This window comes from Vibrio eleionomae (genome assembly GCF_009874545.1).
Classification (GTDB): Bacteria; Pseudomonadota; Gammaproteobacteria; order Enterobacterales; family Vibrionaceae; genus Vibrio; species Vibrio nitrifigilis.
In genome coordinates, this window is sequence record NZ_WEKT01000016.1 from 1 (window position 1) to 57,671 (window position 57,671).

The 57,671-nt window shown below is 43.0% G+C and carries 55 protein-coding genes, 3 tRNA genes and 1 other annotated feature (1 of these 59 running past the window's edge); of the genes, 25 read left to right on the forward strand and 33 right to left on the reverse strand.

Going from position 1 to position 57,671, the window contains the following annotated elements; all coding sequences use genetic code 11:
* Window positions 1–74 precede the first annotated feature (74 nt).
* The gene (locus F9817_RS10630; RefSeq protein ID WP_161155321.1) at window positions 75–2,828 is read right to left on the reverse strand and encodes a M16 family metallopeptidase; all 2,754 of its coding nucleotides are present in this window, start codon (window positions 2,826–2,828) and stop codon (window positions 75–77) included.
* A 430-nt stretch (window positions 2,829–3,258) separates the two neighbouring features.
* Between F9817_RS10630 and F9817_RS10635 the strand changes: the two genes are divergently transcribed.
* Together F9817_RS10635 and F9817_RS10640 are read left to right on the forward strand one after the other, a co-directional pair.
* A complete protein-coding gene (locus tag F9817_RS10635) occupies window positions 3,259–3,942 on the forward strand; it encodes a hypothetical protein (RefSeq protein ID WP_161155323.1) in 684 nt (227 codons plus the stop codon).
* Window positions 3,943–4,116: 174 nt separating this feature from the next.
* A complete protein-coding gene (locus tag F9817_RS10640; RefSeq protein ID WP_161155325.1) occupies window positions 4,117–4,305 on the forward strand; it encodes a DUF4250 domain-containing protein in 189 nt (62 codons plus the stop codon).
* 8 nt (window positions 4,306–4,313) lie between these two features.
* Here the strand turns inward: F9817_RS10640 and metR are convergent, their stop codons facing one another.
* Window positions 4,314–5,225, reverse strand: a complete 912-nt coding sequence (gene metR, locus F9817_RS10645) for an HTH-type transcriptional regulator MetR (protein WP_161155327.1) — start codon at window positions 5,223–5,225, stop codon at window positions 4,314–4,316.
* A gap of 275 nt (window positions 5,226–5,500) precedes the next feature.
* Between metR and metE the strand changes: the two genes are divergently transcribed.
* Entirely contained in the window at window positions 5,501–7,789 is a 2,289-nt protein-coding gene (metE, locus tag F9817_RS10650; RefSeq protein ID WP_161155329.1) for a 5-methyltetrahydropteroyltriglutamate--homocysteine S-methyltransferase, read from the forward strand.
* A 125-nt stretch (window positions 7,790–7,914) separates the two neighbouring features.
* Here metE and F9817_RS10655 read toward each other — a convergent pair whose 3' ends face one another.
* The 12 genes from F9817_RS10655 to trpL2 form a co-directional block, all read right to left on the reverse strand.
* Window positions 7,915–8,331 (reverse strand): GspS/AspS pilotin family protein, encoded by a 417-nt coding sequence (locus F9817_RS10655; RefSeq protein ID WP_161155331.1) that lies wholly within the window; start codon window positions 8,329–8,331, stop codon window positions 7,915–7,917.
* Window position 8,332: 1 nt separating this feature from the next.
* Window positions 8,333–8,629, reverse strand: coding sequence for a YciI family protein (locus tag F9817_RS10660; RefSeq protein WP_161155333.1), 297 nt, complete (start codon window positions 8,627–8,629; stop codon window positions 8,333–8,335).
* A 141-nt stretch (window positions 8,630–8,770) separates the two neighbouring features.
* Window positions 8,771–9,169: an acyl-CoA thioester hydrolase YciA gene (yciA, locus tag F9817_RS10665; protein WP_161155335.1), complete on the reverse strand. Its 399-nt coding sequence runs from the start codon at window positions 9,167–9,169 to the stop codon at window positions 8,771–8,773.
* A gap of 124 nt (window positions 9,170–9,293) precedes the next feature.
* On the reverse strand, window positions 9,294–9,827 hold the full coding sequence (locus F9817_RS10670; RefSeq protein WP_161155337.1) for a septation protein A: 534 nt from the start codon (window positions 9,825–9,827) through the stop codon (window positions 9,294–9,296).
* A 236-nt stretch (window positions 9,828–10,063) separates the two neighbouring features.
* Window positions 10,064–11,308, reverse strand: a complete 1,245-nt coding sequence (locus F9817_RS10675) for a dicarboxylate/amino acid:cation symporter (RefSeq protein WP_161155449.1) — start codon at window positions 11,306–11,308, stop codon at window positions 10,064–10,066.
* A gap of 733 nt (window positions 11,309–12,041) precedes the next feature.
* A complete protein-coding gene (gene trpA / locus F9817_RS10680) occupies window positions 12,042–12,848 on the reverse strand; it encodes a tryptophan synthase subunit alpha (RefSeq protein ID WP_161155339.1) in 807 nt (268 codons plus the stop codon).
* Window positions 12,848–14,038: a tryptophan synthase subunit beta gene (gene trpB, locus F9817_RS10685; RefSeq protein WP_161155341.1), complete on the reverse strand. Its 1,191-nt coding sequence runs from the start codon at window positions 14,036–14,038 to the stop codon at window positions 12,848–12,850. Before trpB ends, trpA begins: the two co-directional genes overlap by 1 nt.
* A gap of 137 nt (window positions 14,039–14,175) precedes the next feature.
* Entirely contained in the window at window positions 14,176–15,585 is a 1,410-nt protein-coding gene (trpCF, locus tag F9817_RS10690) for a bifunctional indole-3-glycerol-phosphate synthase TrpC/phosphoribosylanthranilate isomerase TrpF (protein ID WP_161155343.1), read from the reverse strand.
* Window positions 15,586–15,587: 2 nt separating this feature from the next.
* A complete protein-coding gene (gene trpD / locus F9817_RS10695; protein ID WP_161155345.1) occupies window positions 15,588–16,586 on the reverse strand; it encodes an anthranilate phosphoribosyltransferase in 999 nt (332 codons plus the stop codon).
* A 41-nt stretch (window positions 16,587–16,627) separates the two neighbouring features.
* Window positions 16,628–17,206 carry an aminodeoxychorismate/anthranilate synthase component II gene (locus F9817_RS10700; RefSeq protein WP_161155347.1) on the reverse strand — a complete coding sequence of 193 codons (579 nt, stop codon included), beginning with the start codon at window positions 17,204–17,206 and terminating at the stop codon, window positions 16,628–16,630.
* A gap of 11 nt (window positions 17,207–17,217) precedes the next feature.
* A complete protein-coding gene (locus F9817_RS10705) occupies window positions 17,218–18,783 on the reverse strand; it encodes an anthranilate synthase component 1 (protein ID WP_161155349.1) in 1,566 nt (521 codons plus the stop codon).
* A gap of 143 nt (window positions 18,784–18,926) precedes the next feature.
* Window positions 18,927–19,030 (reverse strand) — a sequence feature (Trp leader region).
* The gene (gene trpL2 / locus F9817_RS10710; RefSeq protein WP_161155351.1) at window positions 18,977–19,087 is read right to left on the reverse strand and encodes a tryptophan operon leader peptide; all 111 of its coding nucleotides are present in this window, start codon (window positions 19,085–19,087) and stop codon (window positions 18,977–18,979) included. Its footprint overlaps the feature before it by 54 nt.
* A gap of 95 nt (window positions 19,088–19,182) precedes the next feature.
* On the opposite strand from trpL2, the gene rnm reads away from it, so the two are divergent.
* From rnm to rluB, 3 genes are all read left to right on the forward strand, one after another.
* Complete coding sequence (gene rnm, locus F9817_RS10715; protein ID WP_161155451.1) at window positions 19,183–20,028, forward strand: RNase RNM; 846 nt, start codon at window positions 19,183–19,185, stop codon at window positions 20,026–20,028.
* Window positions 20,029–20,056: 28 nt separating this feature from the next.
* On the forward strand, window positions 20,057–20,680 hold the full coding sequence (locus tag F9817_RS10720) for an L-threonylcarbamoyladenylate synthase (RefSeq protein ID WP_161155353.1): 624 nt from the start codon (window positions 20,057–20,059) through the stop codon (window positions 20,678–20,680).
* A 220-nt stretch (window positions 20,681–20,900) separates the two neighbouring features.
* A complete protein-coding gene (gene rluB, locus F9817_RS10725; RefSeq protein ID WP_161155355.1) occupies window positions 20,901–21,890 on the forward strand; it encodes a 23S rRNA pseudouridine(2605) synthase RluB in 990 nt (329 codons plus the stop codon).
* Between the two features lie 149 nt (window positions 21,891–22,039).
* On the opposite strand, the gene F9817_RS10730 is transcribed toward rluB, so the two are convergent.
* On the reverse strand, window positions 22,040–22,624 hold the full coding sequence (locus tag F9817_RS10730; protein ID WP_161155357.1) for a CDP-alcohol phosphatidyltransferase family protein: 585 nt from the start codon (window positions 22,622–22,624) through the stop codon (window positions 22,040–22,042).
* 518 nt (window positions 22,625–23,142) lie between these two features.
* Here F9817_RS10730 and F9817_RS10735 point away from each other — a divergent pair.
* The 9 genes from F9817_RS10735 (at window position 23,143) to F9817_RS10775 (ending at window position 27,960) form a co-directional block, all read left to right on the forward strand.
* A complete protein-coding gene (locus F9817_RS10735; RefSeq protein ID WP_161155359.1) occupies window positions 23,143–23,886 on the forward strand; it encodes an energy-coupling factor ABC transporter ATP-binding protein in 744 nt (247 codons plus the stop codon).
* On the forward strand, window positions 23,861–24,469 hold the full coding sequence (locus F9817_RS10740) for an energy-coupling factor transporter transmembrane component T family protein (RefSeq protein ID WP_161155360.1): 609 nt from the start codon (window positions 23,861–23,863) through the stop codon (window positions 24,467–24,469). The genes F9817_RS10735 and F9817_RS10740 overlap by 26 nt, the downstream gene beginning before the upstream one ends.
* Window positions 24,470–24,483: 14 nt before the next feature.
* The gene (locus tag F9817_RS10745; RefSeq protein WP_161155362.1) at window positions 24,484–25,044 is read left to right on the forward strand and encodes a biotin transporter BioY; all 561 of its coding nucleotides are present in this window, start codon (window positions 24,484–24,486) and stop codon (window positions 25,042–25,044) included.
* A gap of 32 nt (window positions 25,045–25,076) precedes the next feature.
* Window positions 25,077–25,811 carry a BPL-N domain-containing protein gene (locus F9817_RS10750; RefSeq protein ID WP_161155364.1) on the forward strand — a complete coding sequence of 245 codons (735 nt, stop codon included), beginning with the start codon at window positions 25,077–25,079 and terminating at the stop codon, window positions 25,809–25,811.
* A gap of 191 nt (window positions 25,812–26,002) precedes the next feature.
* On the forward strand, window positions 26,003–26,944 hold the full coding sequence (locus F9817_RS10755; RefSeq protein ID WP_161155366.1) for a sensor domain-containing diguanylate cyclase: 942 nt from the start codon (window positions 26,003–26,005) through the stop codon (window positions 26,942–26,944).
* A gap of 161 nt (window positions 26,945–27,105) precedes the next feature.
* A tRNA-Gly gene (locus F9817_RS10760) sits at window positions 27,106–27,181 on the forward strand.
* 80 nt (window positions 27,182–27,261) lie between these two features.
* Window positions 27,262–27,348 (forward strand) — tRNA-Leu (locus tag F9817_RS10765).
* 19 nt (window positions 27,349–27,367) lie between these two features.
* Window positions 27,368–27,441: transfer RNA gene (locus F9817_RS10770), tRNA-Cys, on the forward strand.
* 246 nt (window positions 27,442–27,687) lie between these two features.
* Entirely contained in the window at window positions 27,688–27,960 is a 273-nt protein-coding gene (locus F9817_RS10775) for a hypothetical protein (RefSeq protein WP_161155368.1), read from the forward strand.
* A 113-nt stretch (window positions 27,961–28,073) separates the two neighbouring features.
* Here F9817_RS10775 and cydC read toward each other — a convergent pair whose 3' ends face one another.
* The 3 genes from cydC to trxB form a co-directional block, all read right to left on the reverse strand.
* Window positions 28,074–29,795 (reverse strand): heme ABC transporter ATP-binding protein/permease CydC, encoded by a 1,722-nt coding sequence (cydC, locus tag F9817_RS10780; RefSeq protein WP_161155369.1) that lies wholly within the window; start codon window positions 29,793–29,795, stop codon window positions 28,074–28,076.
* A complete protein-coding gene (gene cydD / locus F9817_RS10785; protein WP_161155371.1) occupies window positions 29,788–31,575 on the reverse strand; it encodes a heme ABC transporter permease/ATP-binding protein CydD in 1,788 nt (595 codons plus the stop codon). The genes cydC and cydD overlap by 8 nt, the downstream gene beginning before the upstream one ends.
* 138 nt (window positions 31,576–31,713) lie before the next feature.
* Complete coding sequence (trxB, locus tag F9817_RS10790) at window positions 31,714–32,673, reverse strand: thioredoxin-disulfide reductase (RefSeq protein ID WP_161155373.1); 960 nt, start codon at window positions 32,671–32,673, stop codon at window positions 31,714–31,716.
* 417 nt (window positions 32,674–33,090) lie between these two features.
* On the opposite strand from trxB, the gene F9817_RS10795 reads away from it, so the two are divergent.
* A complete protein-coding gene (locus F9817_RS10795; RefSeq protein ID WP_161155375.1) occupies window positions 33,091–33,729 on the forward strand; it encodes a 2OG-Fe dioxygenase family protein in 639 nt (212 codons plus the stop codon).
* Window positions 33,729–34,961 carry a cysteine desulfurase-like protein gene (locus F9817_RS10800; protein ID WP_161155377.1) on the forward strand — a complete coding sequence of 411 codons (1,233 nt, stop codon included), beginning with the start codon at window positions 33,729–33,731 and terminating at the stop codon, window positions 34,959–34,961. Before F9817_RS10795 ends, F9817_RS10800 begins: the two co-directional genes overlap by 1 nt.
* Before the next feature lie 43 nt (window positions 34,962–35,004).
* Here the strand turns inward: F9817_RS10800 and F9817_RS10805 are convergent, their stop codons facing one another.
* The 4 genes from F9817_RS10805 to F9817_RS10820 form a co-directional block, all read right to left on the reverse strand.
* Window positions 35,005–35,832, reverse strand: a complete 828-nt coding sequence (locus F9817_RS10805) for a DUF2797 domain-containing protein (RefSeq protein ID WP_161155379.1) — start codon at window positions 35,830–35,832, stop codon at window positions 35,005–35,007.
* A gap of 102 nt (window positions 35,833–35,934) precedes the next feature.
* Window positions 35,935–36,618: a SanA/YdcF family protein gene (locus F9817_RS10810; protein ID WP_427916707.1), complete on the reverse strand. Its 684-nt coding sequence runs from the start codon at window positions 36,616–36,618 to the stop codon at window positions 35,935–35,937.
* Between the two features lie 62 nt (window positions 36,619–36,680).
* The gene (locus F9817_RS10815) at window positions 36,681–37,010 is read right to left on the reverse strand and encodes a DUF3392 domain-containing protein (protein WP_161155383.1); all 330 of its coding nucleotides are present in this window, start codon (window positions 37,008–37,010) and stop codon (window positions 36,681–36,683) included.
* Window positions 37,011–37,056: 46 nt separating this feature from the next.
* Entirely contained in the window at window positions 37,057–38,745 is a 1,689-nt protein-coding gene (locus tag F9817_RS10820; protein WP_161155385.1) for an NAD-dependent malic enzyme, read from the reverse strand.
* 412 nt (window positions 38,746–39,157) lie between these two features.
* Here F9817_RS10820 and galE point away from each other — a divergent pair, with 412 nt between their 5' ends.
* The 3 genes from galE (at window position 39,158) to galK (ending at window position 42,521) form a co-directional block, all read left to right on the forward strand.
* Window positions 39,158–40,171: a UDP-glucose 4-epimerase GalE gene (gene galE / locus F9817_RS10825; protein ID WP_161155387.1), complete on the forward strand. Its 1,014-nt coding sequence runs from the start codon at window positions 39,158–39,160 to the stop codon at window positions 40,169–40,171.
* Between the two features lie 51 nt (window positions 40,172–40,222).
* Complete coding sequence (locus F9817_RS10830; protein WP_161155388.1) at window positions 40,223–41,275, forward strand: UDP-glucose--hexose-1-phosphate uridylyltransferase; 1,053 nt, start codon at window positions 40,223–40,225, stop codon at window positions 41,273–41,275.
* 91 nt (window positions 41,276–41,366) lie between these two features.
* Window positions 41,367–42,521 carry a galactokinase gene (gene galK / locus F9817_RS10835; protein WP_161155390.1) on the forward strand — a complete coding sequence of 385 codons (1,155 nt, stop codon included), beginning with the start codon at window positions 41,367–41,369 and terminating at the stop codon, window positions 42,519–42,521.
* A 66-nt stretch (window positions 42,522–42,587) separates the two neighbouring features.
* Here the strand turns inward: galK and F9817_RS10840 are convergent, their stop codons facing one another.
* Both F9817_RS10840 and F9817_RS10845 read right to left on the reverse strand, forming a co-directional pair.
* Window positions 42,588–43,952 (reverse strand): cellulase family glycosylhydrolase, encoded by a 1,365-nt coding sequence (locus F9817_RS10840; protein ID WP_161155392.1) that lies wholly within the window; start codon window positions 43,950–43,952, stop codon window positions 42,588–42,590.
* 237 nt (window positions 43,953–44,189) lie between these two features.
* The gene (locus F9817_RS10845) at window positions 44,190–44,831 is read right to left on the reverse strand and encodes an epoxyqueuosine reductase QueH (protein WP_161155394.1); all 642 of its coding nucleotides are present in this window, start codon (window positions 44,829–44,831) and stop codon (window positions 44,190–44,192) included.
* A 191-nt stretch (window positions 44,832–45,022) separates the two neighbouring features.
* On the opposite strand from F9817_RS10845, the gene F9817_RS10850 reads away from it, so the two are divergent.
* Together F9817_RS10850 and F9817_RS10855 are read left to right on the forward strand one after the other, a co-directional pair.
* Window positions 45,023–45,403, forward strand: coding sequence for a VOC family protein (locus tag F9817_RS10850; RefSeq protein ID WP_161155396.1), 381 nt, complete (start codon window positions 45,023–45,025; stop codon window positions 45,401–45,403).
* Between the two features lie 218 nt (window positions 45,404–45,621).
* Complete coding sequence (locus tag F9817_RS10855) at window positions 45,622–46,608, forward strand: DMT family transporter (protein WP_161155398.1); 987 nt, start codon at window positions 45,622–45,624, stop codon at window positions 46,606–46,608.
* Here the strand turns inward: F9817_RS10855 and F9817_RS10860 are convergent.
* Complete coding sequence (locus F9817_RS10860; protein WP_161155400.1) at window positions 46,605–46,991, reverse strand: hypothetical protein; 387 nt, start codon at window positions 46,989–46,991, stop codon at window positions 46,605–46,607. The genes F9817_RS10855 and F9817_RS10860 overlap by 4 nt on opposite strands.
* A 149-nt stretch (window positions 46,992–47,140) precedes the next feature.
* Window positions 47,141–48,451: an L-cysteine desulfidase family protein gene (locus F9817_RS10865; RefSeq protein ID WP_161155402.1), complete on the reverse strand. Its 1,311-nt coding sequence runs from the start codon at window positions 48,449–48,451 to the stop codon at window positions 47,141–47,143.
* 393 nt (window positions 48,452–48,844) lie between these two features.
* On the opposite strand from F9817_RS10865, the gene F9817_RS10870 reads away from it, so the two are divergent.
* Window positions 48,845–49,144: a PAAR domain-containing protein gene (locus F9817_RS10870; protein ID WP_161155404.1), complete on the forward strand. Its 300-nt coding sequence runs from the start codon at window positions 48,845–48,847 to the stop codon at window positions 49,142–49,144.
* Window positions 49,145–49,222: 78 nt separating this feature from the next.
* Here F9817_RS10870 and F9817_RS10875 read toward each other — a convergent pair whose 3' ends face one another.
* The gene (locus F9817_RS10875; RefSeq protein WP_161155407.1) at window positions 49,223–50,227 is read right to left on the reverse strand and encodes a substrate-binding domain-containing protein; all 1,005 of its coding nucleotides are present in this window, start codon (window positions 50,225–50,227) and stop codon (window positions 49,223–49,225) included.
* A gap of 400 nt (window positions 50,228–50,627) precedes the next feature.
* Between F9817_RS10875 and F9817_RS10880 the strand changes: the two genes are divergently transcribed.
* Window positions 50,628–51,029, forward strand: coding sequence for a transporter (locus F9817_RS10880; protein WP_161155409.1), 402 nt, complete (start codon window positions 50,628–50,630; stop codon window positions 51,027–51,029).
* 159 nt (window positions 51,030–51,188) lie between these two features.
* On the opposite strand, the gene F9817_RS10885 is transcribed toward F9817_RS10880, so the two are convergent.
* From F9817_RS10885 to F9817_RS10910, 6 genes are all read right to left on the reverse strand, one after another.
* Window positions 51,189–52,295, reverse strand: coding sequence for a phosphoribosylaminoimidazolesuccinocarboxamide synthase (locus tag F9817_RS10885; protein ID WP_161155411.1), 1,107 nt, complete (start codon window positions 52,293–52,295; stop codon window positions 51,189–51,191).
* 223 nt (window positions 52,296–52,518) lie between these two features.
* The gene (locus tag F9817_RS10890; RefSeq protein ID WP_161155413.1) at window positions 52,519–52,914 is read right to left on the reverse strand and encodes a hypothetical protein; all 396 of its coding nucleotides are present in this window, start codon (window positions 52,912–52,914) and stop codon (window positions 52,519–52,521) included.
* Window positions 52,915–53,218: 304 nt separating this feature from the next.
* Window positions 53,219–53,416: a hypothetical protein gene (locus F9817_RS10895; RefSeq protein ID WP_161155415.1), complete on the reverse strand. Its 198-nt coding sequence runs from the start codon at window positions 53,414–53,416 to the stop codon at window positions 53,219–53,221.
* Between the two features lie 101 nt (window positions 53,417–53,517).
* Window positions 53,518–54,600 (reverse strand): J domain-containing protein, encoded by a 1,083-nt coding sequence (locus F9817_RS10900; protein WP_161155417.1) that lies wholly within the window; start codon window positions 54,598–54,600, stop codon window positions 53,518–53,520.
* 205 nt (window positions 54,601–54,805) lie between these two features.
* Window positions 54,806–55,489 carry a DUF2786 domain-containing protein gene (locus F9817_RS10905; protein WP_161155419.1) on the reverse strand — a complete coding sequence of 228 codons (684 nt, stop codon included), beginning with the start codon at window positions 55,487–55,489 and terminating at the stop codon, window positions 54,806–54,808.
* Between the two features lie 129 nt (window positions 55,490–55,618).
* Complete coding sequence (locus tag F9817_RS10910; protein ID WP_161155422.1) at window positions 55,619–56,305, reverse strand: DUF3334 family protein; 687 nt, start codon at window positions 56,303–56,305, stop codon at window positions 55,619–55,621.
* A 210-nt stretch (window positions 56,306–56,515) separates the two neighbouring features.
* Here F9817_RS10910 and ydiJ point away from each other — a divergent pair, with 210 nt between their 5' ends.
* A protein-coding gene (gene ydiJ, locus F9817_RS10915; RefSeq protein WP_161155424.1) for a D-2-hydroxyglutarate dehydrogenase YdiJ crosses the window boundary here: on the forward strand, window positions 56,516–57,671 show its beginning. Its footprint extends 1,880 nt past the window's final position; the window shows 1,156 of its 3,036 coding nt (coding positions 1–1,156); the start codon lies at window positions 56,516–56,518; the stop codon falls past the right edge of the window.

Consider the following 57,671-nt stretch of genomic DNA (forward strand, 5'->3'; position numbering starts at 1 on the left):
ATTTTATTCATTGATTTTTATTCTAAACTTAGTGCATGTCATACACTAAGTTTAGATTTAGTTTTCTTGGGAAATTAATGACTAGAATAAAATTGATATTGGTTAGATTGTTTTTTATAGCGTAAAGAAGCGAGTTGAATTAGGTCATCTTTCGAAATTGAGTCAATTATTGAGTTGATATCTTTGAGTCGTTCGATTGATTGTCGATTGACTAATGTATCGGCAATGTAACCACAATAGACTGAATTTTCATCATTCTTTTTAATGATGGACTCATTTCTAGTTTGAGCACGAGATGTTTCTAGCTCTTCATCAGTAATGTTATTTAAACTAACAATCACATCTTGCATGGCTGTTTTAATAGCTTGGGTGTTTTCTGCTTCAATTGTCGCACTATACATACTGACTAGATAAGGCGCTCCAGGATAATGTGCTTCATCCAAATATGGAGAATAATCTAACCCAAGCTCTTCGCGAATATGATTGTTCATTCGGTCGACAATAATATCATGCAGCATGGAATCAATAATTTGGTCTTTTATGGTCCAACTCAATTGGGGAGCAATGTTGACATGAAGCGATTGAGTCGATTTTTGATGAGCGATGTGCCAGATGTTTATATGTGGCGCATTAGGTTTGATGTGCATTTTATAATCCCCTTGCGGTGAATGATTCAAAGGAATATTGGCTAGGTATTTCTCTAATAAAGGTTTTAATGATGCACTTGGCTGGTTCGCTACGATGACAAGATTGTTGGCTTTATTCGTCCCATAAAGCTGATTGAACACAGTTTTAACCAGATTCTTATTGGGTGCGACATTCTCTTGCATTGGGAATATCAGAAAGCTTTTGGTTGAGTCTGTGATGAGTTTTCTCGAATTAACGATTAATTGAATACCTGGGTTTTGGAGAAATGATCGTTGCCATATCAGCATACTGTCCATTTGAGCTTGTATTTCTGCAGAAGAGAATTGCAAATTACTCATCATTTCTCTTAATGCCACAAAACTTGGTCTCAGGTGTTTGCGAGTCGCTGTTATATTCAGTGATTGCGATGTTTCTAATACGTGAAAACTAAATGTGACATCATTTTTGTCTAGATAATCATAAAATGCTTTACGTGATGCGCCTTTTGGGTGTGCATTGGCGAATATCGCGGGATACGTTGGGGCATATTTTTTTTGTTCTGAGGTGAGCGATGCATTTCCGCCTAAGCCAATCAACTTTAAGTGAATCGATTGATCATCTGGGTTATGACTTTGGTAATAGTAAACATTGAGGCCATTGCTCAATATCCAATGCTGGATAGGTAAAGAGCTATCGGCATTGATTGTGTGACTCTCGACAATTTGCCCAGCTGTTTCTGGTGTCTTGGGCATGAATTTCTGTTGAGAAAAGTGAGATTCTGTACCGTGTTGGTTTAGTATTTGATGATAATTAATGAGCCTTGTTTGTTCTGTTTTTAGGTCTACGGTGGGGGCAACAAGGTCCAGTATTTGAGGTGTTATCGCTAATCTTTGATATAGCGCTTGATTGACTTTAGCTAAGGTTAATTGGCTGATGAATTGTTTTTTCAGGGTCAGAAATTGATCTGGGTCGGTAAACGTGTCCGCATACATCAGTGTGTCGACTGCATTCTCAGCAATATCGACATTTGTGTCTTTTTTCTTCTCAGATTTATAGTTTTCAATGTCTTTTTGCCAGAATGCTAGTTCATCTGCCAACTCTACTTGTGTTACTCCCTTATCACGCAATGAGGCAATATTTCGTAAGAAATCTGTCCTTAATTGGATGCCTCGCTCAGAGCTATCAGTATTAATTTCTAGAAGCTTAATGGTTCGAGTCATAAAACTTACTGTGTCTTGTGATAGTTTCCGATTGAGTTCCTCCGATTGACCTGCCAAAGTGTCGAAACGGTCGCTAATGAGGTTATTGAGCAGCATCTGCATAAAGTACTCGTTACGAATCTCGACCGAGGTTATTCCTTTATCCAAATAAGAATATTGTAAATAGAGGCCTTTGTCGTCTTCACGCTGAGATTGCAATATTGCGTCATTTAGAGTGAGTTGAGGGGTGGGCGGAATGTTAGGGGTTGGATGTGATTGCCAAGAAGAAAACGTGGATTGAACACGTTGTGCTAAATCTTTTGGAGTAATATCCCCAACCACTATTAACTCAGCTTTCTGTGGTTGATACCAAGTTGAATAGAAAGCAGAGAGCCGTTGGTGATTCATGGATGAAATATTGGCGTTATAGCCAAGAATCGGGTGAGTGTCTCTCTCATTAGTGGCTAACGTATGATACCAGTGATTAATAATGGTTGAATTGGCTTCTTGTGTACGCCTTTCCCCCAAAATGACACCTTTTTCTTTGTTTATCTCAGTTTGGTTTAACGTTAATCCATCGCCAATATCACGCATCCAATACAATGCTTGTTGGAGTGATTTTTTATTGGGCAAGTCGAGCTGGTATACGGTGCGGTCATAATTGGTATAGGCGTTGAGGTCATTACCAAATTGCCCCCCTATATTACTAATAAATTGNTAGATTTCATTGGGCGAAAAGTGTTTACTGCCATTAAATGACATGTGTTCGATAAAGTGAGCTGTACCCCATTGGGCGACGGTTTCATTTCTTGCCCCCACATGCATTAATAAGCGAAGTGACACTTTTGGCTGTTTTGTCGTGCGATAGAAATGATATTTCATTCCGTTATCAAGTTGTCCATGCACCCAATGGGCATCTTGTTTTAGGGGAGTAGATTGTGCCGAAATAGAATAAAGTAGGCCAAGGGTGATAATCCAGAAGAGAGCAAATTGACGTTGCATAATATTTCCTTATTTTTAATGCGGATATAATATAAAAAAATAATATGAAATCAAGGTAATATATTCACTTCGCTCTAACATTTGCCATATCAATTAATTATTAGCAAATGACTATATTTCTAGCAGTAATAACCATTGAGTTAATGAGTAGGAAATTATACCCAAATGACCTCGAGATGCAGGATTCAGAGCTTCATCAACGAGCCTAGGTCAAGCTCAATCACGGCAGGAATGGTCATTCCCTTTTAACGTGATTGAGCGCAGAAATAGGTTTGTTGATGAGCTCCCAAAGGGCGAGTTTTATAAAGTTAGGAGATAATGCATGGTTGGTTGGAGAATAAAATGAACCGATAGAATTTGTTTCTGCGCAAGAATTTAACCTGATATTTTGTTATTCTTACGCCTTTCAATCATCTTATATTAGATATCCATGATTCACACTTTGCTTTCTGTATTACCGCCAATGTTACTTGGCGCTCAGCTTATTTTGACTCTTATTATGGTGAAAGGGGAGATTTGCCCCGGACAGCGTGGGCGTGTGCATAAAGTCCTTCCCGCTGTTGCCGTACTTTGGCTAGCGGTTGCTTCTATTCATTTAGACGCTTTACTGATCGCTGGCGCCATCATTTATTTTTGTTCAAAAGTACAGACCAAGAAAACGCGTGATGAAGGGCCATTAACAGTGATGTATGGTGCGGATATTTTGGCTTTTGTGAGTGTCTTGTGGCAATCATTCCAATATGGGCATTGGTCTGCGGGGATCGCTCACTTTGTGAGTTTACTCGTGCTGGGTGGTATTTTTGCTCACTTGATGATGACGATTGCTCGTTCACGTTTGCAAGCATTTAATCGGTTGTTGCCAGTGGGTGGCATATTAGGTGCCATGTTAGTGGCTTTATGCATCGTTCCATTTGCTTATCATTTGGAGCCGATTGAATTAAGCCAGTTAACTCATCAAGTACTGACGTACTTTGCGTTAATGGTTATCGGCATCATTATTTGGTGTTGGCACATTGTGGCTAGCAAACCTGTCGGTAAATTGCAGCTTGTGGTAGCACAAATTGTTTTGTTGATATCCATGTTCGGATTTGAGCGTCTATATCAAGTGGTATAACAGCACGATTGTGGAAAACTCACTGAATATTGCGCAGTGAGTTTTTTATTGCCCAATGATCCGCGTCACAATTTCATTGTGTGCCATGTTTTTTATAGAGGATAACTTTGCATTCTTTTGTCTATGCTTACTTTAATCACTAATTACACAATAAGAGTGTAAAGGAGAGGTAAGATGGAACTGAGCAATGTAAACCAATTTGATCCCCACATTTTGCTAGGTATTATCAACGAAAAGCTGCGGCTTGAATGCCACAGCTTGGATGATTTGGTGATTACCTATGAAATAGAGCCTACTCATTTAGTCGAAAAGCTAGAAGACTCAGGGTATCGTTATGACCCGCTTACCAATCAGTTTCGCTAGTCTATGGTTTAAGCGATCTTGATCCCTTCAAGGTGGCTCTTACATTGTTGACGAGCGGTAGAGAAGAACGCTTGAAGGTAGCGTTTATCTTTTTCGCTATTGCGTGTGGCGGCAAACAAGCGTCGCCACAACCCTTTACCGAGAGGTTTACTTGTAATTAAACCTTGGCGTGAAAATTCACTGATAGCCCAGTTTGGTAGGGCAGCAACGCCTAATCCAGCTGACACCATTTGCACCAGCATTAATGTGTTATCTGCTTGTTTCCAACGAGCGGGTTCGATACCTGCCGGTTGCAAAAAGTGTTTCACAACATCTAAGCGCTGCTTTTGGACCGGGTAAGTCAACATCGTTTGGCTGGCTAAATCCTCTGGAGTGATAAACTCTTTCTCCGCTAAAGGATGGGTAGTTGCAGTCACCAAGCGCATTTCAAAATCAAACAATGGTTCATAATGAACCTCTGAGCGAGGCAAAATATCTGAAGTAATTAATAAATCAAGCTCACCGGCAAGAAGTGCCGGAAGTGGTTCAAATCCAAAACCTGAAGAAAAATCGAGGGTAACAGAAGGCCATGCCACTTGATATTCTCTCAGCGCAGGCATGAGCCATTGGAAGCAAGAGTGACACTCAATAGCCATGTGCAAGCGCCCATTAATATCTTCTTTTAGACCCGCTAATTCATTCTCTGCTTTTGCCAACTTGGGTAAAACTTCATCGGCTAGATGCAACAGAATCTCACCTTCTGAAGTAAATTTAACTGGCCGAGTTTTACGCAAAAACAATTGGCCACCTATCCGCGACTCCAAATCTTTAATTTGATGTGATAGGGCTGATTGAGTGAGATGCAATGCAGTAGCGGTGGAAGTCAATGACCCCGTATCGCGCAACGAAACTAGAGTGCGTAAATGTTTGAGCTCTATCATGACATTCCTTTCTTCTTATTCGCTTTTTGTTATGTAACCAAGCAGAACCAACTTAGCGTTATAAACTAAACTTATTTTTCAGACTTGTAAACGTCTGGACGTCTATAGAATGAAATAATTATAATATCAAATACAATTACATGAATTATTTTAATAAACAAGTTGAATATTTGCCGTTTGCTCAAACAACGTCACAGAGAGATATTTTAGCCATCTAGACATCTTCAAGTAATAGTGAATGGGGATGCATTGCAGACAATGTAAAGGACAGACAGATGGCAACAACAACTCATATACTCGGTTACCCCCGTATTGGCGAAAAACGTGAACTCAAATTTGCATTAGAGCGTTATTGGCGTGGTGACATTGAACAATCTCAATTGCAGCAACTGGGCAGCGATATTCGCGCTCAGAACTGGTCACTGGAGCAAGATGCTGGGCTTGATTTTGCGACTGTAGGAGATTTTGCTTGGTATGACCATGTATTAACGACCTCCTTACTGCTTGGACACGTTCCCGCACGTCATCGTGATGGAAATAATAACTTAGATACCCTATTTAAGATTGCCCGCGGTCAATCACAGCATAACGCTTGCTGCCAAGGGCATGCGGCCTCTGATATGACTAAGTGGTTCAATACCAATTATCACTACATTGTTCCGGAATTCAGTGCTCAAGATGAATTTTCTGTAACGTGGGCACAGTTATTTGATGAAGTTCAAGAGGCGCAAAAGTTAGGACATAGCGTTAAACCCGTGTTACTCGGGCCATTAAGTTATCTCTATTTGGGTAAAGAAGTGGAGCAAGGTTTTGATCGTTTGACGTTGTTACCCAAATTACTGAAAGCTTATCAAGAGATTCTAAATAAGCTGGTCACACTAGGTGTGACGTGGGTACAAATTGATGAACCCATCTTGGCATTGGATCTCGACTCACGCTGGCTTACCAGTTTTCAACCCGCATACCAAGCATTGCAGTGCGATTTAAAACTGCTTTTAACCACGTATTTCGATAGTGTAACTGACGTCTTGGATAGCATTGTTGAACTGCCCGTGGCTGGATTACATATTGATGTTCAAGCCGCATCACAGCAATTAGAGCAAGTGGCGCAGGCAATACCTGAACATTGGGTGCTTTCTGTTGGGGCAATTAATGGCCGAAATGTATGGCGTGCCAATGTCTCTGAATGGTTAGAGCGCTTGCAACCATTAAAGCGTCAGTTTGGTCAACGACTATGGGTGGCATCTTCTTGCTCATTATTACATAGTCCGGTGAATCTTGAGCATGAAGCAAAATTCTCTCAGGAAGTTCGGAGTTGGTTTGCGTTTGCCAAACAAAAGGTGGCAGAAGTGGTGCTTTTGGGCCGTGCTTTAGATGGTGATGAACATGCGATCTCTCAGTGTAAAACTTATAGTCAACCAATTGAAAAGCGTAAATCTGCAGATTACGTGAATAAACCAGCGGTACAGCAGCGCTTGAACTCTATATCTGCAAACCTTGCTCAGCGCAGTGCCGCTTATCCAAAACGAGCCCACCATCAACAGGAAGCCATTGGATTACCATTGTTGCCGACTACGACCATTGGTTCGTTCCCCCAAACAGGAGAAATACGGAGTTTACGTAGTGATTTTCGAACTGGAAAACTAGCACAAGATGACTATATTACTGCCATTAAAGGTCATATTGAAGATGCGGTTAAACGACAAGAGGCATTAGGTTTAGATGTTTTGGTTCACGGTGAGCCGGAGCGTAATGATATGGTGGAATATTTCGCTGAATTACTCTCTGGGTTCCAAACGACTCAGTTCGGGTGGGTACAAAGTTATGGCTCGCGTTGTGTAAAACCTGCAATTGTGGTGGCTGATATTGAACGAGAACAACCCATGACCGTTGGTTGGTCTACCTATGCACAATCACTGACTGATAAACCAATGAAAGGTATGTTGACAGGTCCGGTGACGATTTTGTGTTGGACTTTCCCACGTGAAGATATTTCACGTAAAACCATTGCACAGCAGTTAGCGTTGGCATTGAGAGACGAAGTAAACGATTTACAGCAGGCCGGGATCGACATTATTCAAATTGATGAGCCTGCATTTCGTGAAGGCTTGCCTCTTAAACAGCGTGAGCATCAAGCGTATTTGGACTGGGCTGTAGAGGCGTTTCGTATCAGTGCTAGTGTGGCCAAGGCTGAAACACAAATTCATACCCACATGTGTTATAGCGAATTTAACGAGATTATTGAATCAGTAGCGGCAATGGATGCTGACGTTATTACTATTGAAACTTCTCGCTCCAATATGGAATTACTTAAAGCGTTCGAAGAGTTTAATTATCCAAATGGGATTGGTCCTGGCGTTTACGACATTCATTCACCTAATATACCGACTTCTGAATGGATAGAAGCTTTGCTGCGCAAAGCGGCAGAGAAAATACCAGTAGAGCGTTTGTGGGTGAATCCTGACTGTGGGCTCAAAACCCGTAATTGGTCAGAAGTAGATGCGTCATTAGCGAATATGATTACAGCAGCAAAAGTACTGCGAAAAGAGTGGCAATCTGAATAAACACCACGAATGAGTATGGCGATGACAGGTGGGGTGAGTTGATTTGCAAATTAAAATAGTGCCTGAAGAAGGTCATGTGGCATGATCTCGGGCACTATTTTCTAAGTAACAAATGTTAACAGATTCTAATCTGACTTGGCTCGTAGTAGCGCATCACAGGTATTTGTATTGATGACCTGATCAACCATTAACTTACCACGACTATTACGCATTTTGATGCGGTATGTGATGCCAGCAGTTAAGTTTTCAATAATTGTTTTGTCATGGCAAAACGCCATTTCACTACTACTTAGAACTTGTCTGATTGGTTTCGCACCTTCCGCATCCGTGTTGTATACCATCATCATTTCGATCATGGAGCCTTTCGAGTTCGCGCGTAAAATATGTAAAGGACCATATTCCAAAGGAAGCTCAGAGGAAAGCAAAGCGGCACGGTTTGTCGCTGCTATTTCTAGATTTTTCTGTTTTTCACTGTCGGCAGAGCTACACCCGGCTAACAGTGCAATACTGAGTGCTGCGACACCCAAGGTGCGTTTTTTCATATTAAAATACTTTTTTAAATGGTTTTACAATAGAACTAGCATAGACACCAGCTTCAACATAAGGATCGGCGTCAGCCCACGCTTTCGCTTCTTCTAAAGAAGCAAACTCAGCAATAACGGTGGAACCAGTAAAGCCTGCTTCACCCGGGTTCTCTGCATCAATCGCAGGCATTGGGCCAGCGGTTACCAAACGACCTTCATCTTGCAGGACTTGAAGACGGGCAAGGTGAGCAGGACGAACGCTCATGCGTTTCTCCAATGAGTTTTCAATATCTTGAGAAAAGATAACGTATAACATATTGATTTCCTTATATTGGTGCATTCCTTACTCGAGCATTCACACGGTAACAAATACGAGTCAGTGTCTTTAACTGTCTTAAGGCAGTTCAATGTACTGAAAGTTCTATCAATTTAAACCATTTGGATTAAATATCTGTGATCAGCTGCCGGCGTTTATTGGTCGAGGGCGGCCATTATCATCAATTGCGACATAGTGGAACGTTGCTTCACAAACTTGAAAGCGGTCACTAATGCCATCTTTTACGGGTTTGATCCACAGTTCAAGATTAATTGTCATCGATGTTCGGCCGATTTTAACACAATCGCCATAACAGCAGACAACATCTCCAACACTTACTGGCTTTTGAAACGTGATACTGGAGACAGAGACTGTCACAGTTCGGCCATTAGAGATTTCTTTTGCCAGAATTCCCCCCGCTAAATCGAGTTGAGACATAATCCAACCACCGAAAATATCACCATTTGCATTAGTGTCGGCTGGCATAGCAAGGGTACGAAGTAGTAATTGGCCTTTCGGGGAATTCACTTCTTGAGTCATTGTTTGATCCGCTATAAAAATAACAGCGACCATAATGGTCGCTGACAAGAGATTGGATTATAACAAAAAAAATCCGTTTGGTTCATCACCTAAACAAGGCTAATTAGGCGGCAATTGATGAGATTTATTTTGATTCTTTAGGCATATGTTTATAGATATAAAGTCCAGTAAACAAAGTGTAAACAAAGGTCGCTATTAACAGGCCAAACACTTTAAAATTGACCCAGACATCAAGCGGAAGTCGATAGGCAACATAGATATTGATGACCGCGCACACGCTGAAAAATACCACCCAAGCCCAGTTAATTTTGGCCCACACATGTTCTGGCAGAGTAAGCTCCTTGCCTAACATGCTTTTAATCGCTGACTTACCCATTAAATGGCTAATGGTCAATCCAGCAGCAAATACAACGTATAAGATGGTCACTTTCCATTTGATAAAATCGGCATCATGCAAAGCGATGGTCATACCGCCAAACACAGCGACTAAGGCAAAAGTAATTAATTGAATCTTTTCAATTTTTTTGTATATCAGATAGGTGACGGCTATTTGTACTGCGGTGGCGGCGATTAAGGCACCAGTGGCGACATAGATGTCGTAAAATTTAAACAGAGCAAAAAATATGATCAGTGGGATAAAGTCAATCAGTTGTTTCATCTATGTATACATCCAGTCATTACACTTTTGACAGTCTACCCAATTCGTTGGTTGAACTAAACAGTTATTTAGTTATTAACCTAGGGCCGTCCCTATTTTGAGAAGCTGCAATCGGGAAGAAGACGATATTGGATAATGAATATTGATAGTAGCTTAGTGAGGGAAAGATCAATGTCATCTCAATGAAAAAAGCCATCCGAAGATGGCTTTTTAGGATGCATGGCACCGCAGGCCGATTATGCTTGTTGCGTATCGTACTGTTTATCTGTGTTTTGTTCTGTTTCTTCGTCTTTAATTAGAGAATCAACAATAAGAGCACATGCCGCATCACCAGTAATGTTCAGTGCTGTACGAATCATGTCAAAGATACGGTCTAACGCAAACAATAGTGGCAAGCCTTCGATTGGAATACCTGCTGCAAGCAATACCGCAACGACTAAGAATGAAGGTCCAGGAACACCTGCTTGACCGACAGCACCTAATGTAGACGTTAGGATGATCGCGACGTAAGCCCCCATGGATAAATCGATATTAAACAGTTGCGCAAAGAAAATAGCGACTAAACCGTAGTAGATCGCATTACCTGACATGTTGATCGTTGCGCCAAGAGGTAACACGAAAGAAGCCGTAGAATTTCTTACACCAAGTTCGTTTTCACAAGTATCCATATTGACTGGTAGTGTTGCCATAGACGATGCTGTCGACAGCGCCACCGCTTGTGGTTTTTTCATTGCTGTGATGAATTTTTTCGCGGATGTTTTGGTAAACAATTGAATCATCAATGGGTAAGCAACAAAGCCGAAAATAAGAATCGCGGCAACGTATACCAAGAATAGTTTGATAACGACGGTAAGTGCACCGAAACCAAAAGTACCTACCGCTTCTGCCATTAGACCAAACACACCAAGTGGCGCAATGATCATGACTTTGTTAATCATCCATACAAAACAGTCAACGACTGTGTTCACGCCGTTAGTAATTGGCTCGCGACGTTCTTTGGGTTGTTGTGCAAGTGCTACACCGAAGAACAGGCAGAACACCAAAATTTGTAGAATGTTCGCATTATTCAATGATTGGAAAACGTTCGTTGGGATCATGCCCGTAATGGTTTGCCAAAAGGTTGGTAAATCGCCTTTGGCTGCATATTCGTTAGAGAACATGCCTTGAACACCTGAAATATCAATACCTAAGCCAGGTTTGAAAATGGCGCCCATCACAAGAGCAAGTGCAACGGCCGCTGCCGATGTTAAAGCGAAATAGAGCAAAGTGGTGACACCAACTTTACCGGCACTTGAGCTGTTACCTAGTCCTGCGGCGCCAGAAATTAGGGCCACTGCGACCAAAGGAATGACGAGCATTTTGATCAGGTTAATAAAAATAGTACCAAGTGGCGAAAAGATTGCCGCTTGTTCTCCCATTAGTCCACCAATTGCTGTACCGACAATCATGGCAATAACAACTTGGAAACCAATATTGGTCATGAGTGATTTGGCTTTAGACACGTCCCTATACCTCAGTAGTTTTGGATGCAAATAAAACAGCACATCAACAATAACCGCTCTGTTAGACGGAATGATTGAGTGTTGTGTATTCTTAACGAATTCTGTTTAAGTGTTAACTAATGCCATAAGTGCTTATTCAAACGACAAGCAAAGGGGAGCGGGAAGCTATTGGGGGGTATTAGCAAGGGGCCAGCCTTTGTAATAAGCAGACTTTGTCTCGTGAGAGCCAAAGTTCGCTAGCCTAATAAGCAATTCCGTTTCCTTAACACTTTTATACCCAAGTAACCTCAACAAGCTCATTTCTGTACCTAATAACAACGAAAGGCATTCTGTTATTGAGCTTGAGCTGTGCTTGTTAATGACGCTCTGAATCCTGAGGTCATTTGGGTATAGCATAGCTAATAATCTACATTTATTAGCGTTTACTAGTGTACTCCACTTATTTATTTCCTATCTTTGGAGCTTTGTATTGAAATAGTTTTTACACATAAAAAATGCATCAGGCAACATTAAATCACTCAATACCTGCTTTAAATCATAAAATATGCCATTCTGTGCTAATTTTTTAATCAAAAATGCCATATTTTGATAGTTTTCTTCGAATGATTTGTGCTCGTTGGTTAGTGTAATCTTCTAAATAGGTGTGCTCAGAAAAAAGAAAGGCTCACTACCGAAGTAGCAAGCCTGAGAATTAGCGAGGTAGGGAAGTTGGTTATTGTTGAGTCGCAGCCTTCATGCTACTGATAAACTGTCCTAGTTGTTCAAGTAGTGCTGTTTCGTCATCAGCATTTGCTTCTACGATTTTAACTACCGCAGAGCCTGATATTGCTCCGGCAGCGCCAGCATCTATTGCCTCTTTAACTTGTTTCGGTTCAGAAATACCAAAGCCAAGTAGCGCTGGTGGCGCATCATATTGCCGCAGACGTTCCAGTAACTGATGAACAGGCATGTGCGCTTTTGTCTCCGCACCTGTGACACCGGAGCGAGACAACAAGTAAGTATATCCTTCCCCTAGCTCTGATACCGCTTTAAGGGTTTTATCGTCTGCCGCGGGTGGGGCGATGAAAATGGGTTTGATACCAAACTTTTCTGCCGCAGCAACAAAAGGTTGGCTTTCACCAGTAGGAACATCAGCAACCAGCACCGAATCCACGCCAGCTTCTTGACAGCGTTGATAGAAATTTTCAATACCGCGTGAGTACACTAAGTTGGCGTACATCAATAGGCCAATGGGTGTCTCTGGGTTATTGGTGCGGATTTGCTTAATCAAATCGAAACAGATATCTGGATTAGTGCCTGAATCTAAAGCGCGAATGTTTGCCGCTTGAATAGTCGGGCCGTCAGCTAAAGGATCAGAGAAAGGAATACCTAACTCTAAGGCATCCGCACCTGAATCGATCAACGTTTGCATGATTTTAAGTGAGAGTTCAGGTTTTGGATCACCAATGGTGACGAAAGGAACGAAAGCACCTTGTTTTTTATCCGCCAGTTTAGTAAACAGGGATTGATAACGGTCCATTATAGCGCTCCTTTTTCTTCTAAAATTTTATTCACAGTAAAGATGTCTTTATCGCCTCGGCCTGATAAGTTCACGACGAGAAGTTGCTCTTTATCTGGTTCGGCAAATGCCATTTTCAATGCGTGAGCAAGAGCGTGTGAAGACTCTAGGGCAGGAATAATCCCTTCATGTTTCGCTAATTGTTGGAACGCATCCAGCGCTTCATCATCGGTAATGTTGACGTAATCTGCGCGACCTGTGGCATTTAAGTAGGCATGCTGTGGTCCCACTGATGGGAAATCAAGACCGGCAGAGACTGAATAAGATTCTTCAATCTGACCGTATTGGTCTTGCATCATTGGTGATTTCATGCCGAAGTAAATACCTGGCTTGCCATGTTTTAATGGTGCGCCATGCTGATGGGTTTCAATCCCTTTACCACCAGGTTCAACCCCGATCAAACCGACAGACTCTTCTTCGATAAAATCGGCAAACATACCAATGGCGTTAGAACCGCCACCCACACACGCAATAACTGCATCAGGTAGGCGACCTTCGCGGGCCAAAATTTGATTTTTAGTTTCTTCGCCAATAATGTGCTGGAATTCTCGTACAATCGTTGGGAATGGATGTGGGCCAGCAGCAGTGCCGAGCAAGTAGTGTGCGGTTTCGTAACTGCCAGACCAATCGCGTAGCGCTTCATTACAGGCGTCTTTTAACGTGCTCGCACCAGAATGAACGGGAATAACTTCTGCTCCCATCAAGCGCATACGGAATACGTTAGGGCTTTGACGTTCTACGTCTTTGGCACCCATATAAACACGACACTTTAAGTTAAGTAGTGCACAGGCAATGGCAGTGGCAACGCCATGCTGGCCAGCCCCTGTTTCTGCGATAATCTCTGTTTTACCCATGCGTTTAGCGAGCAACGCTTGACCAAGAACTTGGTTGGTTTTGTGAGCGCCACCATGCAGCAAATCTTCACGTTTTAGATACAGTTTGGTTTTTGTACCTTTAGTGATGTTTTGCGTTAAAGTGAGTGCGGTTGGGCGTCCTGCAAATTCTTGAAGCAATGACATAAATTCCGAGCGAAATTCAGGGTCCTGCTGTGCGTCGATAAACGCTTGTTCTAGTTGATCCAGTGCTGGAATCAAGATTTGTGGTACAAACTGACCACCAAATTCGCCAAAATAGGCATCTAACTTCGCCATTCTTCTATTCCTTTTCTGTCGAGATTCGTCTCGCTGTGCGTCATCTTTCTATGGCGCCAATGTTAGCCAAACGATCGAATTAAATTGAGTTATTACCCGCGCTCATATACATATATAACATATTGTATTGGCTGGCATTAGTAAGTTCGTAAGGCAGTGAATACTTGATTTAATTTACTGCCATCTTTGATTCCAGGAGCAGACTCAACGCCAGAATTAAAATCCAAGCCGATGCAACCTAATTGGTGGGCTTGCTTGACATTTTCTGGGTTCAATCCACCGGCTAACATTACGTTGCTTGGGTCTGTAATTAATGCCCAATCAAAACTTGCTCCAGTCCCGCCTGATTGTTGACCTATTTGACTGTCGAGTAAGTGTCGGTCAACATCTTTTTCTATGAGTTGCGGTGTTTGTGTAGACACGCCATAGGCTTTCCAAATATGTATGGTGCTTGGCAACTGTGCTCGCAACTCACTGATGTATGTTTGATCTTCTTGTCCATGCAGTTGCACTGCACTAAGCGAAAGCTCTTGTGCAAGTGTTGCTACTACCTCGGTCGATTCATTCTGAAACACACCCACATAATTAAGTGGAGCGGCTGCTATGACGGTTTGAGCTTGCGATTTTGTCACATAACGCTTTGACTGTGGAACAAAGATTAACCCTCCAAATACCGCACCAGCTTGATAGGCTTTGACGGCATCGTCTGCACGAGTTAATCCACACACTTTATTTTCACCCAGTAGTACTCGGCGTACCGCCAGCTCTAAATTTTCTTCACTCATTAGAGAGCTACCGATCAAAAAGCCGCTTGCGTATTCTGCTAATTCAAGAACTTGTTGATGAGTATAAATACCTGATTCAGATATTAATACCGTGCCTTCAGGGACTAATGGCGCCAGCTTTTTAGTGCGATTTAAATCGGTAGTCAGGTCGCGTAGGTTACGGTTATTGATACCCACAACTTTCGCTTTTAACTCTAACGCTCGCTCTAACTCTTCTTCGTTACTCGCTTCGGTAAGAACGCCAAGCCCTAATTCGTCTGCAATGGCAGAGAAGGTGCTATATTGCTCATCATCGAGAACAGAAAGCATCAGCAAAATGGCATCTGCACCATAATGACGGGCCAAATAGATTTGGTAGCTATCAACAATAAAGTCTTTACATAAGACTGGTTGGGTTACTTGGCGACGTACTTGCGGTAAAAACTCCAAATTACCTTGAAAGTATTTTTCGTCTGTGAGTACGGAAATCGCACTGGCGTAACGGTTATACACAGAAGCAATGTAATCAAGGTCAAATTCATCACGGATCAGACCTTTTGATGGTGATGCTTTTTTGCATTCCAAAATAAATGCGGTCTCTGAAGTACTTAGCGCATCATAGAAACTGCGATCTGATGGTCTTAATAAAGCCTGAAAACTTTCTAGAGGTTGAGCTGCTTTACGCTCTTCCACCCAAATGTATTTATCACCAACAATTTTGGCGAGAACTTCAGCCATCTGGGTGTGTTTTACATTGATGTGTTCAGACAGTTGCTCAGACATGATTATCCTCTTTCTGCTAATTGCTGTACTAACTGGAAGGCTTTACCTGATGCCATTACTTCTAGGGCCTGCTTGGCATTATGTTTAAGGTCTTCTCGGCCAAATAGGCGAAGCAGTAGCGCAACATTTACTGCCACAGCAGCGTTGTGCGCTGGGGCTCCCTTACCCGTTAATACTTGGGTAGCGATATCACGGTTTTCTTCCGGCTCGCCACCTTTAATTTCTTCCAATGAATATGAATCAAGACCAAAATCTTGGGGAGTGAGTACGTACTCTTCAATGAGACCATCTTTAATTTCAGCGACGTAGGTCTTGTCGTGAATGGCAACTTCATCTAACCCTGAGCCGTAAACAACGGCGGCACGTTTCATTCCCATTTGTAACATGGTTTCCGCAATAGGGCGAATGAGTTCTTTACTATACACACCCATTAATTCGATATTCGGACGAGCTGGATTGATGAGCGGGCCTAAGATATTGAAAATTGTACGCGTTTTAAGCATTTGACGAACAGGCATGGCATGGCGAACGCCACCATGGTATTGCGGTGCAAACAAAAAGGCGACACCAAGATCGTCGAGTGCTTGACGAGTATTATCCGCACTCATCGCGAGATTAATGCCAAATGCATCGAGTAAATCTGAAGAGCCTGATTTACTCGATACGCCGCGATTGCCATGTTTCGCAACTTTTACACCACACGCAGCAGCAACAAATGCCGACGTGGTTGAAATGTTAATTGTGTTTGCACCATCACCACCGGTGCCAACGATATCTGCAAAGTCATAATCAGGACGAGGAAATGGGTTTGCATTAGCCAGTAGGGCTTTCACTGCGCCAGTGATTTCATCTGGGGTTTCGCCTTTGATCTTAAGTGCGGTTAGTGCCGCGCCCATCAAAATGGGATCAACTTCGCCGCGAATAATGTGATCAAATAGTTCCTGACTTTCGGTTTGGCTTAAATCCGTTTGGGCATAAAGTTTATCGATAATCGCTTGCATAATTCTTTCTCCTTGAATTTGGGTTGGCTTCGTTGAACGTATTACGCCAACGCCCATTCGATCGCATTGGTAAGTAGCGCGGCACCTTGGGTAGTCATGATGGATTCTGGGTGAAATTGGAATCCGCATACTTTGTCGTGTTCGTGGCAGACAGACATCACCAGTTCATCGACTTCAGCTGTAACCGTCAGCTGTTCTGGAATAACACTCGCAACCAATGAGTGGTAGCGAGCAATCGCTAAAGGTGAAGACAGCCCTTTGTAAATTGGATGATTTTGGTGCTCCATCATCGACACCTTGCCATGTACGATATTGCCTGCGTTGGTCACTGTACCGCCATACGCTTCTACGATGGCTTGATGGCCGAGACAGACACCTATAATAGGCACTTCACCTTTAAATCGAGTGATGATTTCTGGCATATTTCCCGCTTGAGATGGTGTGCCTGGGCCAGGAGAAAGTACGATTAAAGGGCGCTCTAATTCCTCTACTTGTTGCTCTATAGTGGTGACTGACACAGAGTTACGGTAAATTTTTACATCGTGGCCAAGTGCGCGAAATTGATCCACTAAGTTGTATGTAAATGAGTCGAAATTATCGATGAATAAAATATTAGCCATGGTCTCGCTCCTTATGCCTGATGTGCTTGTTGAATGGCAGTAATCACTGCTTGCGCTTTAGTGCGCGTTTCATCGGCTTCGGATTGTGGGTCTGAGTCATAAACCACACCGGCACCGGCTTGCACTTGAGCAATACCGTTTTGTACATAAGCAGAGCGAATTACGATACAAGTATCTAAATCGCCATGACCAGTCAGGTATCCCACAGCACCGCCATAGCTACCACGACGCTCTTGTTCCACTTCACGAATCAACTGCATGGCGCGGATTTTAGGTGCCCCAGTTAGGGTGCCCATATTCATGCTTGCTTGGTAAGCATGGAGAGAATCTAAATCGTCACGTAGTTGACCAACAACGCGAGAGACTAAATGCATCACATGGCTATAACGGTCGACTTTTAGAAGATCTGCAACGTGGCGAGTGCCAGCCTGAGAAATACGTGCAACATCATTACGTGCCAAGTCAACCAGCATCATGTGCTCGGCGTTCTCTTTTTTATCGCAACGTAATTCCAATTCAATACGGCTATCTAAGTCAAGATCGATTGAACCATCAGCTCGTTTACCACGGCGACGCGTTCCTGCAATCGGGTAAATTTGTACTTCATTCGTTGGTTTACTGTATTTCAACGCGCTTTCTGGTGACGCACCAAACAACGTAAAGTTTTCATCTTGAAGGTAAAACATGTAAGGGCTTGGATTGTTCACCTTTAATTGCTCATAAGCCGCAAGTGGTGATGGACATGGTAGGTGGAAGCGACGCGATGGAACCACTTGGAAAATATCACCATTTACGATGTATTCTTTTAATGAGCTTACGATGTGGCAAAAATCGTTATCATTGATGTTGGTACTGAGTGGTACGTCACGCAAAATCTCTGCTTGTTGGTGGGTCAGTTCACCTTGTGCTTGCTGTTTGATCTCTTCTAGGCGTTGCTCCATCACACTGTGATATTGAGCCTGTGAACCAAACAACGTGCCTTGTAAGTATGAGGTTTCAGCTTGGTGGTCGATAATCATCATTGTTTCAGCAACATAAAATACGTAATCAGGGCAACCCGTATTGTCTGCTACTTCACCTAAAGGTTCGAAGTTTGCCACCATGTCATAGGCGAACAAGCCACCGAGGAAAACGGCGTATTGGTCGTGTTGAGTTAAATCAAAACTGTGTTGAATTAGACGCAGAGCATCAAAGGTTGATGCCTGACGTAAACGGCTATCTTCGTCTAAGCTCTCATCAGCTTCTGGGAAGGTGAGAGTAAGAGTGTTGTTATCACGAGTCATATCGACCACATCAGTGATGTGGTGACTGACGATATCAATCAATTCGCGACCGTTTTCAGTTAACGCCTGAAAAGTGACGGTTTGGCCATTACAAGTGATACGTAATGCAGAGTCGATGAGTAATAGACTTTTCAGATCTTCTTTTGAATCGATTTCAGCAGATTCAAGCAGCAAGCAATCGCTTTTATCTTTGCATAAAGTATGAAAGAGAACTGTCGGGTTACGCGTGTAAGTCAGCGTTTGGGTCACGACATCTAAAGCAACTTGTTCTTCAATATTAATGGCCTTTTTCACAAGACCTCCTTATCAATACGTATTTCCGTTCTTGGGAAGAATTTAGCAAAGCTTGGTTGAACTGTTTGAAATTACTCAACTTGTTCTCGATTCTTAATATATTCCCAATAGCGCGTTTAAAATGTGTTGTTTGAACGTTGGGTACAAAAAAGCCCGCTAAGAGAGCGGGCTTAAACAATGTGATGAAGTTTCTTCAGAGACACACATCAGCCCACCAAGTCATTGACCAAGTGCGCCACCAAGCAAGTTCTTTACGAACTGACTCATTTAGGGGTTTATGATTTAGGTTAAATTCTTGTAACATGATAAGCCTTTAACGTGTTCTCTGTATTTGCGTACTAGTTAACTAGTGCAGGGGCTAAATGTCAAGCAGAAAATGAGCAAAAAAACATAAATATGATGAAAATAGATCTCCATAGCCATACAACATCGTCAGATGGGCGGTTTTCTCCAATTGAATTGATTGACAGAGCACGTGAATTTGAGATTGATGTACTGGCGATTACGGATCACGATACCATTGATGGGCTGAAACCAGCTCGTGATTATATTGCCCAGCAAAATCACCCGATAACTTTAATTAATGGGATTGAAATTTCGACCGTCTGGGAAAATAAAGATATCCATATTGTTGGTTTGAATATCGATCCTGAACATTCAGTGTTAACCGCACTGATTGATGAACAAAAAAAGAGACGTGAAGCTCGTGCGGAATTAATTGCTCATCGTTTAGCGAAAGTGACACGCCCCGGCATTTTGGAAGAAGTGCAAGCCATCGCAGGAGAGGCAGCGATAACCCGTGCTCATTTTGCTAAGTGGTTGGTTGAAAATGGTTATGCACCCACGATGCAAAAAGTATTTAAGAAATTCATGACGCGTAATAATCCAGGTTATGTACCGCCGAATTGGTGCTCCATCAAAGAAGCGGTGGATGCGATCCATGCAGCAGGAGGCCAAGCCGTTGTTGCACATCCTGCACGTTACAACCTTACTGCTAAGTGGCTGCGCCGCTTATTAGTCGATTTTGCTGAAGCGGGTGGCGATGCCATGGAAGTGTCACAACCACAACAAGGGCAGCAAGAAAAGCGCAACTTGCGCGATTATGCGATACAATACAATCTATTAGCTTCTCAAGGTAGTGACTTCCATTATCCTTCTCCGTGGATGGAGTTAGGACGCAATCTATGGTTACCAGCGGGAGTGACACCTATTTGGGAAACGTGGGAACATCTCCCTGAGCAATAGGTCTTAAGACTTTAAACGAGGAAACAGCATGAGTCAGTATTTTTATGTGCACCCTGAAAACCCACAAACTCGGTTAATAAACCAAGCGGTGGCCATTATTCGTAATGGTGGTGTTGTGGTTTATCCGACCGATTCGGGTTATGCACTTGGGTGTCAGCTAGAAAACAAACATGCTTTAGAGCGTATCTGTCAGATTCGTCGTTTGGACGACAAACACAACTTCACTCTTTTGTGTCGCGATTTATCCGAGCTGTCAATTTATGCGCGTGTGGATAATACCGCGTTTCGCTTGCTGAAAAGCAATACGCCTGGACCGTACACCTTTATTTTTAAAGGAACAAAAGAGGTTCCTCGTCGTTTAATGAATGCGAAGCGTAAAACGATAGGCATACGTGTTCCTGACAATAAAATCGCTTTAGATTTGCTAGAAGCGTTGGGGGAGCCAATGATGTCAACCTCATTGATTCTGCCAGGTAAAGAAACCACAGAAGCCGATCCTGAAGACATTCGTATGCATTTAGAGCACGCGGTTGATGTTATTCTCGACGGTGGTTTTTTGGGTGAACAGCCTACCACTGTGATTGATTTTAGTGATGATAATGGTGTTAAAGTGGAACGCTTGGGATCGGGTGATCCGACGCCATTCCAGTAAATAGATGGTTGCATTACTTAGCGTTTGGCCGTGACAAACATTGCATAATGAAGGGAATTGATTACCCTTTAGGTAAGCGTATATCCCTCTAATCAGTGGAGTGGATAACGCATAAAAACAGATGCTTTTTTACTTAAGATTTGCGATACTACGCGGCCGCGATCTTATGGAATCGCATATTGTTATTCGACGTCTGAGAAGACGACACATAGGTAGATAGATGAGCGAAAAGTTACAAAAGGTTTTAGCACGTGCTGGGCACGGATCTCGTCGGGAGCTTGAAGCCCTGATTCGAGCGGGTCGTGTCAGTGTTAATGGCAAGGTAGCTGTACTAGGCGAGCGCCTAGAAGATGAAAACGCCACTGTGCGTATTGATGGACACAACGTGTCTGTGAAAGCACAGGAAGAAGTTATTTGTCGTGTTTTGGCTTATTACAAGCCGGAAGGCGAATTATGTACATGTCACGATCCTGAGGGTCGTCGTACGGTATTTGATCGTCTACCAAAAATCCGCGGATCGCGCTGGATCTCCGTGGGACGTTTGGACGCTAACACCTCTGGTCTGTTGTTGTTTACAACCGATGGTGAGCTCGCAAACCGTTTGATGCACCCAAGCCGACAAGTAGAACGTGAGTATCTCGTTCGCGTGTTTGGTGACGTGACAGAACATAAAATCCGCAACCTAGTGAATGGCGTAGAATTGGACGATGGTTTAGCTCGTTTTGAAGACGTTGTTTACGCTGGCGGTGAAGGTATGAACCATACTTTCTACGTTGTGATTAACGAAGGTCGTAACCGTGAGGTTCGTCGTTTATGGGAATCACAAGAAACCACAGTAAGCCGCTTGAAGCGTGTTCGTTACGGCGATATTTTCCTAGATAAAAAGCTACCTCGCGGTGGTTGGATGGAAATGAGCCTGAAAGACGTAAACTACTTGCGTGAACTGGTGGATCTTGCACCCGAAAAAACCACAATGCTGGATCAAAACAAAGACAACACCTCACGTAAACGTGAGCGTTCTCGTAGTCAGAAGATCCGCCGTGCTGTTCGTCGTCATGAGGAGCGTATTAATACGCCTAAACCTCGTGGTGGGAAAAGTGCTAATCGTAACCGCAACGCGAGCGTTGAAAATAATTCGACCTCTCGCCGTGGTAGCAATCAAGGTGGTAAAAAAACGGGCGGCGGTCGTTCCGGCGCACGCACTCGTTAGTGATTGAACAATAGTTTAATGAAAGAAATCCCAGACTTAGGTCTGGGATTTTTTTTATTTTCACCAAGTTAAAACGGGAGATTGTGATAATACTCGTAGATATCCACTAGGCGATAAAATCGCGTAAGCTGTTGTCCATTGAAGTCCTATTAAATAGTGCGTAACCGATTGTAGATGGTATAGATTACGGCCAGATAAGCGATAAGCATTATCCAAATACCTAGTACACTTAAGTCGATATGTAGGCCGACCAAAAGTCCAAGTAAACCAAAGAGAAAAGCACGATCGCTTTTACCCAGTGGGCCATGATTGGCGCGTTCGTCTTTGATATGGAAAACCAAAATAGCGACCACTTCACTGAGCCAAGATAGTAAAACAAAGCCGAACATGACATAGATATTGAAGCCAGGAATTGCGATAAAACTCAAATATATGGCGGCATCTGACACAATGTCGCAGACCTCATTTAACACATAGCCATAATCAGATTTCATGCTATGTTCCCTTGCCAACATTCCGTCAATGGCGTTGAGTGCCATGCGCACAAATAGCAATATAGGCATGGCAATCCAAATCGCTCCAGGGCCGATAAGAGCGAGAATGCCAGAGCAGATTATGGTTAAAGTTAAAGTAAACAGAGTCACTTGATTAGCTGTAATATTATGTTTAGCTAACTGATTTGAAATAGGGCGTAGAGTGGCTTGAAATGCAGGTTTTAAACGATAAATACTCACGATGTATCAGTACCTTAATCAGTTTACATATGACTATCCCAACCGAATAGAACACGTTATATGTCAATCATGGATATTGGGAAGTGGATTACTTGATGGCGATGGATGATTACTTTGAGTAACAGTGATTTGGTATATCTCTATCACAGCCATACCAATAGGTTAAAGAGAGGTTATCAGCTTTACATAAAAGTAACTAGAAGCGGTGAGGTCGATATGGAAAGCGACTAAAGAATCTATGTTCTCTCTCTGATTTCTGCCGAGTAACACTGATAAAACTGTTACCTTAATTGAGATCATAAATAAGGGTAAGTTATTGAACTCACGTAACTCTAATTGGCTTGAATAATAACTTTACCCGTTCTGTAGGAATTGATAGTATGTAAACCATATTTTTATTATTAGGTTTACATGTCGGTTAGTTTCTATCGGATTATGCGCTAAGTAAGGCATATTATGAGTTATCCAATAAGACTGTCATGTGGCTTAACCTTTGTATATTGGCGCCTTAAAACTAAATGAATCCTCAACAATCTAGCAGTGGTAGTGCCATCTGCTTACGTGATGTTTGCTTTGATATTGAAGGTAAACAAATACTGAAAAACCTCTCGTTTTCCACTCAAGTTAAACGCCTTGGCATCATTGGTCGTAATGGTTCGGGTAAATCGACATTATCACGAGTGTTATCGGGTTTAGTCGCTATACATTCTGGAACACTTGAAATAGCAGGAATTAACCCCTTTAAAGATCGCAAAGGTGCTTTAAGAGAGATCGGTTTACTTTTTCAAAATCCGGATCATCAAATTATCTTCCCGACGGTGTTTGAGGAAGTGGTATTTGGTTTACGTCAATTAGGACAGAAGAAAAAACAGGCGGAAGAAAACGCGTTAGCTACGCTAGACACTTTTGGTAAAAGCCATTGGAAAGATGTCCATACATCGGCTCTCTCTCAAGGACAAAAGCATCTGGTTTGTTTGATGTCTATTGTTGCAATGCAGCCTAACTTGATATTGCTTGATGAACCTTTTGCTGGATTAGATATTCCAACCAAGCGCCAACTACAACGTTATCTGGATAAATTTCCTGGTAGCTTAATTCATATCAGTCATGACCCCGATGATCTTGCCAATTACGATCAACTGCTCTGGTTGGAAAATGGTCAGGTAGAAGCGTTGGGCAAACCAGAAGACGTGCTTCCCGTCTATTTGCAAGAAATGCACCGATTAGGAGATAGTGATGATATCTCTAACCTCACCAGTTGAAACGCGCGCACACCACTGGCGTGCAGGAATTAAGTTAGGCGCTCTTTGTGCTTCCACATTAATTTTATTTTTTATTCAGAATTGGCTGTTTCAAAGTGCTTTTCTCGCCTTGGTGATTGTGTTGTATCTTTTACCGGGATGGCGATTTTTCACGCATGGCTTGAAGCCGATTAAAATGCTTTGGCCATTTATTGTTCTCGTCGGAGCTTGGCATTGGTGGAGTAATGAACTTCAGCAAGGCGCTATTATCATTTTGCGATTGTTGTCTATGGTCGCTTTGGCCAACTTAGTCACGATGACGACTCGGTTATCAGACATGATTGAAGTCGTGCGATTTTTGACCCGTCCCTTTGCCAAAATGGGCTTTAATACTCGCGCTTTAGAAATAGCAATGGCATTAGTGATTCGCATGACACCGGTGCTAATAGGTAAAGGACAAAAACTAACGTGGGCTTGGAAAGCACGTTCTCATCGACGTTCCGGTTGGAGAATTCTGCTGCCCTTTACTGTTCTCGCTTTAGACGATGCCGACCATGTTGCCGAAGCTCTTCGTGCTCGTGGTGGATTAACCAATAACGATTAATTAGGTCTCTATTCATGGAAAAAAATGTTGCTTATACCGCGTTGTTTGCTGCTTTAATCGCTGCGCTGGGTTTGGTACCCAAAATCAGTTTAAGCTTTGGTGTACCGATCAGTGCTCAATCATTGGGTATCATGCTTTGTGGCACTATATTAGGTGCGAGACGTGGTGGTCAGGCGGTACTGTTGTTTTTATTGCTGGTGGCTTTGGGGATGCCGTTGCTGTCGGGTGGTAATGGCGGCTTGGGGTCGTTTATGTCTGCTTCTGGTGGTTTTTTAATTGGTTGGCCATTTGCTGCCTTTGTTACTGGTTTTATTGTTGAGAAGTGGCGTAAAGGCTCACTCACTTTAGTTGCAAGTGTCGCTTCTATTATTGGTGGCATTGGTGTGTTGTATGCTTTTGGTATTGTGGGGATGTCTATCGTGCTTAAGAAATCGCTGTTGGAATCAGCGGCATTAGTGTTAGTTTTCATCCCAGGCGATATTATCAAAGCCGTGATTGCTGGTTTCTTAACGGCGTCGGTCGCAAAGGCCAGACCTGCGAGTGTGTTATCTCGTAGTAGTAAGAATATGGCGTAACGACATCCTAAATTGAATAGGAGCCTTATCTGATGAAGGTGTTGATCTATACCGATAACGTTTCAAATAATCACTTACTTTATTACGCGCTGGGTCGAGTGTTGGGTAAGGATAGCGTCTTTTTCGTCAACTCTGTTGAGTTGCTGCAAGGTGCACTCACTGCCGATGTCGATCTGTTTGTGATGCCGGGTGGAGCCAGTCGGTATAAATCGGCTAAAGTAGATGGTCAAGGTAGCCAAATCATCAAACACTATGTAGAAAATGGTGGACGATATCTAGGGATTTGCGCCGGTGCTTACATGGGATGTGAGCAAACCCACTGGGCTCCAGGGGAACAACATGAGATTGTTACTGCTAATGAATTGGCATTTTTCCCCGGAAGAGCGGTTGGCCCAGTGAGCCAATTCGGCCGAGGTGATAACTATAACGCAACGCAAGCGCGCGTGGTTAAGTTGAATTATCAAGGTAAATGCGTTGATTCCCTATACATGGGGGGATGTACATTTGTACCTGAATCTCACGAAGGTTATGAAGTGGTGGCCACTTTTACTGATGTGCCAGAGCAGCCAGCTGCGATAGTGCGTGGCGAATTCGGTAATGGTAGGTGGTTACTTTGTTCCACACACCCTGAATTCGATAATGAAGCAATCTCTATGCTTGATTTTGATGTGGTGGGGAATCAATACGCCGAATTTTCGGCAATTCGGCCACAGGCTAATCTTAGCCTGTCACTATTTGAAGAGTTACTTCAACAGCTTATTTACTAAGATAGAGTTCACTGTTAAATAACAAACGCCAGTCACGTTAATGACTGGCGTTTTTTTGTTAATGGCCCCTATCAGAGGATGACCACTGAGTGACTTGAAGCAATTTATCGCAATTAACCCCTTAAATTTGTGGATTTTGATAATGTAGGTGTAATACTTAAGGCAAGTAATAATTCGCGTTTAGGTGATTGATGAATAGGTCGGTTGAATTTCTGTCTTTGGTTTTAGATTCAATCACAGGTCATATTTCTGTTATTGATCGCTCTGGCTGTATTTGTTACGTCAATCGCCGCTGGAAAACATTTGGCGCTGATAATACCTGTACCATTAATTCTAATAGTTGGGTGGGGTTAAACTACATTTACGAATGTCGAAAAGCCGCTGACATGGGGGATGATTTTGGCTTAAAGGCGGTCAAGGGGATTGAATCGGTTATTGCTGGATCTCGCTCTGAATTTGGTCTTGAATACCCTTGCCATAGCATTGATGAAAAACGTTGGTTTATGATGCGGGTGACGCATTTTTGTTTAAATGATGAAGATTATTTTGTTATTTCTCATCAGGATATCACCAAGCGTAAGTTGGCCGAGTTGCAGGTAAAAGAGCTAGCAAGTCTTGATGGGCTGACGAATATTCCCAACCGACGCACTTTTGACGACTTCTTGCACAGAGAATGGCAGCGTTGTATGCGGTTACAAAAGCCTATTTGCCTTGCCATCTTTGATCTCGATTATTTTAAACTACTTAATGATACCTATGGGCATCAGGCTGGCGATGACTGTTTAATTAAATTTGCTCAGTTATTGAAAACATTTGCTCGTCGACCTGGCGATTTATGTGCTCGTTATGGTGGGGAAGAATTTGCGTTGGTGTTTAGTGGTTGTTCTATAGAGGAATCTAAGCAGCGCGTCGATGAATTCAAACATCAATTGGCAAAGCTTAAAATTCACCATAGCCGTAATAAAGCCGATAGGTATGTTACGGCGAGTATTGGGTTAGCTGAATGTGTTCCGCAACGGGGAGAAACGGACGATCGTATTATCGAATTAGCTGATAACCTTCTGTATCAAGCGAAAAAATCCGGGCGTAATCAGATTTCTTTTGCCAGTTGTACGCACTTTAATTTGTTTTGATGGTTTTTGGCTGGTGGCACTTTAAACGAATTGATCGCGTCTTGTACCGTGAAGCTCGCTTTTTCAGCATTCAAATCAAAAAGATAAATTTTTTGTTGACCATATTTTTGAATCCGTTAAAGTACACCTCGTTCTCACGGCACAGGCCGATAAGAATCTTTGCGACACTAGCTCAGTTGGTAGAGCGCAACCTTGCCAAGGTTGAGGTCACGAGTTCGAACCTCGTGTGTCGCTCCAAATTTTGCTATAGGGTTTCAAACCATATCGATGATGGTGTCAAACTGTTCAGTTAACAGCATCGCAATCCCAAATTGCGTGCCCTGGTGGTGGAATTGGTAGACACAAGGGATTTAAAATCCCTCGGCGTTCGCGCTGTGCCGGTTCAAGTCCGGCCCGGGGCACCATCTCTTTAAAAAATAATACGGCGCGTTGGCAGAGTGGCTATGCAGCGGATTGCAAATCCGTGGACCTCGGTTCGACTCCGGGACGCGCCTCCATTATTTATCTCCTTCTAGTTCTAAAATATTCCCTTTTTTATCATAAAAATATGCTATTTATCGCTACGTCTTTATCTGATATGAGCTATAGATACTTATACCTAAATGACCTCAAGATGCAGGATTCAGAGTGACATTAACGAGCATATTTATCTGCGTTGGGTGTGATAATAACGATGATGGATAGAAGACCCGTGCTCCACTTCCCGCTACTTAGGTTTATTGATTAGCTTAAGGAGAAAGTGTATGACTACTCAACAAATGGGGCGTTGGAGCCAATTTGCAGAGCTGAATGAAGAAGATCAGCGGGTGTTCAAATTGGGTATTCAGGGAATTATCGGCGTTCACTATACTCCGCTTGAGGTTTCTCATCGTTCAATTTCTGGCGAGCATTTTGCGTTTTTCTGCAATGCGACAACGACGAGCTTTCCCGAAAACACCTTCCCGGCAATGGTCACTATGTTTCGAGCGGTAGGCGGCAAAATAACGCGTAGTGAAATACGTCGGATAGAATATTAACTATTTCACACTAGCCACATTATAACCAAAGGGTGAGTGTGTTTTGCAGGTATTCTGAGTGGAACGAAAAAACGCCCTGTATTAAACAGGGCGTTGTCATTTGGAGCGCTAGATTACAGCGTTTGGTTTAGCTGGTAGTAACGTCCTTGCTGGGCGAGAAGCTCATCATGACTTCCGTGCTCAACCACTTGGCCTTGCTCTACTAAGCAGATGCTATCCATCGTGTCTAGTTCGACTAAGCGGTGAGTAATAAATACCACGGTTTTATTCGTGAAATGTTGTTGGAATAACGTCATAATTTGTTTTTCTGTTTGCTTGTCCAAACCTTCTGTCGGTTCATCTAGCAGTAGGATAGGACCATCATGCAGTAATGCTCGCGCAATACCGATACGACGTTTTTCTCCTCCCGATAGTTGGCGACCACCGTCACCTAACCAAGCATCAAGGCCCGTTTGTTCAAGTAGCCTATCTAGGCCGACCTGACGCAACATGGTCGCAAGCTCTTCATCTGTTGCTGTTGGTTTAGCAAGGATAAGGTTATCTCGCAAAGAACCATTTAAAATGTCGACGCGCTGGCTGACTACGCTAATTGCAGCGCGAAGTTCACTTTCATTCCACTGTTTTAGTGGTGTTCCTGCAATACGTATTTCACCTTGTTGAACATCCCAGTAACGAGGGAGAAGCTGCATTAAGGTGGATTTACCCGATCCCGTTTGCCCCACAATCGCCACTCGATTTCCTGCTGGAATATTGAGAGATACCTGATTAACGGCTTTACGTTCGTCATTGTTATAGCTAAAGCTAACTTCATCAAACTCAATACTAAATTGACCATTATGCTGAGTTTGCGCTTCAGGGAATTGGACTTCAGGTTCTGAAAGAATGATTTCATTTAGCCGACGCGCTGAAGTTAGGGTTTGGCCAAGGAATTGGAATGCACCAGCAATAGGCATGAGCAATTCTACACAAGCCATCGTCGCAAAGACCACAACGGCGATGAGTGGATCAGGACCATGAGGGCCTACACCATCAGCGGCGAGCCATAGCATTAAAATGAGCGTCCAACCATTGGCTAACATAAGTAATGCCGAAGCTAAGCCCGAAATGTGGGCATTGACCAGCTGGTTTTTTAGCAGGCGTTCTTGGGCTTTATCCATCGCTTGGTGGTAGCGAGATTCTGCGCCGAAGATCGTCAGCTCGCTAAAACCCTGCAACCAATCCAAAGTCGTAATGCGGAAATCTGCTTTATTCTGTGTTAATTCAGCTCCGTTACCTTTACCCAATTTGTAAAAAATCACTGGCCAAGCAAGGAGAATAACAAGCAGGATAGCGCCTAAAATTAGGCCTAATCGTTCATCGAAATAGCAGATGAGAGCTGATATCGCTGCGATGCCCACCACTCCGATGGTGACTGGGCTGATTAAGCGTAGATACACATGATCCATCGCATCGATATCAGCAACGACTCTATTGAGTAAGTCGGCATCTCGCAGGTTGGATACTTTCCCCGGAATCAGAGGCGTTAACTTCTGAAAGAAGAAAATACGTAAGTCAGTCAATAACTTAAAAGTAGCGTTATGACTAACAACACGTTCACCCCAGCGGCCTGCTGTACGGCCAATAGCAAAACCACGTACAAACGCACTTGGTAGCATAAAGTTGAAATCTTTTTTGGCTGCACTCAGTCCGGCCACTGCCGCTGCAGAAAGGAACCAGCCAGAAATCGTAAGCAAACCAATCGATGCCGCTAGTGTTAGAAAAGCTAAAATCATTCCCAGACTTAAGCCGAACCAATGTTTCTTATATAGTTTTAGATATGGTAATAAATCACGCATCTAAATTCCCCTTATCCGCATCTTGGTGGGCTTGGTTTGAAGCGAGCATAGCCGCAAACAACCCATCTTGTTGACTGAGTGAGCTGTAATCGCCACGTTCGACGATAGAGCCGTTCTGCATAACCAAAATTTGGTCGACAGATTTGAGCGGAGAAAGTTGGTGGGTAACTAGCAGGGCAGTTTTACCATGAATTTGGCTATCTAACCCGTTCATAACAAGCTGTTCACTACGTGCATCTAGGCTTGCAGTCGGTTCATCCAGTAACCAAAATGCGCCGTTTTGTAGCATAGCGCGAGCCAGTGCAAGTCGTTGGGCTTGACCAACTGACAAACCACCGCTTCGGTCACTAATGTGGTAATCCAGACCATGTTCGTTGACAAACTCAGCAGCGAATGAACGGTCAAGAACATCATTTAGCGTGGCGTCATCAAAGGTTTTACCCATAGTGACATTGTCACGAATGCTGCCGTTGAGCAGTAATGGGTTTTGTCCAACCCAGCTAATGTGGCTGCGCCATTGGTCATGGTTAAGCTCACTCATTTCAATGCCATTAATTGTTAAGCTACCTTCATAAGGCATGAAACCAAGAATGGCGTTGATTAAGCTAGTTTTACCTGCACCACTAGGGCCAACTAAGGCTGTTGTTTTGTCTTTGTTGATGGTGAAGGAAATGGGTCCAACCAAATGGTCACCTTCAGGGCTAAGTACAACGAGGTCAGTTGCAACGATCTCAACATGTTCATGATCGACCATAGGGTGCGTGCCTGATTTTACTTTGCTTACATCGACTTCTAAAAATTCCACAATGCTTTCTGCAGCACCAACTGCGAGCTGTTTTGCATGATAGAAAGTGCCTAAATCTCGTAGAGGTTGATAAAATTCCGGAGCAAGAATCAGGATAAACATCCCGGCAAATAAGGTAACACCTGCACCGTAGTAATAACCAAAGTTGAATTTATCAATATAACTAAAACCGAAGTATACCGCGGTGAGCGCGATAGAAATCGACGTAAAGAATTCCAGTACCGCCGAAGACAAAAATGCGATGCGCAATACGTCCATGGTGCGAGAGCGGAAAACTTCCGATGCACCGCGCATCAATTCAGTTTCAGATTCTGCTCGGTCAAACAAGCGAATTGTCGTCATCGATTGCAAGCGATCGTAGAAATGGCCGGATAAACGTTGCAGTGCTTTAAAGTTTTTACGTCCTGCATCCGCTGCTTTGATCCCCACAAAGGCCATGAATATCGGCACAAGAGGTGCTGTGATAAGGAAGATTAATCCTGCCGCCCAGTTAACAGGGAATACCACAACTAAGATGACAAATGGAATGGCGACCGACAGCGCCATTTGGGGCAAATAACGAGCAAAGAAGTCGTGCATGTTCTCGACTTGCTCAAGCATGAGTGCGGCCCATGTTCCGGCTGGTTTTCCTTTGATATAGGCAGGGCCAAGTTCACGCAGCTTTTCGATTATTTGTGCACGAATATAAACGCGAATTTGTTCACCGCAGCGGAAACCGGCGATTTCACGTCCCCATGAGCAGGCAGCACGCACTGCAATTAATACGACTAACCCAATGAAATGGGGGACTAAAGTTGATTTATCGACATGCTCGATAATGAGCTGATCTAGTACAGAAGCAAGTAATGCTGCTTGTGCGACGAGGAATAGGCTTGATAAAACTCCGAGCCCGACAGCGATCATTAACCAGCGCTTCGCTAGCTTGCTTTGCTGTTTGAGCCACAGATTCAAGCTACGTTGTTTTTTCTTATCCATTGTAAAGGCTTTTATTGAGAATATTATATTGAGCGAGCACGTAGTATACAAAAGAAAGCCCAACGGAGATACCGTTGGGCAATTGTAACAAAGTGTAAAAATGAAAAATAAACTTACTTTTTACAGAAAGTATTTAGCTTACTTATCATTTAGCGCATCAAGATAACGTTCAGCATCTAATGCGGCCATACAACCTGTTCCTGCAGAGGTAATCGCTTGACGATAATTATGGTCCATTACGTCACCAGCCGCGAAGATACCTTCGATACTTGTTTGAGTCGCATTTCCGTCTAAACCAGATTGAACGACAACATAACCGTTTTTCATTTCTAACTGGCCTTCGAAGATGGCAGTATTAGGCTGATGGCCTATAGCAATGAACGTTCCCATAACGGCCAACTCTTCAGTTGTACCCGATTCAGTGTCTTTAAGGCGAACACCGGTTACGCCCATATCGTCACCTAATACTTCGTCTAAAGTACGATTGGTATGTAAGACAATTTTACCGGCAGCTACTTTTTCGTTCATACGATCAATTAGGATTTTTTCTGCGCGGAACGTGTCACGACGGTGAATCAAATGAACTTCTGATGCAATGTTAGAGAGGTAAAGCGCTTCTTCAACCGCTGTGTTACCGCCACCTACAACCGCCACTTTTTGATTGCGGTAGAAGAATCCATCACAAGTTGCACAAGCTGAAACACCACGGCCTTTAAACGCTTCTTCCGATTCAAGACCGATGTATTTTGCTGATGCTCCCGTTGAAATAATCAGTGCGTCACAGGTGTATTCAGTGCTATCACCTTTGAGACGAAATGGGCGTTGAGAAAAATCGACTTCATTGATGTGATCGAAAACCATTTCGGTATTGAATTTCTCAGCATGTTCTTTCATGCGATCCATTAGACCCGGTCCAGTTAAACCTTCAGGGTCTCCAGGCCAGTTTTCAACTTCAGTCGTTGTGGTTAACTGACCGCCTTGCTGCATACCAGTGACCAATACGGGATTCAGATTCGCGCGCGCAGCGTAAACCGCGGCAGTGTAGCCAGCAGGGCCCGAACCAAGAATTAATAGTTTTGCGTGTTTTACTTCACTCATGAGTGCTCCCATCTATGCGGTGCATTACTTTTGTTTCTGATTGTAGGGAATATACAGGGTGAATGAAAGAGGTGAGAAGGGAATAGTCGATAAAAAGTAGAACGACCAGTCCAGAATAGCCTAGAAAGCCATCAGAAAAGCTAACTAATTATGAAAGTATAATTTTAACCTTATGATTATTAAGTTTATTATGATTTCTTATAGCAAATTCGTTTGCTGATAAAGATTAACTAAACACCAATGTAGAGTATTTATCTAAAATAAACACCTTTAAAAGGTAATAATCATGTTTTCTGTTTATTTAGTAACATTTGATTTTAATAAATTTGTATTTTTTAGATGTCTATATAGACTTATATTGTTACTTAATTGTTAATTCTGGGCGGCGATTTTTACATTGCGGCTAAGGAGAAGACGATGCTACAGAAACATGAACATACCTTAGACCTCTGCCAATTAAGTGTTGGTGCAGTACACCAACTTGCCCCTTCTTTTCGCCATTTACCGACGACTGAACATGCCGATGGGAAATACCGGTTGCGTCGTTATTCGGTAATTCGTTTTTACCATGGTGATGTAGTAGAAATGGACAAGCATGATTTTATGCAAACTGGTGAAATAAACCATTTTCAGGGCGATGTGAAACGTCACTTTGAACCTCTATTAGAGAGTACCTTGCACAGTGAAGGGTTAAGAGAGTTATGTGATCTTTTCGTCACACATAATAATTTGCCCGATGGTCAGGAGATTGAAATTCATCAAATGCGCGTTTCGGCTATTTACAACGAGACGTTGGTGTCTCCGGAAGGCGTTCACCAAGATGGATTTGATTACATCGCTATCGTGGGGATTAACCGACACAACATAGTCGGGGGAGACGTGATGTTATATCAAGATTCTCAGCAAGCGCCTTTCTTTCGTAAGGTTCTGGATGATGGTGACATTGTGATGTTGGCTGATCAGAAGTTATGGCATAACGCATGTCCCATTCGCGCCATTAAACTGCAAGAAGAAGGACATATGGACCTGTTAGTTTTAACGGCTAAGGGGGCTTAATGACATTGGATACAAATCAAATCAGGGCAAAGTTTGGGGCATTAAACCAAGCCGAACATGGTCAAACCATCCTGTTTCTTGATGGGCCTGGTGGAACACAAATTCCTGATTCCGTAGCACATAGCATGACAGATTACTGGCAACGAGGTAATAGCAATCTTGGTGGTGCATTTGAGACAAGTCGACATACCACTGAAGTAATGTTGGAAGCTCGAACCTATTGCCAAGCTCTTGTGAATGCGCCTGCCGCCGAAAATATCGTCTTCGGTGCCAATATGACATCGCTGACTTTTCAATTAAGTCGGGCTATTAGTCGTGAATGGCAAGCAGGGGATGAAGTGATAGTGACGGCATTAGATCACTATGCAAACGTATCAACATGGCAGCAAGCGGCGAATGATCGAGGTGCGGTTGTGAAAACGGCGAATCTCTGTCGCGACAATGCCACGCTGGATGTTGAACATTTACTGCGCTTAATTACGGCTAAAACGCGTTTGGTCGCGGTGACATGTGCTTCCAATGTGACCGGTTCGATTGTCGATGTAAAACCTATTATTGATGCAGCTCATGCAGTCGGGGCCAAAGTGTATCTTGATGCTGTTCATTATGCGCCGCACCATTTAATTGACGTCCAAGCATGGCAGTGTGATTTCTTAGTGTGTTCGGCCTATAAGTTTTTTGGTCCCCACATAGGTATTGCCTATATCGCGCAGCCGTGGCTTGAACAGCTTCAACCTTATAAGGTCGCGCCTGCTCCTGATATTGGTCCGGGGCGGTTCGAAACAGGAACGCAACCTTTTGCAAGTCTCGCTGGTTTGTCGACGGCTGTTGGTTATTTGGCGAGCTTTGGCCATTCAAAGGTTGGGTTAAGATCTCAGCTGTTACGTAGCTATAGTTTGATTCAGCAGCATGAAATGGCGTTAAATGAGCTTTTTTTACAACGTTTAAAAGCAGTAAAGGGCGTTGAGTTATTGGGTATTGATGATGCGGATATAGGACAACGTACTCCAACTTTTGCTCTGCGATTTGAGCGGCATCGCCCTTATGATATTGCTCATGCTTTGGGCATGGAGCAAGTGTGTGTCTGGAGTGGGCACTTTTATGCACTTGGTATGATGGAACAACTAAAGATAGATCCGAATCTTGGGGTACTGCGAGTCGGGGCAGTGCATTACAATACGAAAGATGAGATCGAACGTTTCTTTAGGTCATTAACGCAAATCATCCAATAGCAAAATGGGGATAGAGTCTATCCCCATCAAGAGAGTATCGAGGTTAGTCGACGTAACATTCCACTTCGTATGAGGTAAATTTACGAATATTAATCACCCCAGTATCTAAAATGAGGTATTGGCCTTTAATACCTTGTAACACTCCGGACACTTCCGGATTTTTATCAAAGTTATGTGAAACGATCTTGGTTGGATATTCCGTTACCGGATAGTGAATCTCAATGCCTTCGGTGGAAAGTTCTTGAACAGAATCTTCGCCAAACTCGGCGCGGATCTCGGCAATTTTATCGGTTAATAAAGGGCGCAGTTCTGCAAAACGTTGTTCGAGAGGCATCATATCGGAATCGCCTTTAAGCAAAGTGCGCCAATTGGTTTTGTCGGCAATGTGTTTGGCTAATTCAACCTCAATAAAGCCAGATATTTGGCGAGTTTTCACTTTATAGATCGGCAGGCCTTGCATAGCACCTTGGTCAATCCAGCGAGTGGGGATCTGAGTGTGACGAGTGATACCAACTTTCAAACCAGACGTATTGGAAAGATAAACGTAGTGGTCAACCATACAATTCTCTTGCGCCCACTCCGGTTCACGACATGTTCCTTGAGCGTAGTGGCACGTTTCCGGCTTCATGATACACATGTCACAGCTGGCAAGTTTTTTCATACACACGAAACAGTGGCCTTGAGAATAGCTTTTCTTGGTCTTTTTTCCGCATGAACAGCAGTAGATATTCCCTGTGTGTTTTAGCTCAATAGTGCGACCAATAAGTGGGTTGAGATCGACCAATTCGTCTCCAACAGGTAAACGATATTCGGTCGTGTTGTTTAGCGATGCGCGCATTTTACTTAATACGCCTGAAGCGATTAATGACATGACATTACTCTTTTATTTTAGATTTATGGTAGGGAGTATAACGAAAGTTAGGGCATTGGTGCAGCAAAAGGAGGGAAAGTCATACTTTCCCTTAATCGCAAGTTATTGAGAAGTCGTAGAGTCTTCTGCTAGTTGAGTGCTTTCATCACTGCTGCTGGGATCTTCATCAGGTTGAATCGGATGTTTTGGACCGAGAAATTTAGGTTGAGTATCCAATACATAAAGATCAAAAAAGGCTTTAGTCCTCGCTAACACCTCTCTGAGTCTCACGGTATAGCCAGAATAGTGAGTCGGGCCAGCAACTGCTAGACAATGTGCGTTAATATCATGAAAACGCGCAATATACAGGGCGCGTTCACAATGGAAACCTTGCGTGATAATGAGGAAGTTATTACTGTCAAAAATACGCTTGGCGCGCACGATTGAATCAAGAGTACGAAACCCAGCGTAATCTAAATAGATTGAGCTCTCGGGGACACCTGCTTTGAGCAAATCACGCTTCATTGTCCATGGCTCATTGTAAGAGCGATGGGCGTTATCTCCACTGAGCAGAAAATCAGCCACTTTCCCTTGTTTGAACAGTTTGATTGCCGCGTTAATCCGATGGATATAGTAATCGTTTAGGGTGTGCCCCAAGTATTTACTGGTTCCTAGCACGACAGCAACTTGATAGTGTTCGACTTTATCGATGTCGTAAATAATGTTTTTTTGAGTTTGCCAAGAGATCCAACGATCAATGGCGATCAGACAGATCACACCTGCCATGATGGCTAAAATACCATACATAACGGTGCGACGTATCCAAATTAGGAGACGCTTCCAGCGCGAGGTTGAGCGAGTTGAATGTGTTATATCTGACGATTTTTTTGTGCCCATAGGCCAATAATAATAAAGCTAATTACGACGATGACAAACATCATGCCTCGATCTAATTGGGCAAGTGTCCGAGCTAAGTAAGGGCTTGCTTTTACGATGATTAATCCATAACCAAACGCATTGATCAATACAAACACCAGCGTACGCACAATAAAATGCTGATTACGCATTGTTCGGCGAACAAACGCATTGATGTCACCACCAAGCATCACTAAGAAGCAGGCAACAAATGCCACGGCTATATCAGAAAGATATGGGGCGATAAAACGTCCCCCTGGTGCAAAAAAGTGTAGTAGTTCCATAAGTCCTAAAATAAAAAAGCCCCTAACATAGGGGCTTAAGTATGGCTTAAAACGCGGTACGTTTGTAGCGGCGATATTCTGGTTGCCAGAAATGTTGCTCGATGGCTTCCAAAATTGCGTCGTCAGAACGTTCAGGAGCAACGCCTTGTTCGATCGCTTTTTTCGCAACAGCAAAGGCAATCTTCTTCGATACAGAGTGAATGCTTTCAAGTGGTGGAAGTAGTGCACCGTGACCGTTAATCGCTAGTGGCGATGTTTCGGCTAAAGAGCGGCTAGATACCATCAGCATTTCATCCGTTACACGTTTAGCACCCACGGCTAAAACGCCTAGGCCAATGCCTGGGAAAATGTAGCTGTTGTTACATTGGGCGATTGGATAAGTTTTACCTTCAAGTACCACAGGTTCAAACGGACTACCGGTTGCAACCAATGCTTCGCCGTTGGTCCAACGAAGAATATCATTTGGTGTTGCTTCTACGCGGCTAGTCGGGTTAGACAGTGGGAAAATAATAGGACGTTCACAGCTTGCGTGCATCGTCTTGATGACTTCTTCACTGAATAGGCCAGGAGCGCCTGATACACCGATTAGCACGGTTGGCTTAGCTTGGCGAACAACGTCAAGCAGTGAGAAACCATTACCTTCAGATGTCCATTCTTTCGTGTTCGATTTTTTCTGCATCAAACGCTGTTGGAAATCAAGCAGGTTATGCATGCCTTCTTCTAGCAGACCCCAGCGGTCAACCATATAAACTTGTGAGCGAGCTTGTGCATCGCTAATGCCTTCAGAAACCATCTGGGCAATGATCGCTTCTGCGATACCACAACCTGCAGAACCTGCGCCTAAGAAGGTAATGCGTTGGTCAGATAGCTTACTGCCTGCTGCTTTACATGCCGCAAGTAGAGAGCCAACAGCAATGGCAGCGGTGCCTTGAATATCATCGTTAAAGCAACAAACGCGATCTTTGTAGCGTTGCAAAAGTGGCATCGCGTTTTTTTGTGCAAAGTCTTCAAATTGAATTAACGCTTCAGGCCAACGACGTTTCACGGCTTCAATAAATTCTTCTACGAACGCGTCGTATTCTGCACCTTCAATACGAGTATGACGCCAACCCATATACATAGGATCTGCAAGGCGTTGAGGGTTGTTCGTACCGACATCAAGTACCACAGGTAAAGTGTAAGCCGGGCTGATACCACCACATGCGGTATACAGTGACAGTTTACCAATAGGAATGCCCATGCCGCCGATACCTTGGTCACCAAGGCCAAGAATACGTTCACCGTCAGTCACAACGATAACTTTAACGTTTTGGTTTGCTGCATTGTTTAGCAGGTCATCGATACGATCACGGTTTTCGTAAGAAACAAATAGACCACGTCCACGTCGGTAAATGTTTGAGAAGTTTTCACACGCCGCGCCAACAGTTGGTGTGTAGATGACAGGCATCATTTCAGAGATATGGTTTTGGACGAGGCGGTAAAAAAGAGTTTCGTTGGTGTCTTGAATATTGCGCAGATAGATATGTTTATCCATATCACTTTCGAAGCTGCAATATTGTTGATACGCACGAACAACTTGCTCTTGAATAGTTTCAGTTGCTTCAGGAAGCAAACCTTCAAGGTTAAAAGAAACACGTTCTTCTGCGCTAAATGCGCTGCCTTTATTCAATAGGGGGGTGCTCATTAATGCTGCACCAGCATATGGTAAATATAGTGGACGTTTATCGTTGTTCATTGTTGGCCTTTTTAGCGATGAAAGAAGACGCAAAAATGATACGGTTTGGAGAGGTTATTGTAAATAGAATGACTTAACGAATAAGACATTATTCGCTTCGATTTGCTTAACATTTAGGCAAATAACCCTACATTAAGCATGTGTTTGCGTAGTGCCTAATTTATGACTCACTCATTCTTATAATTTGGCTGTAGAAATCGTTCATTTTACTCAAAATAACAGTGTAAACGTTTTATATTTTATTAAATCTATATAAAACAGATGGTTATATAAAATATTTGGCAATGCTTGTGATTTAATATGCAAATTTAGTGGTAACGTTTACACAATGTGTCAGGCTTCACAGAAAGTAGCCCAAGGTAGTTGATAAACTTGGCTCAATTCAACGCACAAGTAATTTAAGAGGTGCAGCGTGAAAGTATTAGTGACTGGAGGTATGGGCTATATTGGCAGCCATACTTGCGTACAAATGATTGAAGCCGGCATCACCCCTGTGATTATCGACAATCTATGCAATGCCAAACGAGAAGTGCTAAATCGCATCAAAAATTTAACTCAGACAACGCCCGTGTTTTATGAGGGAGATGTACGCGATGAAACGCTATTAGATCGTGTTTTTTCTGAGCAAAAAATTGATTCGGTTGTTCATTTTGCAGGGTTAAAAGCTGTTGGGGAATCTGTCGCTAAACCTCTTGAATATTATGACAATAATGTAAATGGTTCGTTAGTGCTGGCTCGTGCTATGCGCAAAGCGGGTGTCAAAAGTTTGGTATTCAGTTCTTCCGCGACTGTTTATGGTGATCCCGCCAGTGTGCCCATTACAGAATCGTTTCCAACCGGAGCGACGACGAATCCATATGGACGCAGTAAGTACATGGTAGAAGAGTGTCTGCGAGATCTGTTCTATGCAGAGCCTGACTGGAGTATCACTTTATTGCGCTATTTTAACCCTGTGGGCGCTCATCCATCAGGCTCGATGGGAGAAGATCCTCAGGGCATACCGAATAACCTTATGCCTTTTATTGCTCAAGTTGCGGTCGGTCGACGTGACCATCTATCTGTGTTTGGTGATGATTATGCAACGCCTGATGGTACCGGCGTACGTGATTATATTCATGTTATGGATTTAGCGGATGGCCATATTGCGGCTATTCGTGGTGTGGGAAACAAAGCCGGGTTACACATCTACAATTTGGGCACAGGGCAAGGGTCGAGTGTTCTTGATATGGTGAATGCTTTTACCGCCGCTTGTGGCCATGACGTGCCTTATCAAATTTGTCCGCGACGTCCTGGCGATATTGCTGAGTGCTGGGCAAGTACTGCAAAGGTGGAAGCCGATTTAGGTTGGAAGGCGACTCGCACAGTAGAGCAGATGACAGCAGATACATGGAATTGGCAGTCAAAAAATCCTAACGGTTATGAATAACCCATCGGCTGAAACAATTCCTAAGTTATTTTAATTTTACGAGCAAACGTTATGTCAGATATTACTTTTAATCCGGTTGATCATCCCCATCGTCGTTATAACCCGTTAACCGGACAATGGATTTTAGTCTCTCCTCATCGTGCAAAACGCCCTTGGAGTGGTCAAGACGAGAAAGCACCAACTGAGACATTACCTTCATACGATGAGCATTGTTTTTTATGTCCCACCAACGAACGAGTCTCAGGGGATACCAATCCTGATTATCAAGGGACTTACGTCTTTGGTAATGATTTTGCCGCGCTCAAAGAAGATACGCCCGAAGCGCCAGAATCAGACAATCGTCTGTTTCGTTGCCAAAGTGCGAGAGGCTTAAGCCGTGTGATTTGTTTCTCTCCAGACCACAGCAAAACCTTGCCAGAATTACCCGTACCAGCTATTCGCCGCGTGATTGATACTTGGAATGAGCAGATTGAAGAGTTAGGTAAAAAATATCTTTGGGTACAGGTATTCGAAAATAAAGGCGCCATGATGGGTTGTTCTCAGCCACACCCGCATGGACAAGTTTGGGCAAACAGTTTTATACCTAATGAAATTGCGCGTAAAGAAGACAATTTAAAAGCCTATTACCAACAATATGGTTCGAACCTGTTGGTGGACTATGTCAATGCTGAACTGAAAGATGGCAGTCGCACTGTGGTTGAAACTGAACACTGGTTAGCCGTAGTGCCGTATTGGGCTGCATGGCCATTTGAAACCATGTTGTTACCGAAAGTTCATGTGCGTCGTATGAGTGAATTGACGGAAGCGCAACGTGATGATTTGGCACTCGCAATGAAAAAACTGACCAGTCGTTACGATAACTTATTTGAATGTTCGTTCCCTTACTCAATGGGGTGGCATTACGCACCATTTTTCGAAGAAGGAACCGATATAGAACACTGGCAACTGCATGCGCTGTTCTACCCGCCATTATTGCGCAGCGCCACCGTACGTAAATTTATGGTGGGGTATGAAATGCTTGCTGAATCACAGCGTGACCTCACCGCTGAGCAAGCCGCTGAGCGACTTCGCGCCTTAAGTGATGTGCATTTTAAAGAGCAATAAATACTACTTGGACCGCGCTAGAGCAGTGAGGTCCTTATCCTGATTTTTCGGTTTGGGTTAGCCAAGCTGTGATTGAATAAGAGATACGATTATGTCTGATCCTATGCAAAACGTAAGTGCATCTTTCCCACGTGTATTTGGTTATGAGCCCACTCATCATATTCAAGCACCTGGTCGTGTTAATCTGATTGGTGAACACACGGATTACAATGATGGCTTTGTACTACCATGCGCGATTAATTATCAAACTGTGGTAGCGGCTAAACAGCGTGATGACCGACTTGTTCGTGTTGTCGCTTGTGATTACCAAGATGCACAAGATGAATTCTCACTTGATGCGCCAATTGAATTTGTTGCTGACAAAATGTGGGCCAATTACATCCGTGGTGTTGTGAAATGTTTGCTGCAACGGGGTTTCGAGTTTGGTGGCGTTGATATTGCTGTTTCTGGCAATGTGCCTCAAGGTGCAGGTTTAAGTTCGTCTGCTGCATTGGAGGTGGTGATAGGTCAAACGTTTAAAACACTATACAACTTAGAAATATCGCAAGCCGAAATCGCGTTGAATGGACAACAAGCTGAAAACGAATTTGTTGGCTGTAATTGTGGGATTATGGATCAATTGATTTCAGCACAAGGCCAAGATAATCATGCTTTGTTGATCGATTGCCGCAGTTTAGAGTGTCAGCCGGTCTCAATGCCTGAAGATATGGCGGTTGTGATCATTAACTCCAACAAACAACGCGGTTTGGTCGATAGTGAATATAATACTCGTCGTCAGCAGTGCGAAGAAGCGGCTCAGATCTTTGGAGTTAAAGCATTACGTGATGTGACCATTGAACAATTTGTAGCAAAACAAAATGAGTTGTCTCCTGATGTGGCTAAGCGTGCTCGCCATGTGATTACCGAAAATACGCGTACTGTTGAAGCGGCAAAAGCGTTGGAAGAGGGGAACATCACCCTATTAGCACAGCTTATGGAACAATCTCATAACTCAATGCGTGATGATTTTGAAATCACGGTTAAAGAGATCGATACCCTCGTTGATATCGTGAAAGACGTTGTCGGTGAACAGGGTGGTGTACGTATGACTGGCGGCGGTTTTGGTGGTTGTGTGGTATCACTGGTTCCACCACAGTTAGTTGATGCAGTAAAACAAGCCATTGCTGAACAATATGAAGCCAAAACGGGATTAAAAGAAACCATTTACGTTTGTCATGCCACTGACGGCGCAAGCGTTGTCGCTTGATAGGTGAATTAACTAAAAAGCTGGCGCGAGCCAGCTTTTTTAGTTTAGGCGAGTGATAACCGATAGTTAGTCACAAACATCCCCTGTCACACTTGATGCGCTGCCTTCACCGTTGCCGATAAAGCCAACTTCTACGGTAGCATTGGGTTCAATAGTGGCATTCCAACTCAGGTTTGTCGCACTGTATGAGCCGGTTAGGGTGGCGCCCCAGCTTTGAGTGATGGTAGTGCCGTCAGAATAAGACCAGTTGACATTCCAACCGTCTATCGCGGTATCACTGTTATTCGTTATACGGATAGCGCCTTGGAATCCGCCTTGCCACGAAGAGGTAATCACATGCTCGCAAGTAACGGATCCTGTCGATGTTGAACTGGAGTCACTACTGCTGTCAGAAGTTGATGTGTCTGTGCTTGTTGAGTCGTCAGATGATGTAGATGAATCTGACTCACTGCTATCATCGCTTGTAGCAACACTCGTGCCCCAATTGGAAATGATATTTTTAACATAGGTACCCGAAGCGGTGAGATCGCTTGCTGACCAATTCCCAGTTGCACTTGCCCCTGAGTTGATAATGGATGCGCCTTCATCCTTATCGCTCACCGCCCAGTTAACATTGGTGATGTTATTGGTTTGCAGAAAATCCATCCAACTGTCGACACTGTCTTCTGCCACATCGCCATTACCATCTGAATTGACAGCTCCCCATTCCGTGACCATAAGAGGAATGCCATTGTTCAGTGCAGTCGATGCTTTATCTCTCAGTGACTGACCATGAGTTCCTGCATAAAAGTGGAGAGAATAGGCAATATTGGTTCCATCGATAGGGTCTTGTGATGCGACGTCCACATCTTGAGACCAATTTGGGGTTCCGACGACAATTAAATTGTCTGAATCGATAGCGCGAATTGCAGCAATCACGTCTTCTGCATAGGGTTTGATAACGTTTGACCAGCTAACTGCCAAAGGCTCGTTATATATTTCATAAATAACGTTAGTTTTGTCGCCATATAATGTCGCCATTTTTTGGAAAAAAGCGATAGCTGAGGCTTCTTTATCTTCACCGTGGTGCGTATGGAAATCGATAATAACGTACATATCATTGGCGATAGCAGCATCGATAACGGTTTCCGCTCTGGTTAAGTTACCTGATGGGTCGTCAATATAAGAGCCACTGTTATCTGCACCGACAGCAACGCGCACGATGGTTGAACCCCAGTCATCTTTTAGCCATTTAACAACACTGGCGTTGTACATTTTCTCCTGACCCCATCCCGTATTACTCCAGAAGAAACTATTGCCCGCAAAACTTGTGGCCTCGCCGCCACTAAGGATTTGATTTCCGCTCACTGTAAGCGCGGGAACACTTGCTAGCGCAGTGCTGCTGGCAAGTGCTAAAGCTAATGTTATTGTTGTTAGTTTGATTCGTTTCATCTCAATACCCGTGTATATGTAAAAGTTTGTCAATATGCATATAGTAAGGTATGAGATGAGGTTGAATTATTGATTGATTTGATGAATGGAAGCTACTGCCCAGATTGAGTGATAAGTGATAAATAGCTTGGAAGTAAAGATTCACTTTAACCAGAAATGACATATTTCTGGTTGAAGAATGAAAAATGCTCAGCGCTGGTGGTTGGGTTTATGGTGAAAAGCGACTTGAAGTCACCATTACTCGTAATACTGGACGCCAATTTCAATCGGCTCTCGACCATTTTTTTGGCGCCATGTATTCGTATCACGCAGAGAATAGGCGCAGCCGCAATACTCTTGCTGATAAAAGCGCTCTCGTTTTGCTATCTCTACCATGCGACTTGCCCCTCCTTTTTTACGCCAGTTAAAGGTCCAGTAATTAAGGTTAGGGTAGGGAGCTGCTGCGCGAAGGCCACAATCATTGATTTGATCCATATTTTTCCATCGAGAGATACCCAAACAGCTCGTAAAGGTATCAAAACCATGTTCATGTGCATAAAGCGCTGTGCGTTCAAAACGCATGTCAAAGCACTCAGTGCAGCGTTCTCCTCGCTCAGGCTCCCATTCTAGTCCTTTTACTCGATCAAACCAGTTGCGTACATCGTAGTCCGCATCAATAAATGGGACGCCAAGTTTTTCAGCAAATCGAATATTTTCCTCTTTGCGGATTAAATACTCTTTTTTTGGATGTATGTTGGGGTTGTAGAAGAAAATCGTAAACTCAATGCCAGCGTTCGCCATGCGCTCCATCACATCTCCTGAGCACGGAGCGCAGCATGAATGTAACAATACATGGTTCGATGATGTTGGAGTTTCAAGAACTATTGCTTCTTTAGCCATGGGGCCTCTTAAGATTATCTGGATAGGTGTAGCACGTAAAATATGCCATTAGTTTATTATGAAACTGATTTGTTAAAAACTTGTTTTTCACTATATATGCGCACGTTGAAATAAAAATGGTGAATTGTTAATGACACCTGTTGATCTTTTCTTTACATTAATTATTCAATTAATTGAATAGGATGGTGAGTGTGTTTAGTCATGTCATGGTGGGGTCAGATGATCTTGCACAATCAAAAATATTTTATGATGCGATAATGCAAGTCATTGGTTATAACGCGGGCATTTATGATCCGAAAGGTCGTTGCATGTACATAAGTGAAAACGGCGTTTTAGGTGTTACGAAACCAATCAACGGTGAGCCAACCAGTGTCGGTAATGGTATGACTGTTGGTTTTAAAGTGGCAAGTCCAGAGCTGGTCGATCAATGGCATGCCGCAGGTGTAGCTAATGGTGGCATGGCAATAGAAAACCCTCCAGGTATTAGAGGGGAAGGGAATAACCAAAAATACGTGGCTTATTTAAGAGACCCTTTTGGTAATAAATTATGTGCGGTTTATTTTGTCAAATAAGTGTGGTGAGTAACACCATGCGTAAATGAGCTGGAAAATAAAAATTCATATATTTATCAATAATATAGGGTTAAATAAGCTATTGCCGTATTAAGTATTTTATGCTGTGAAACAAGTGGTAATATCTATTCAATGGTATCGCATGCGATAGTCACTGATTCTTCACTTATTTCGGTTTACATCATTATCTAATCTAACACTTTGTGTAGGCATTTAGTATGGAAAGTTCTAAACAGCAGTTTTGGCTGGGGTTGGCATTAAGCTGTACGACGGCTTTATTTTGGGGAATGATTCCCATTGCTTTGAAATTATCGAGTGGTTTCGCTGATCCAGTTACGCTGACTTGGTCTCGTTTCACTTTTGCCGCTATTGTTGTGTTTGTATGGCAATGGCAACATGGTCGGCTGTATGAATTCCGCCAGTTAAATCGAAAAGAGTGGCTGCGCCTGTTTGCTGCTGGATGCTTTTTGATCATCAATTACACGACATTTGCTTGGGGAGTGACTTTTTTACGCCCTGAAGTCGCCCAACTGGGAATGCAAATATCACCGGTATTCATGGCCTTAGGTGGACTGCTATTTTTGAAAGAGCAGGTCTCATGGCAACAATGGGCTTGTTTTGGTCTATTAATTTTGGGGCTTTTGGTATTTTTTCATCCAGTATTGACTGGTGATTATCATGGTGATGTTCATACCTTAGTCACCGGTTTAATCATCATATTTATCTCTGCGTTTTCGTGGTGTATTTATGCATTGACGCAAAAAACACTGTTTAAAAAACTAAGTTCATCCAATATCTTATTAATGATTTATATTCTTGCAACCGTTGTTATGGCACCGTTCAGCTCACCGATGTTGTTAACAACAATGAGTTCGAACGACACTTGGGTGATGCTATTTTGTTGTATCAATACCGTGGTGGCATATGGCGCCTTTACCCAAGCAATGCGCTATTGGGAAACGGTACAAGTCAGCGCAGTTATTGCTGTTGTTCCCGTCGTAGTATTTGTTTTAACTGAACTTTGTGTTGTGTTTGGTTTGTGGAGTTCGATTATTAGCGAATCTCATGTTGATTGGTTAAGTATGGCTGGAATGTTTATGGTTGTTGGTTCGGCAATCTCTGTGCAGGTCGTGAGTGCTCGAGCAAACCGAAAGCGGCGACAAAAATTGGAGCAACAACACTCTGCCCAACTTCATGCTGCTTAAGGTGTTGCATGTAGCGCGACTGAAATAGGTATTAACCCAGCTGCGTTATTAATCCACACTACGTTGGTGAACTTAAAAATGTTTCCTTTAACGGTCACGTTAAAGGAAGTCGGGCTGCTCCGTTGTATTTGAACATTAGGGGTTGAGGTAATGAGAAACGGAGATGTGAGCTCTTGGTCTTTATCTACCACATAAAAATCATAACGAAAGCCTGATGTTGCGTTAGCGCTATTTTCGCGATATCCCACCAAATAGATTTGGTTTGAGAGGGGGATATCTAATACTTTCTTGTCCAGATTGACTGAGGGCTCAAAGATAAAAATGAGCCCTTGATACAGAGTCATACCAATAAGAATTAAGATAACAGCTTTAGCAGCGTTCATGTCCCTTCTTCAATCAATAGTACAAAATGGAAGATTGATGTATCTTGTTAATTTGACCAATTTTATTAGAAAAATCAACAAGAAATGCCCCCCTAAGATTATAAATCCAGTTTAGGGGGAGGAGCGAATAGAGTGACGAAAAGGTCAAATTATGCGCTTTTCTTTACCATGATATCGAGTATCTGAACATCGGTTTGAGTCATTGATCCATTGGCTAGTGCAGAAAGGTTGCGAATGGAGTGATCGACATCGTTAGCCACTATACCTTCATTTCCGGTTACGCGAATACCGTCAAGCGCCATCAGCGCTGCTTTTACTGCTGCACTGGCAGAGGACGAAACCTTCATAGAACAACTGGTTTTGGCACCATCACAGATAATGCCTGCAATGTCGCCAATCATGCTGTTAATTGTATGGCTGATTTGCTCTAAAGTACCGCCCAATAAATAGGTAATACCAGCCGCAGCCCCCATTGCAGCTGTGGTCGCGCCACACAATGCAGACAGTTTATTTTGATGGCTCTTTATGTAAATAGCCATCAGGTGGGCGAGAATTAACGCACGTATACTTTGTTCGCGACTTGCTTTTACAAATTCGGCTGTGACGACGACAGGCATGGTGGCGGCAATACCTTGGTTCCCCGATCCTGAATTACTCATTGCAGGTTTCATTGCACCATCCATTCGAGCATCAGAAGCGGCAGAGGTTCGTGCCAAAATATCAGTGAGTAATCCTCCTGATAATAGCCCGCGAGATACGTTTCTCTGAAAGGTCGCACCAATTTGTAATCCATAAGGCTTTGCTAGCCCCTCTTGTGATAAAGCATCATTTAACTGCTGAGCTTGTTCGATAAATTCAATATCATCGAGTGGCGCGTTGAGTGCAAAATCATAGATATCTTTTGTTGTGAGCGAATGCAAGATAGAAGTTGATAAGGTAGCCTGGCCCAACTCAGTTGGGGAGTGGAGTTGAACCGGGCTAAATTGGTAGGTAGTTAAACCATTTTCGACAATCGACATCACTTGAGTATGGCTGTCAGCAATCGTGACTGTCACACAATCTTGGCCGTCACTCACTTGAACTTTGGCGTAAATAATATTGGTCACTTTTGCAACATTGATTGTTACTGCTTTAGCATCGAGTAGTTGTTTAGCTTGAGTGACATCTTGAGGGGTGACATCGGCCAGTACTTCTAATCCTGCTTTGGGATTACCAGCGAGGGCGCCGATTGCTGCTGCAATAGGTAAACCAACCATTCCTGTGCCTGGAATACCGACGCCCATACCATTTTTCATTAGGTTAGGTGAAACTGACACACTGATATGTGTTGGTTGATGTGTTAGCTTTTCACTGGCAATCGCGGCAGCCAAAGCAACCGATACGGGCTCAGTGCAACCCAGCGCGGGCACGACTTCCTGTTTAATCAGTGCAATTAATGTTGAGTAATTATCGGGTTGCATAGTATTTCCTTATTAATCTCTTTGTCTGCATTACTAACTATGCTGGTTACTATATAGAGGTTTGCTGAGAAAAATTTCACCTTATTTTTACTAAAATCCATATGAGTAGAAAATATTTCTCCTAAACTATATTTAAAGGCAAAAATAACCTAACTGTGTCGTTGTTTCGACTCATCTTTCGTATTTACCGTGTGCGCGCAATAAATCGAGTGCAATAAGTTGCCTTTGGGGCAGATTATTGCTCGATGGGCAAATTCTTGCTTAGGTATTTGCTACGAAGTCTCGCCATAATAAAGGATTCTAAACGGTGTGAATCTTGCATCGATGATTGGCGTTTCAACAATAAATATGAATAGAACGCGATTTACCACAGACAATAACAAAGGAGTCAGTATGCCTAGTGCAGCACGAGTTGGAGATATTGATACTGGTCACGGCTGTTTTCCACCAACGGCAGTTACCGCAGGCAGCGGTGATGTGTTCATTAACGGTATCGCTTCGGTGAGAGTTGGTGATCCTCTACAGATGCATGCTTGTCCCTGTCCAACGATGCCGCATGGTGCTCATGGGCGCAGTATGGCTGCCGGGTCGTCTACCGTTAAGATTAACGGCTTAGCAGCGGTTCGTGTCGGGGATGCCGTTGACTGTGGTGGAACTATCGCCGTGGGTTCTGGAAACGTTAATATCGGTTAACCCTATTCAGTTTATCGACTCATTTTCTAGCCAGTGCCACTTCATGAGGTACTGGCTTTTCTTTGAGGTAAACCAATCTTAAACGATGGTTTTTACAGATTCACGTTTGACCATAGTCGGTGAATAGCGAGTAGATATGTCGGGATCGATGGCTTCACTGCGGGAGAGTTGCAACGCTAATAAAGCGGCTTTTTCAGCCATCATAGCGATAGGATAACGGACCGTCGTTAAACGTGGTTTTACATAGCGAGCGATCAAACCATCGTCGAAACCCACAATAGAGATTTCATCGGGGGCGGGAATGCCATTTTCATCCAGAGTGGATAATGCTCCGGCTGCCATATAATCGTTATAGCCAACTACGCCGGTAATCGGAATCGATTTAGTCAGCAAGTTCGTCATTGCCTGTTCACCGCCTTCTAGGCTCGGCGCGCCATAATCAACATAATCTTCAGATAAACTAATATTGTTATCGGCGAGAGCACATTTATAGCCATCAATCCGTTGTTTCACATCTTCAATTGGATGATTAGATGCAATACAGGCAATGTTTTTGTGCCCGTTACGAATCAAAAATTCTGTCGCTAAGTAGGCACCTTTAAAATTGTCGAGAGAAATACACCGCTGCGCGATTTCTGGAATGTGGCGATTGATCAGTACCATGCCTTTAGCTTCGTTAGCAAATTCAATCAGTTCTTGGTCTGACAGCGCTTTGGAGTGGATGACCAGAGCATCGCAGCGATTGTTAATCAACAGCTCTATCGCTTGTCTTTCGCCTTCCTCTGAGTGGTAGCCATTGCCAATAAGTACGTGTTTGCCGTTATCATGGGCGACGGTATCCACTGCTTTGACTAAGGTACCGAAAAAAGGGTCTGATACATCAGACACAAGAACACCGATTGTTTGTGTGCTCTGACTGACGAGGGCTCTTGCTGCAGCGTTGGGACGATAGCCCAGTTCATTCATCGCCTTGGTCACTGCGTCGATAGAGGAAGTACTGGCCTTGGGAGATTTGTTGATTACACGTGATACAGTCGCAACTGACACGCCTGCCGCCTTTGCGACATCTTTAATAGTTGCCATGGCACCTAACTTACACTGTCCTTTAATGAATTAGAATTAAACACTTTTCAACGAATTAAGGCAAATTTGATGCGTCAAATCTGGTCATGTATCAAACTGAAATTACACCATTTTTGTTTTTGAATTTACTTCTACGATCGCTGTTTTAATTTCATACCTTCCACAGCGATAAGAATGTTTTCCAAGTCTCCGGCATGATCATTAATGTTTGTCATAATCTTTAATGGATTAGCAATCTCTTATCAATGGGTTGTGCAATCTATGTTATCAAAATGTGGTGCATATAGCCTGTTCAAAGGTTGAGTGGTTATGGAAGATTGTTTTCTTATATCACATTGCTATAAGTATTTTATTGCTCAATATTTTACCTATGTCGAACGTCACTAGAGTCGGAGACAGCATGGATAAGCAAAGTAAAATACGTGCCACTTTTGATTACACAAGTTTCTTAGGGGCTTCATGTACGAAGAAACTGACCTTCGCAGAAGTTCTTGGATCTTTTTCTCCTATGGCCGGAGAAGCTCTAAAAGGAGCGATAGGTAAAGAGAAAAGTGCAGAAGAGCGCCTATGGGATATTGCAATGGATCGTTTATCTAGCCGTCGTAGTGATGAATCTAACCTAATCAATTTGATTCGGTTTGCTCATAAAGAAGGAATCGATGAGATACGTCTAATCATGCCTTATGCACTAGAAGAAGGGCAGATCAAAGTCATTGAGCAAAAAGCCCAAGCCCTTTTCCATGGGAATGGGTCTGAAGAGTTTATTATTGAATTACTCCCTCATTGCGCAGAAGCGCACTGAGCAGGGTGAGGAAACACCGTTCAGGGGTTAAGTTTTAAACCCGCTAGTTGCCTAAGGGCAAATACATTTTCTATGAATCCAGAAATATACCGGTAAATTGATATAAAACTGAAAACGGAGCATTTAAGCTCCGTTTATTGTTACTGTATGCAAGAAAGGTTACTTGGCAATTAAACCGTATTCTTTATCCAGCACATCAATAATTTCTTGTTTAGGATTGTCGCTCAGTTTTACAGGGTGACCGATGATCTTCTCTGCTATACCAAGGTAAGTTCTACTGATATCCATTAGTGATTCTAACGGTAATGCGTTGTCGCGAGCTAATGCTTCACGTTCTGGCATACGTTCTTTGTTAAGTAGAATATCTGGATCTGGGAAGTAGTTTAATAGGAACTGACGGAAACCTTCTTTTGAGTTTTCCACAATATTTCCAGATTTATACTCGGCTTCATCCCAAATACGCGATGAATCGGGTGTCCCAACTTCATCCATATAAATCAGTTTTTCTTGACCCTTAGCGTCTGTGACATAGCCAAACTCAAACTTAGTATCAACGAAAATTTGGCCGATGGCGGCGAGGGCGTCACTAATAACACCGAAACCTTGCTTGAGTAGTTTTTCGTAGAGGTCAATGTCGTTAGCATTACTGAAGTTAAAGTCTGCGAAGTTATCTTCCAAATTTTGTCGAGTAATATTAACGTCATCCGCTTCTGGAACGCCTGGAATGCCACGCAGAATCCCTTTTGTTGATGGGGTAATTAGGGTTTCTGGTAGACGAGAGTCTTTCTGTAATCCTTCCGGTAATTGGATACCACAGAACTCGCGTTCGCCTTTAGCATAAGCGCGCCACATTGAGCCTGTGATATATTGGCGGCAAATTGCTTCCACTTTGACTGGTTTTGCTTTTTGCACAATCCAAACAAACGGATGTGGAATATCAAGGATATGGCTATCAGCCAAACCATTTTCTTTAAATAAATTGAACCAGTGATTTGAGATTGCGTTAAGTGCAGCACCTTTACCTGGTACACCGTTTAAACCACCTTCAGCATGCCATACACAATCAAATGCGGAAATACGGTCACTGATCACCATGATTGCTAACGGAGCATCGGCAGCAACATCATAACCTTTTTCTTCAATTAGGCGGCGGCTGTCTTCTTCTGTAAGCCAGTAAACTGACCTAACTTTGCCAGAGTGAACAGGTTGATTAGTACGAATTGGGAGGTCGTCGTTGACGGCAAGGACTTGATCTGCAAGGCTCATTTAGACATTCCTATCTTATTTCAAACGTCGTTGAGAAGAGAGATATCAAACGGTGAGATATCGATTACTCGGAGCATAATACCAGAACTTTTCTATGTCGCCAGAGAAAAAGCAAACGTTTGCTTTAAATGTGGTTATTTTGCGCCAATAAGCAGAAATTTAGCAAAAGAAGTGCGACCAACTGGCAGAAAATTGGTCGCACCGTCAATGCAAGAAAGAGAATTTAGTGGACTGCATTGATAGTTGAACACTCAAAAAAGACCGCGCAGTGATGTTGCTGCCCTAATTTAATCAATAATTTTTGATTCGTTGGACTAATGTTATTTGAAGCGACAACTGCACTTGCATTACCGCTTTGAATCGCCTGAATTGCAATGTCGAGTTCACTACGGTATTGAGATGGTTTCATATGAATAATTCGGTCACATTGAATGTGATAAGCGGCCAACTCTTGATATTTAGGTCGCTGGCATTCTGCTGTGTAAAGAATCCATTGCTGTTGATTAGATAGATTTGCTAGACGTAACATCATGTCCGTAGATTCATTTGCCTGCATAAAACTTGAATGAGGAAAACGGTGTTGAGCAAATGAGTTAAATCGGTTGTTTGAGTAAAGCATTATACTGTCCTTTCATACATGCTGTATGTGTATACAGTATATCTGTACAGTGGTTTAATCAAGTACTGATTGTGGTTTTTTTGGTCATTTTTTGCTTATTAATGTATTGTTTATCGCTAAATTTTTGAAAATTATAAGGTTTTTTTAATCGAAGGAGCTTCGGTTTTTGTGACAGAGTTTACTCAGTGCATGTTGATGAAGCTCTGAATCCTGTACCTGCGGTTATTGGGATATATAAGTTGCACTGGCTAGAGAGAGCACGCTAATTGATATAAAAACAGCGCCCTAGTGGCGCTGAATATATTTATGAGGCGGATGGAGGTGTCACTTGCGCTAGTTTTTGCCGATAGGCCATTTCTTCTAAATTGTATTGTCGAATATCCATGCGTGCGTGTTCATCACATGAATGACAAGCATAATAGGCTTTTCCATCGAAGTATTCGTGTTTTGTTAATAAACCTGAACGTTTACACCAATCACAAACCCCATGTTTCGATGTCATTTTTTCTTCCGCCTTTGAGTGAGATATTGAGCTACTAGACACACAGCCTAAAGTGGCACAATTGTATGACAATGCGGTAAAAAATCGCTTCCTCTTAAGAGTTATTTTTTCTGAGAGGCAACCACTATCTTCATTGCATTATTTAAACGCTTCATTTCCTCTTCGCTACCTTTCATATCTGGATGATATATTTTCGATAATTGTTTGTAGCGTATCTTGAGCGCTTTTTCATTAGGGATTTCATTTGGAGAAAAGCCAAGTACCGCGCAGGCCAGGGCAAGTTTCTGGTTGGCTGGCGCTGGTGGAGGGGGCGGGGCTGATTTAGGCGTTTGCGCCAATTGGGTTTGCAGCTTTTGATTTTCGCCTTGAAGCCGTTTCACTTCACGAAAAATCGTTTCCAATTGTTTTTTCTGCCTTTTAAGCAACAGTTGTTGATCATTTACCTTTTTATTCTGTGATTGCTTTTCAGTGTGCTCAGCTTGTAACTGTAATGCACGCTGTTGTTTTTTACGTCGTAGCCAAACAATGACACCAACCATGATGCAGATAAAGACACCAAGCAAAATATAATCTTTGGCCGCATGACCATTGTCTTGATTTGCAGAATGTGCCGTAGGTTCATTATCGACCGTTTGGCTTGGCTCGTTTGATGGCTCCGCATCAGAAACCGCTTGCTCTAATTGGTTGATGGAAGCCACTTGCCTCGCGCGCTGCGCGTTAAATTTATCTTCTAGTAGTTGATCATATTGGGCCTGCGCTTTGGGGTCGTTCGCACTGGCGATATGTAACCATAACTGAGCAAGGTTTTGTGCATTGACTGAGCGGTTTTTCAGAGCTTGATAATATTGACCAAGAGCGGTCTGGGCTTGAGGTGATCCTGTAAGCGCAAGTTTTGTAAGCCAGTACAATCCTTGTTGAGGATCTTTATTTGTACCGAGGCCATTTAGGTATGCATCGGCTACTTGACCCATTGCTTTACTATTTCCCGCTTGTGCCGCTTTTTCAAACCAGTATAAGGCTTCAGCAAGATCGCGAGTTGTGGTTTTACCTTGTTGATATTCTAGCGCTAATGCATATTGCGCTTGGACGTTATTGGCCTGTGCTTGGGTGATGAGGGTATTAATGTTGTCAGCATGAGTAACAAAACTTGCTAATACACTTAGCAGAATAAAAAATCGCAACACAGTGTAACCGTTCCCTGCCAGAGTTGAGAGTGTAGTATGTGCTGGTTAACCCGCCCGTTGAGAAATTCGAGAGTGTCTTTATGCAATAAGTTTTGCATTATTTGGTCAGCACGAAGTGAAAGAATAGTGGCAAATGGTGTGGATTACCACACCACTTTTCGCTATTTGGGTATAAGAGTAGGAGTGAAAGTAAAGTTTTATGCTCTTATTTCAATAGTTTTGGTGCTTGAGCTCCGTCAATCGGGCGGCTAACGGAAACTCGGCGTCCTTTTTTTAACCCTACTTCATAATCGTCGGTCAGGTTTTTAATCGCTTCTTGCATTTGCTTCTTGAACGTTTCACGATCGAGGTTCTCAAACTCTTTATCAATATAGTTATTAATTTTATTTGCCGATTCCTCATCAGGGGTGATTTCTGGCAGCTTCTCAAGTGCACCTTCAATCCAACCGGAAACAAAAGAGTTCACTCGGCGAGTCACTTCGTTGCTCGACGTGCCTGAACCTGCGAAACTGTTGCGGAATTGGCCCGTTTGTTCGTTAAGTTCGCGATAGATGATATCGAATGCGAATGCAGCAAAAATAGCTCTGTCGGCCTCACCAATAAACTCAACACGTTTTAAACCTTTGTGATTGAGTAAAACCGCTTCAACACCAAATTTAGTGTTTATTCCGCGAATAATACGCAGAATGCTTGAGCCAATATTTGCTGGAAGCAAATGAGTGGATTGGGTTTTCCCCATCTTGATAAATTCGATATCGTCCTTATCAAGACCGTACTTAATCATCAAGCGGTGTGCCATTTTAATAGCATTCGCCGCTTCATTGACGTTGGCTGAGTTTCCTAACTCAAGACACTTCGCAATTTTCTTGAGAGCTTTTTGTTTATCCATGGGCATGCAGAAAAACGTTTTATGGCATTTGGAAAAGTCGGCTATTCTAGCGTTTTTTGACAAAAATAGAAAGAGAGAAGGCCGTCCTTAATGGTGTGACGGCCGGATTTATTGCATAAGAATAGAATATTAGATACCAAGCTCATCAAGAAGGTCTGAATTAGAATCTTGATCGTTGTCTTGATTTACATCTGATTTGTCAGCTGACATTTTTTGGCGTGCTTCTTCTAAAATGGCATCTGGACTTTCATCTTCTTGAACTTCAAATTCTTCTAATTGAATAAACTCGGTTTTGTCCATCGCGAGTTCGAGGTAGAATATGTTGTTATTCTGAGTTGAGAAGGTGACTCGACGCGCTTGAGGACGGTCAAGGTTGGTATCGACCGACAGGTTCACTTGCTTGTTCAAGGCCAGCATTTTCGGTTGGTTTTGAGTAATGTTGGTTTGGAGTTCTTTACGGACTTTATTGGTAAAATCACCAACTAGCTGGTTCATGAGCTCCCCAAGCACATCACCAACTTCGTCAGACGTATGAAGAACGGCCAATTCTTCTTCAGGAATACCCATGTTGATCATGTAACTTGAGTACAGTTCCATCGCCGCTTTAGCGGTGAAGTTAATCACTACTAGGCCGGAAAAACCACCATCAAACAGAACAAAGCAGCCAAAGTCTGGTTTAAGGGAGGTTTTACTGATTTTCTGTACCATTGCTGAATAGGTGACATTTTCATTGGTCGCTGAACTCAGTACAGTTGAAACGGATTGGCAAAGTTTCAATAAAATATCTTCGGTAGTAATGGTCTTGTTTTTTCTCATTATTTTAATCCGTCAATAGAGATTGTGATTAGAAGCGAAAAATAGACAACATGTTTGCACATAAATTTTCGATTCAATGCATTCTGTCATTCAGATACTGTTTTGAACACCTTTTTAAATGTTGTAAAGTGACCAAACTCAAAGATTAATTCTAAAAATTAACCCAAATCCCATGGCTGATTGGATCAGCGCAGTAGGGGCAGGAAGCACATGTTACCAAGACTTCACCACCAATCTGATATAGACCCAGTCGTACTTAGTTATTTGCACGAACTGGAAGCTGCCGGCTTTACTGGCGATATTGAAACTCAATATTCCAGTCGTTTTGCTGTTGCAACAGACAATAGCGTTTATCAACAACTACCACAGGCCGTCGTTCATCCTCGAACTACCGAAGATGTTTCTCTCATAGGAAAGATTAGTTCAAAACCGCAATTTGAGAGAGTGACTTTTTCACCACGTGGCGGTGGTACGGGCACCAATGGCCAGTCGCTGACCAAGGGTATCGTAGTTGATTTATCGCGCCATATGAACAAAGTTCTTGAAATAAATGAAAAAGAAGGCTGGGTTCGTGTGCAATCAGGGGTCATTAAAGACCAATTAAATGACGCTGTGCGTCCTTACGGATATTTTTTCTCTCCTGATCTTTCTACCAGTAACCGCGCAACGCTTGGCGGTATGGTCAATACCGATGCGTCAGGGCAAGGCTCGTTAAAATATGGCAAAACATCAAACCATGTATTGTCTTTGCAAGCCGTATTTGCTGATGGTTCATTGCTAGAAAGCGATTTGTCTGCGGGGCAGCCTGAGGTTGGCTCATATGCTGAAAAAGCACTGCAAGTAACAGAACAAGTTTGCCGTGATAAGCGCCAACAAATTCTCGATAAATTTCCACCGTTAAACCGTTTCTTGACCGGTTACGATTTAAAAAATGCGATTACTGATGACGATGAATTCGACATTACGCGAGTACTTTGTGGTGCGGAAGGGTCATTAGCGTTCATTACTGAAGCCAAATTAAATTTAACCCCGATCCCTAAAGCTCGCACATTGGTCAACATCAAATACGACAGTTTCGATTCTGCCTTAAGAAACGCGCCGTTAATGGTTGAAGCTCAAGCACTTTCGGTTGAAACAGTCGATTCAAAAGTACTCAATTTAGCGAAACAAGATATCGTTTGGCATAGTGTGCGAGATTTAATTACTGATGTCCCTGGGAAAGAGATGCAGGGGATTAACATCGTTGAATTTGCTGACCAAGACCAAGCAACGGTTGATGGCTTAGTTGCTTCACTCGTGGAACGCCTTGATGAGACCCTGAGTAAGGGTGAAGCGGGCATTATCGGTTTTCAAGTGTGTACTGACT

What these genes read in the sequence shown, in the direction of transcription:
- trxB (WP_161155373.1), bottom strand. Translation starts at nt 32,673, where the DNA reads ATGAGTGAAGTAAAACACGCAAAACTATTAATTCTTGGTTCGGGCCCT.
- F9817_RS10855 (WP_161155398.1), top strand. Translation starts at nt 45,622, where the DNA reads ATGGAAAGTTCTAAACAGCAGTTTTGGCTGGGGTTGGCATTAAGCTGT.
- F9817_RS10735 (WP_161155359.1), top strand. Translation starts at nt 23,143, where the DNA reads ATGAATCCTCAACAATCTAGCAGTGGTAGTGCCATCTGCTTACGTGAT.
- yciA (WP_161155335.1), bottom strand. Translation starts at nt 9,169, where the DNA reads ATGACTCAAGAAGTGAATTCCCCGAAAGGCCAATTACTACTTCGTACC.
- rluB (WP_161155355.1), top strand. Translation starts at nt 20,901, where the DNA reads ATGAGCGAAAAGTTACAAAAGGTTTTAGCACGTGCTGGGCACGGATCT.
- F9817_RS10870 (WP_161155404.1), top strand. Translation starts at nt 48,845, where the DNA reads ATGCCTAGTGCAGCACGAGTTGGAGATATTGATACTGGTCACGGCTGT.
- F9817_RS10830 (WP_161155388.1), top strand. Translation starts at nt 40,223, where the DNA reads ATGTCAGATATTACTTTTAATCCGGTTGATCATCCCCATCGTCGTTAT.
- F9817_RS10840 (WP_161155392.1), bottom strand. Translation starts at nt 43,952, where the DNA reads ATGAAACGAATCAAACTAACAACAATAACATTAGCTTTAGCACTTGCC.
- F9817_RS10700 (WP_161155347.1), bottom strand. Translation starts at nt 17,206, where the DNA reads ATGGCTAATATTTTATTCATCGATAATTTCGACTCATTTACATACAAC.
- F9817_RS10795 (WP_161155375.1), top strand. Translation starts at nt 33,091, where the DNA reads ATGCTACAGAAACATGAACATACCTTAGACCTCTGCCAATTAAGTGTT.
- F9817_RS10860 (WP_161155400.1), bottom strand. Translation starts at nt 46,991, where the DNA reads ATGAACGCTGCTAAAGCTGTTATCTTAATTCTTATTGGTATGACTCTG.
- F9817_RS10885 (WP_161155411.1), bottom strand. Translation starts at nt 52,295, where the DNA reads ATGAGCCTTGCAGATCAAGTCCTTGCCGTCAACGACGACCTCCCAATT.
- F9817_RS10890 (WP_161155413.1), bottom strand. Translation starts at nt 52,914, where the DNA reads ATGCTTTACTCAAACAACCGATTTAACTCATTTGCTCAACACCGTTTT.
- F9817_RS10670 (WP_161155337.1), bottom strand. Translation starts at nt 9,827, where the DNA reads ATGAAACAACTGATTGACTTTATCCCACTGATCATATTTTTTGCTCTG.
- F9817_RS10875 (WP_161155407.1), bottom strand. Translation starts at nt 50,227, where the DNA reads ATGGCAACTATTAAAGATGTCGCAAAGGCGGCAGGCGTGTCAGTTGCG.
- F9817_RS10720 (WP_161155353.1), top strand. Translation starts at nt 20,057, where the DNA reads ATGAGTCAGTATTTTTATGTGCACCCTGAAAACCCACAAACTCGGTTA.
- metR (WP_161155327.1), bottom strand. Translation starts at nt 5,225, where the DNA reads ATGATAGAGCTCAAACATTTACGCACTCTAGTTTCGTTGCGCGATACG.
- F9817_RS10845 (WP_161155394.1), bottom strand. Translation starts at nt 44,831, where the DNA reads ATGGCTAAAGAAGCAATAGTTCTTGAAACTCCAACATCATCGAACCAT.
- F9817_RS10655 (WP_161155331.1), bottom strand. Translation starts at nt 8,331, where the DNA reads ATGAAAAAACGCACCTTGGGTGTCGCAGCACTCAGTATTGCACTGTTA.
- F9817_RS10805 (WP_161155379.1), bottom strand. Translation starts at nt 35,832, where the DNA reads ATGTCATTAATCGCTTCAGGCGTATTAAGTAAAATGCGCGCATCGCTA.
- F9817_RS10905 (WP_161155419.1), bottom strand. Translation starts at nt 55,489, where the DNA reads ATGGATAAACAAAAAGCTCTCAAGAAAATTGCGAAGTGTCTTGAGTTA.
- F9817_RS10640 (WP_161155325.1), top strand. Translation starts at nt 4,117, where the DNA reads ATGGAACTGAGCAATGTAAACCAATTTGATCCCCACATTTTGCTAGGT.
- F9817_RS10895 (WP_161155415.1), bottom strand. Translation starts at nt 53,416, where the DNA reads ATGACATCGAAACATGGGGTTTGTGATTGGTGTAAACGTTCAGGTTTA.
- cydD (WP_161155371.1), bottom strand. Translation starts at nt 31,575, where the DNA reads ATGGATAAGAAAAAACAACGTAGCTTGAATCTGTGGCTCAAACAGCAA.
- F9817_RS10755 (WP_161155366.1), top strand. Translation starts at nt 26,003, where the DNA reads ATGAATAGGTCGGTTGAATTTCTGTCTTTGGTTTTAGATTCAATCACA.
- F9817_RS10745 (WP_161155362.1), top strand. Translation starts at nt 24,484, where the DNA reads ATGGAAAAAAATGTTGCTTATACCGCGTTGTTTGCTGCTTTAATCGCT.
- F9817_RS10910 (WP_161155422.1), bottom strand. Translation starts at nt 56,305, where the DNA reads ATGAGAAAAAACAAGACCATTACTACCGAAGATATTTTATTGAAACTT.
- F9817_RS10635 (WP_161155323.1), top strand. Translation starts at nt 3,259, where the DNA reads ATGATTCACACTTTGCTTTCTGTATTACCGCCAATGTTACTTGGCGCT.
- trpD (WP_161155345.1), bottom strand. Translation starts at nt 16,586, where the DNA reads ATGCAAGCGATTATCGATAAACTTTATGCCCAAACGGATTTAAGCCAA.
- trpL2 (WP_161155351.1), bottom strand. Translation starts at nt 19,087, where the DNA reads ATGTTACAAGAATTTAACCTAAATCATAAACCCCTAAATGAGTCAGTT.
- F9817_RS10660 (WP_161155333.1), bottom strand. Translation starts at nt 8,629, where the DNA reads ATGTTATACGTTATCTTTTCTCAAGATATTGAAAACTCATTGGAGAAA.
- F9817_RS10810 (WP_427916707.1), bottom strand. Translation starts at nt 36,618, where the DNA reads ATGTATGGTATTTTAGCCATCATGGCAGGTGTGATCTGTCTGATCGCC.
- F9817_RS10750 (WP_161155364.1), top strand. Translation starts at nt 25,077, where the DNA reads ATGAAGGTGTTGATCTATACCGATAACGTTTCAAATAATCACTTACTT.
- F9817_RS10740 (WP_161155360.1), top strand. Translation starts at nt 23,861, where the DNA reads ATGATATCTCTAACCTCACCAGTTGAAACGCGCGCACACCACTGGCGT.
- F9817_RS10800 (WP_161155377.1), top strand. Translation starts at nt 33,729, where the DNA reads ATGACATTGGATACAAATCAAATCAGGGCAAAGTTTGGGGCATTAAAC.
- F9817_RS10815 (WP_161155383.1), bottom strand. Translation starts at nt 37,010, where the DNA reads ATGGAACTACTACACTTTTTTGCACCAGGGGGACGTTTTATCGCCCCA.
- F9817_RS10775 (WP_161155368.1), top strand. Translation starts at nt 27,688, where the DNA reads ATGACTACTCAACAAATGGGGCGTTGGAGCCAATTTGCAGAGCTGAAT.
- F9817_RS10675 (WP_161155449.1), bottom strand. Translation starts at nt 11,308, where the DNA reads ATGACCAATATTGGTTTCCAAGTTGTTATTGCCATGATTGTCGGTACA.
- trpA (WP_161155339.1), bottom strand. Translation starts at nt 12,848, where the DNA reads ATGGACCGTTATCAATCCCTGTTTACTAAACTGGCGGATAAAAAACAA.
- trpCF (WP_161155343.1), bottom strand. Translation starts at nt 15,585, where the DNA reads ATGTCTGAGCAACTGTCTGAACACATCAATGTAAAACACACCCAGATG.
- metE (WP_161155329.1), top strand. Translation starts at nt 5,501, where the DNA reads ATGGCAACAACAACTCATATACTCGGTTACCCCCGTATTGGCGAAAAA.
- F9817_RS10820 (WP_161155385.1), bottom strand. Translation starts at nt 38,745, where the DNA reads ATGAACAACGATAAACGTCCACTATATTTACCATATGCTGGTGCAGCA.
- galK (WP_161155390.1), top strand. Translation starts at nt 41,367, where the DNA reads ATGTCTGATCCTATGCAAAACGTAAGTGCATCTTTCCCACGTGTATTT.
- F9817_RS10865 (WP_161155402.1), bottom strand. Translation starts at nt 48,451, where the DNA reads ATGCAACCCGATAATTACTCAACATTAATTGCACTGATTAAACAGGAA.
- trpB (WP_161155341.1), bottom strand. Translation starts at nt 14,038, where the DNA reads ATGGCGAAGTTAGATGCCTATTTTGGCGAATTTGGTGGTCAGTTTGTA.
- F9817_RS10880 (WP_161155409.1), top strand. Translation starts at nt 50,628, where the DNA reads ATGGATAAGCAAAGTAAAATACGTGCCACTTTTGATTACACAAGTTTC.
- rnm (WP_161155451.1), top strand. Translation starts at nt 19,183, where the DNA reads ATGAAAATAGATCTCCATAGCCATACAACATCGTCAGATGGGCGGTTT.
- cydC (WP_161155369.1), bottom strand. Translation starts at nt 29,795, where the DNA reads ATGCGTGATTTATTACCATATCTAAAACTATATAAGAAACATTGGTTC.